The sequence below is a fragment of the Butyrivibrio sp. NC3005 genome (genome assembly GCF_000424545.1).
Classification (GTDB): Bacteria; Bacillota; Clostridia; order Lachnospirales; family Lachnospiraceae; genus Butyrivibrio.
Genome location: NZ_KE384209.1, coordinates 3,149 through 60,819, shown reverse-complemented (window position 1 = coordinate 60,819; position 57,671 = coordinate 3,149). Strand labels below are relative to the sequence as shown.

The 57,671-nt window shown below is 34.1% G+C and carries 43 protein-coding genes (1 of these 43 cut by a window edge); 3 read left to right on the top strand and 40 right to left on the bottom strand.

Features of this window, described 5'->3' with window-relative positions; all coding sequences use genetic code 11:
* The 33 genes from G634_RS0117330 to G634_RS20650 form a co-directional block, all read right to left on the bottom strand.
* Positions 1-434 carry the start of a ribose-phosphate pyrophosphokinase gene (locus tag G634_RS0117330; protein WP_051234263.1) on the bottom strand. The gene continues 664 nt to the left of window position 1, outside the view, so the window shows 434 of its 1,098 coding nt (coding positions 1-434); the start codon lies at positions 432-434; the stop codon falls past the left edge of the window.
* Positions 435-670: 236 nt separating this feature from the next.
* Complete coding sequence (locus tag G634_RS0117325; RefSeq protein ID WP_026506324.1) at positions 671-1,171, bottom strand: hypothetical protein; 501 nt, start codon at positions 1,169-1,171, stop codon at positions 671-673.
* Between the two features lie 88 nt (positions 1,172-1,259).
* Positions 1,260-2,054, bottom strand: a complete 795-nt coding sequence (locus G634_RS0117320) for a DUF1295 domain-containing protein (RefSeq protein ID WP_026506323.1) — start codon at positions 2,052-2,054, stop codon at positions 1,260-1,262.
* Complete coding sequence (locus tag G634_RS0117315; protein WP_026506322.1) at positions 2,051-2,905, bottom strand: SDR family oxidoreductase; 855 nt, start codon at positions 2,903-2,905, stop codon at positions 2,051-2,053. Before G634_RS0117315 ends, G634_RS0117320 begins: the two co-directional genes overlap by 4 nt.
* Before the next feature lie 95 nt (positions 2,906-3,000).
* Positions 3,001-3,558, bottom strand: a complete 558-nt coding sequence (locus tag G634_RS20660; RefSeq protein WP_051234261.1) for a TetR/AcrR family transcriptional regulator — start codon at positions 3,556-3,558, stop codon at positions 3,001-3,003.
* A 627-nt stretch (positions 3,559-4,185) separates the two neighbouring features.
* Positions 4,186-6,270, bottom strand: coding sequence for a glycogen debranching protein GlgX (glgX, locus tag G634_RS0117305; protein ID WP_026506321.1), 2,085 nt, complete (start codon positions 6,268-6,270; stop codon positions 4,186-4,188).
* A 45-nt stretch (positions 6,271-6,315) separates the two neighbouring features.
* Positions 6,316-7,407 (bottom strand): HAD family hydrolase, encoded by a 1,092-nt coding sequence (locus tag G634_RS19930; RefSeq protein ID WP_051234259.1) that lies wholly within the window; start codon positions 7,405-7,407, stop codon positions 6,316-6,318.
* Between the two features lie 99 nt (positions 7,408-7,506).
* Positions 7,507-9,093 (bottom strand): SpoIIE family protein phosphatase, encoded by a 1,587-nt coding sequence (locus G634_RS19925; protein WP_035800671.1) that lies wholly within the window; start codon positions 9,091-9,093, stop codon positions 7,507-7,509.
* A gap of 11 nt (positions 9,094-9,104) precedes the next feature.
* Complete coding sequence (locus G634_RS0117290; RefSeq protein ID WP_242826842.1) at positions 9,105-9,530, bottom strand: ATP-binding protein; 426 nt, start codon at positions 9,528-9,530, stop codon at positions 9,105-9,107.
* A 111-nt stretch (positions 9,531-9,641) separates the two neighbouring features.
* Positions 9,642-10,817, bottom strand: a complete 1,176-nt coding sequence (locus G634_RS20655) for an anti-sigma factor antagonist (RefSeq protein WP_051234257.1) — start codon at positions 10,815-10,817, stop codon at positions 9,642-9,644.
* Positions 10,818-10,841: 24 nt separating this feature from the next.
* On the bottom strand, positions 10,842-11,696 hold the full coding sequence (locus tag G634_RS0117280) for an HD domain-containing protein (protein ID WP_026506319.1): 855 nt from the start codon (positions 11,694-11,696) through the stop codon (positions 10,842-10,844).
* Between the two features lie 50 nt (positions 11,697-11,746).
* A complete protein-coding gene (locus G634_RS0117275) occupies positions 11,747-13,525 on the bottom strand; it encodes an MATE family efflux transporter (protein WP_026506318.1) in 1,779 nt (592 codons plus the stop codon).
* Positions 13,526-13,589: 64 nt separating this feature from the next.
* Positions 13,590-13,889 carry an STAS domain-containing protein gene (locus G634_RS0117270; RefSeq protein WP_051234256.1) on the bottom strand — a complete coding sequence of 100 codons (300 nt, stop codon included), beginning with the start codon at positions 13,887-13,889 and terminating at the stop codon, positions 13,590-13,592.
* Positions 13,890-14,151: 262 nt separating this feature from the next.
* Positions 14,152-19,707: a non-ribosomal peptide synthetase gene (locus G634_RS0117265; RefSeq protein WP_026506316.1), complete on the bottom strand. Its 5,556-nt coding sequence runs from the start codon at positions 19,705-19,707 to the stop codon at positions 14,152-14,154.
* Positions 19,707-20,696 carry a Gfo/Idh/MocA family oxidoreductase gene (locus tag G634_RS0117260; RefSeq protein WP_026506315.1) on the bottom strand — a complete coding sequence of 330 codons (990 nt, stop codon included), beginning with the start codon at positions 20,694-20,696 and terminating at the stop codon, positions 19,707-19,709. Before G634_RS0117260 ends, G634_RS0117265 begins: the two co-directional genes overlap by 1 nt.
* A 1-nt stretch (position 20,697) precedes the next feature.
* Entirely contained in the window at positions 20,698-21,720 is a 1,023-nt protein-coding gene (locus G634_RS0117255; RefSeq protein WP_026506314.1) for an NAD-dependent epimerase/dehydratase family protein, read from the bottom strand.
* On the bottom strand, positions 21,721-27,831 hold the full coding sequence (locus G634_RS19915; protein WP_051234254.1) for a non-ribosomal peptide synthetase: 6,111 nt from the start codon (positions 27,829-27,831) through the stop codon (positions 21,721-21,723).
* On the bottom strand, positions 27,828-29,075 hold the full coding sequence (locus G634_RS0117245; RefSeq protein WP_026506313.1) for a glycosyltransferase: 1,248 nt from the start codon (positions 29,073-29,075) through the stop codon (positions 27,828-27,830). The genes G634_RS19915 and G634_RS0117245 overlap by 4 nt, the downstream gene beginning before the upstream one ends.
* A complete protein-coding gene (locus G634_RS0117240; protein ID WP_035800668.1) occupies positions 29,066-29,638 on the bottom strand; it encodes a sugar O-acetyltransferase in 573 nt (190 codons plus the stop codon). The genes G634_RS0117245 and G634_RS0117240 overlap by 10 nt, the downstream gene beginning before the upstream one ends.
* The gene (locus tag G634_RS0117235; protein ID WP_026506311.1) at positions 29,628-31,205 is read right to left on the bottom strand and encodes a (2,3-dihydroxybenzoyl)adenylate synthase; all 1,578 of its coding nucleotides are present in this window, start codon (positions 31,203-31,205) and stop codon (positions 29,628-29,630) included. Before G634_RS0117235 ends, G634_RS0117240 begins: the two co-directional genes overlap by 11 nt.
* A gap of 11 nt (positions 31,206-31,216) precedes the next feature.
* Complete coding sequence (locus G634_RS0117230) at positions 31,217-31,957, bottom strand: thioesterase II family protein (RefSeq protein ID WP_026506310.1); 741 nt, start codon at positions 31,955-31,957, stop codon at positions 31,217-31,219.
* A 281-nt stretch (positions 31,958-32,238) separates the two neighbouring features.
* Entirely contained in the window at positions 32,239-33,654 is a 1,416-nt protein-coding gene (locus G634_RS19910; RefSeq protein WP_051234252.1) for an ABC transporter ATP-binding protein, read from the bottom strand.
* Positions 33,655-33,665: 11 nt separating this feature from the next.
* Positions 33,666-34,355 (bottom strand): energy-coupling factor transporter transmembrane component T, encoded by a 690-nt coding sequence (locus tag G634_RS0117220; RefSeq protein WP_026506309.1) that lies wholly within the window; start codon positions 34,353-34,355, stop codon positions 33,666-33,668.
* Complete coding sequence (locus G634_RS0117215) at positions 34,352-34,942, bottom strand: MptD family putative ECF transporter S component (protein ID WP_026506308.1); 591 nt, start codon at positions 34,940-34,942, stop codon at positions 34,352-34,354. The genes G634_RS0117220 and G634_RS0117215 overlap by 4 nt, the downstream gene beginning before the upstream one ends.
* Before the next feature lie 36 nt (positions 34,943-34,978).
* Entirely contained in the window at positions 34,979-35,917 is a 939-nt protein-coding gene (locus G634_RS0117210; protein ID WP_026506307.1) for an acyl-CoA thioester hydrolase/BAAT C-terminal domain-containing protein, read from the bottom strand.
* Positions 35,918-35,929: 12 nt separating this feature from the next.
* Positions 35,930-37,630 (bottom strand): ABC transporter ATP-binding protein, encoded by a 1,701-nt coding sequence (locus G634_RS0117205; RefSeq protein ID WP_026506306.1) that lies wholly within the window; start codon positions 37,628-37,630, stop codon positions 35,930-35,932.
* Between the two features lies 1 nt (position 37,631).
* On the bottom strand, positions 37,632-39,371 hold the full coding sequence (locus G634_RS0117200; protein ID WP_330364849.1) for an ABC transporter ATP-binding protein: 1,740 nt from the start codon (positions 39,369-39,371) through the stop codon (positions 37,632-37,634).
* 181 nt (positions 39,372-39,552) lie between these two features.
* On the bottom strand, positions 39,553-40,266 hold the full coding sequence (locus G634_RS19905; protein ID WP_051234250.1) for an ATP-binding cassette domain-containing protein: 714 nt from the start codon (positions 40,264-40,266) through the stop codon (positions 39,553-39,555).
* A 4-nt stretch (positions 40,267-40,270) separates the two neighbouring features.
* Positions 40,271-40,702 carry an energy-coupling factor transporter transmembrane component T gene (locus G634_RS19900; protein WP_035800684.1) on the bottom strand — a complete coding sequence of 144 codons (432 nt, stop codon included), beginning with the start codon at positions 40,700-40,702 and terminating at the stop codon, positions 40,271-40,273.
* Entirely contained in the window at positions 40,702-41,133 is a 432-nt protein-coding gene (locus G634_RS19895; RefSeq protein ID WP_081676709.1) for an MptD family putative ECF transporter S component, read from the bottom strand. The genes G634_RS19900 and G634_RS19895 overlap by 1 nt, the downstream gene beginning before the upstream one ends.
* 8 nt (positions 41,134-41,141) lie before the next feature.
* Positions 41,142-41,303 carry a hypothetical protein gene (locus G634_RS21310; protein WP_155830627.1) on the bottom strand — a complete coding sequence of 54 codons (162 nt, stop codon included), beginning with the start codon at positions 41,301-41,303 and terminating at the stop codon, positions 41,142-41,144.
* A gap of 1 nt (position 41,304) precedes the next feature.
* On the bottom strand, positions 41,305-41,988 hold the full coding sequence (locus G634_RS21730) for an ABC transporter ATP-binding protein (RefSeq protein WP_026506304.1): 684 nt from the start codon (positions 41,986-41,988) through the stop codon (positions 41,305-41,307).
* Positions 41,985-42,683: a VOC family protein gene (locus G634_RS20650; RefSeq protein WP_026506303.1), complete on the bottom strand. Its 699-nt coding sequence runs from the start codon at positions 42,681-42,683 to the stop codon at positions 41,985-41,987. Before G634_RS20650 ends, G634_RS21730 begins: the two co-directional genes overlap by 4 nt.
* Before the next feature lie 301 nt (positions 42,684-42,984).
* Between G634_RS20650 and G634_RS0117170 the strand changes: the two genes are divergently transcribed.
* Positions 42,985-43,356: a metal-dependent transcriptional regulator gene (locus tag G634_RS0117170; RefSeq protein WP_026506302.1), complete on the top strand. Its 372-nt coding sequence runs from the start codon at positions 42,985-42,987 to the stop codon at positions 43,354-43,356.
* A gap of 50 nt (positions 43,357-43,406) precedes the next feature.
* On the opposite strand, the gene G634_RS0117165 is transcribed toward G634_RS0117170, so the two are convergent.
* Complete coding sequence (locus tag G634_RS0117165) at positions 43,407-44,522, bottom strand: 5-methyltetrahydropteroyltriglutamate--homocysteine S-methyltransferase (RefSeq protein ID WP_026506301.1); 1,116 nt, start codon at positions 44,520-44,522, stop codon at positions 43,407-43,409.
* A 766-nt stretch (positions 44,523-45,288) separates the two neighbouring features.
* Between G634_RS0117165 and G634_RS0117160 the strand changes: the two genes are divergently transcribed.
* Positions 45,289-46,203, top strand: coding sequence for a LysR family transcriptional regulator (locus G634_RS0117160; RefSeq protein WP_026506300.1), 915 nt, complete (start codon positions 45,289-45,291; stop codon positions 46,201-46,203).
* Between the two features lie 60 nt (positions 46,204-46,263).
* Here G634_RS0117160 and G634_RS0117155 read toward each other — a convergent pair whose 3' ends face one another.
* From G634_RS0117155 to G634_RS0117135, 5 genes are all read right to left on the bottom strand, one after another.
* Positions 46,264-46,584 carry an SCP2 sterol-binding domain-containing protein gene (locus G634_RS0117155; protein ID WP_026506299.1) on the bottom strand — a complete coding sequence of 107 codons (321 nt, stop codon included), beginning with the start codon at positions 46,582-46,584 and terminating at the stop codon, positions 46,264-46,266.
* Positions 46,585-46,710: 126 nt separating this feature from the next.
* On the bottom strand, positions 46,711-49,113 hold the full coding sequence (locus G634_RS19885) for a family 43 glycosylhydrolase (protein WP_035800664.1): 2,403 nt from the start codon (positions 49,111-49,113) through the stop codon (positions 46,711-46,713).
* 184 nt (positions 49,114-49,297) lie between these two features.
* The gene (locus G634_RS20645) at positions 49,298-50,995 is read right to left on the bottom strand and encodes an endo-1,4-beta-xylanase (RefSeq protein ID WP_081676707.1); all 1,698 of its coding nucleotides are present in this window, start codon (positions 50,993-50,995) and stop codon (positions 49,298-49,300) included.
* A gap of 565 nt (positions 50,996-51,560) precedes the next feature.
* Positions 51,561-54,041 (bottom strand): response regulator, encoded by a 2,481-nt coding sequence (locus tag G634_RS0117140; protein ID WP_026506298.1) that lies wholly within the window; start codon positions 54,039-54,041, stop codon positions 51,561-51,563.
* Between the two features lie 77 nt (positions 54,042-54,118).
* Entirely contained in the window at positions 54,119-55,966 is a 1,848-nt protein-coding gene (locus G634_RS0117135) for a substrate-binding and GGDEF domain-containing protein (RefSeq protein ID WP_026506297.1), read from the bottom strand.
* Between the two features lie 508 nt (positions 55,967-56,474).
* Between G634_RS0117135 and G634_RS0117130 the strand changes: the two genes are divergently transcribed.
* The gene (locus G634_RS0117130; protein ID WP_026506296.1) at positions 56,475-57,041 is read left to right on the top strand and encodes a VanZ family protein; all 567 of its coding nucleotides are present in this window, start codon (positions 56,475-56,477) and stop codon (positions 57,039-57,041) included.
* Here the strand turns inward: G634_RS0117130 and yfcE are convergent.
* The gene (gene yfcE, locus G634_RS0117125; RefSeq protein ID WP_026506295.1) at positions 56,957-57,511 is read right to left on the bottom strand and encodes a phosphodiesterase; all 555 of its coding nucleotides are present in this window, start codon (positions 57,509-57,511) and stop codon (positions 56,957-56,959) included. The two genes, G634_RS0117130 and yfcE, sit on opposite strands and share 85 nt — an antisense overlap.
* Positions 57,512-57,671: the final 160 nt, after the last annotated feature.

The window sequence follows — 57,671 nt, the reverse complement described above, 5'->3', positions numbered from 1 at the left end:
GTAATAATGTTATTAACTCCAAGGTTTTCAAGTTCCTTGAGCATCATGGCACAGTCCAGAGATTCTCTGCAGGTCTTTCTATGCTGCCTTCCCTCATACAAAAAAGGCATTATTACAGTTATTCTCTGCGGCTTACCATTACATGCCATAATCACTCTTTTTAAATCCTGATAATGATCATCTGGTGACATGCGATTGTAATCACCATCCATTTTGTACTTAATGGAGTTATTACATATATCGACAAGAATATAAATATCTTTGCTTCTGACAGATTCTTCCAATACACATTTTCCTTCACCGCTACTAAATCTCGGACATTTGGATGGAATAATAAAGTTGTCAGCATTTCGCCATTCACACAAAATATTATTAATTCGCGTTGCCTGTTTTGAAAAAGATTCTAGTGTAATAATACCAAGATTATCTGCCATTATTAAATGACCTCCATCTTATGCTATGTTGCTATAACTATACCAGACCAAAACTTATCATCAGAAAAATTTTAATCCGAGTATCAGGATTTTTGCTGATAATTTTTCTAAACTTCAGAAAGTAGTCATAGAACTAAATTTATTCTGCAATATTTTAATTACACTACAACGAGAGAAGCCAAAAACTTCCCCTTTATTCATATTTGTTATTACATATCCAATTATACATTATTTCGTTATCTGTTGTCTAATAAAATGATTACAGCCACTATCAAGAACATAAATTGAGCAAATATATTCGTAAATTGTTCAATCCAGTTATTTCTAACATCGCTTTTATTATGAAATTTAAAAAATAGAGTCATAGCGACAAGTCCAAGAATTCCTGATGTAAGAAAAATACAAGTCGGAAACATGTAAAGCTTATCAAAGCCATATAATCTAAAATATATAAAAACTTCAATACATACAATAATCATCCCTATTGGCATGAATACTATAAAAAGAGGTCTATTAAGAAAATGATAATCTCTCTTTTTGGTAGCCAGTAAAAACTTCCACATAACTTTACACAATCCTCCTGTTATTGTAAGAAATGCTCCTATAGAGAATACACTATTATCAATCTTTATTCCCATGCATATACAGCATAAACTAAATAGCATAACCGGAATAGCATCCACTATAGCAAGACTAAGCGTAAAGTCTTCATACCCATCAACAATACTTTTTTCCATGATTAATTCCTCCAGACGTTATACTCTTTAATACTATAACGCCTATCCCTCATACTTTATGCATTAAGCTATACAAAATACTGACTTCTTATCTTCTTGCAGTTTTGCTCAAATGATAGATTGGTACAAAAGGAAATAAAATAGGAGTAGAATCCACATAATCCCAATACTCTTCTAATTCACCGTAGTTTTCTTTCTGACGTTTTTCCAGACGCTTTGCACCATCGAACATAACATACAGAATCAGTACATAACCAATAAAAGCCATAGTCCATTCTACATATCCATGAATAGCACCTATTCCGCTTAAAAATATTCCGGTCCAAAATATGATTTCCCCATTGTAATTAGGACATCTGACATATTTATACAATCCCTTAGTTGCAACCATATCTTTTCTTAGTTTTTTCTGATTAGATTTTTCTAAATCAGCTAGTGATTCAATTACTATGCCTGTTAGTGAAATAAATGCTGAGATATACACAATCATGCTATCTTCGACTTTATGGGCGAACCTACTATATACACATATAGTTTGTAGAACATACATACCACATAACAAAAACCAAAGAATAAGTTTTACCAAAAAAGGCATCTTTTTATCACTTTTTGAAACCTTAGCAAGTACTTTTTGATAGGCTTTATTCCTCATCTCTCTTACAAAAAGAAAAGAAGAAAGCCTTGTTCCATACATAATCATGACCATACATAGTAATAGTGTCCCTATCGTTAGGCTTTTTCCAAACATAAAAAGTAAAGATACCCCTATTCCTGCAACTGCAAGACCGTATCCAATCGACATAAACCAGACATATTTGTAAAATCCGCAACAACTGCACACAAGTGCTACAACAAAAATAATACCAAGTTCACTAATACTCATGTTAAAGAAAACTCCTCCTCTATATATTCTTTAAAGCTATGACTTCCAACTTTCTGCTCGCCCACAAGATCAGCAGTTAACGTGAACTTACTAAACCTTATGATATCTGCCTTTCCAGTTTTTTTTATATCATTTATCAAAATAAGTATATCGAACAGAAACCTTGGTGCTTTCTTAACGACACATGGCTTTTTAGCTGCGTCAAAACACATCTTTGCTATTTCATCATAATCATAGATTTCTTTGCCGCCTATTGATATTATTTTACTTTCATTAAAATCAAGGTTTTCGACAATGTACTGCGCAAGATCCCTTGTATCTATCACATTGCAGACTCCGGATTTTTTCCCTAATAGTGTAATAACACCTTTTTCTACCATAGGCTTTAATACATGTACTATGTCATAGAAATAACCAGATGGACGATAGATAAGATAATCTATTCCGGATGCCATAAGCTCTTTCTCGAACCTTGCCTTAGCATCAAGCAGTGGTATTTCCTTATGCTCATCTGCATGTACAACTGATATGAAGATAAATTTCTTCACATTACTCTCCTTAGCCTCTTTTAAAAGATTCATGTTGCCTTTATAATCAACATCGTATGCATTTACAACTGCAGAGGCTTTAGTAAGACCGACCGTTGAAATAACCATGTCGCAACCTTTGCAGCATCCTTTTATAGAATCAGAATCCATAAGGTTAGCTTTAACAAAAGTAAAATTGTCAAACTCTTCCATCTCTTTATTAGAGTTTCTTCCAAGACCTACCACTTCATGCCCGTCAGCAATTAGTCTTTTCAATATTTCCTGTCCTAAGTGTCCAAAAGGACCTGCCAATAATATTTTCACTGTGTATGCACCCTCCCATAAAAACTTGTCAGCATTTTCTTGTTCGTACAATAATGCTCGTACAGTAATACTTTCACAATTATAATCAGACGCAATTATAATAAATATTTTTTAGAAATAAGATTAATAAGAATATCGATATCCATCTTAGTATTCCCTACGCATAGCAATATATTCTCTGATATAAAACAAATTGTCTTCTCGATATCACCAATTTTTAGCATATTCTCTTTTTCTTTTGGAAAACGATTTAATAACCGACTTATAAAAAAAGCAAGTTCATTAGAAAGCTTCGTGTGATATTTGTGGTAATAATCAGAACTCTGCTTAGATGACGTTGTTTCAAGCCATATATTCCTATTGCCAAGAGTAAACTCATTAAGAATTATAAATATGCTCCTGACTCCCTCCTCAAAAGAACATGCTGCATCGATACTATAATCTATCTTATTTTTGGACTTGTCCCATCTTCTTATAATTACTCCTGCAACTAATGCATCTTTACTCGAATAATAATTATAAATAGTCCCGACAGCTACTCCGCAGCTTTTAGCAACGCTTCTAATCGTAAGCTCTCCTGAACCCTTTTCATCAATTATCTTCTCAGCCTGAATCAGTATCTGCTCCTGAATATGCATAATAATCTTTGGCATACACCCTCCCGTTTGATTAACATTACATGTCGGTAAAAACTTACAACATGTAAGCTGTATACATAACATAAGCACCCATTTATAAACTGAACATGTTCATTTTAAAATCTAAAAAAAAGATTGTCAACTCTAGCTATGACTTTTGTCACTACGTTCCAAAAACTACGCAAACTGGCCATTTGAAAAGGCTTCGCCTTGGACCAGTTTGCCACTTGACTTTTGTTCTCACGAAACTCGCAGTAAATGCGAGTTTCTGAATGTAAGTGACAAGAAGTCATAGTTTTTTGTCACTACGTTCCAAAAACTACGCAAACTGGCCATTTAAAAAGGCTTCGCCTTGGACCAGTTTGCCGCTTGACTTTTGTTCTCACGAAACTCGCAGTAAATGCGAGTTTCTGAATGTAAGTGACAAGAAGTCATACTTTATTGTTACTTATATTTGATAAATGAGTTTTACTGGCTTGTAATATTTCATGAGCAGAACTGTTTATAAACGTTGGTACTTATGCGCTGTTTTTTAGCGCATTACGTACCACTACGTTTATAATCAAGCGAAAGCGTGTCTGCGACGAAATATACAAACAGTAAAACGGACTATATAGAAACAATAACCTATAGTTTTTGTCATCATTTTGCTATAAGCACGATAGCACTTCTTGATTCTAAAAGCACATGTCCTTCTTCGCACAATATTATCTTGGCATTAGCATTTGCTACTCCTTTTCTGGAATCTGCTGCCAAATGCCATTTCATCCCAGAAGGTATAATAGGAAGTTCTATTACATGTTCTTCCCAATGTGCATTTATTCCGACATATATGAAAGAATCTTTTTTTAAACCATACTTAACGTGGTCTTCTGCATACATGTACCCTAACACTAACCTTGGAGCTAAAATATCGTATTCCCAAGGAATCTCACTATGGAAAGAAAGCTCAGGATATCCTGTTCCATTAGGAGCTTCATCATAAGTCGTATTCCTAAGTACAGGATGACGTTTTCTAAATTCTATAAGGTTTCTTACATACTCAAAAAGAGCTTTGTTTAATTTTAAATAGCTCCAGTCAAGCCACGATACCTCATTATCCTGGCAATAAGCATTATTGTTTCCAAACTGAGTATTGGCAAATTCATCCCCAGATAGAATCATTGGAACTCCGCGGCTTGTAAGAAGAATTGTAAATGCATTCCTTATTTGCCTCATTCTAAGGGTATTTACTGATTCATCATTTGTTTTTCCTTCTATTCCACAGTTCCAGCTGTTGTTGTCATTTGATCCGTCACATCCGTTTTCACCATTTGCTTCATTGTGTTTGTCATTATATGAAACCATATCATAAAGAGTAAATCCGTCGTGACATGTAACAAAGTTAACAGAAGCTGTTGAACCTCTATCGCCATAAATATCTTTAGAACCGCCAATTCTCCAATAGAGTTCTGTCGCATCCTCAGCGCTTCCCTTAATAAACCTTCTTATACAATCCCTGTATTTACCATTCCATTCAGAAAATCTATTCCAGGAGGGAAAGCTTCCAACCTGATATAAACCACCTGCATCCCATGCTTCTGCAATTAGCTTCGCTTTCCCCAAAACAGGATCATTAGCCAAAAGTTCCAGTAAAGGTGGTGAAAACATAGGTGTTCCGTCACTATTTCTCGTTAGAATAGATGCAAGGTCGAATCTAAAGCCGTCAACATGGTATGAAGAAACCCAGTATCTAAGGCAATCAAGAATCATAACTCTTACAACCGCATTATTTCCATTAAAAGTATTGCCGCAACCGCTGAAATTGTAATAATACCCTTCCGGTGTCAGCATATAGTAAGTTCTATTATCTATTCCTTTATATGAAATATATGGTCCGTTCTCATTACCTTCAGCTGTATGGTTAAACACTACATCAAGGATAATCTCTATACCATTTTTATGGAGCTGTTTAATCAAATTTTTTAATTCATCTGCCTCCATTCCGAAAACTGAAGATACTGCATACCCGGCTTTTGGAGCAAAAAAACATGCAGTAGAATATCCCCAATAGTTCAGAAGGCGATTTCCATTGTACTCTCGCTCATTTTCAAATTCATTAAACTCGAAAATGGGCATAAGTTCAATACAATTGATACCAAGCTTTTTTAAATATGGGATTTTTTCTATAAGGCCATAAAAGGTTCCTTTATGCCTTACGCTTTTATCATTCATAGTAAATGATCTGACATGCATTTCGTATATACAAAGTTCGTTCATGTTATAACCAAGGAGATTGTCACCTTCCCAGTCATAATCTTCCCTTATAATCTGACCTCTTTGTATGAATGTATTTTTTTCATCAGGTTTCTTTCCCCATACACTGATTCCAGAAACGGATTTTGCATAAGGATCCAGCAGTACCTTGCTTTTATCAAATAAAAGCCCTTTTTCAGGAATAAAAGGCCCATCAAAACGATACCCATACTCTACAGTGTCAACATTTAACCCAAACACCATGATAGAATAAACATTTCCAGTCTTGAACTTGCTTGGAATTTCTATTTCAACAAATGGATTAAGTGCGCCATGATGATATAAAACAAGAGTGCAGGAAGTAGCCTCTTTAGAATAAATACTAAAATTTACTCCATTCTCAACCACACTTGCCCCAAAAGGAAACACTCGTCCTGCCCTATATTCTAAATCTCCTATTTTGTTAGTCGCTATAGTATCAATTAAAACCATATGTTATATCCCCAATACAGGTCCTAGACTTACGAAGGCTTTTTATTACTTTTTACTTACACCTTCGCCATATATAGTAGTCCAGTCATTTTTCATTGAAATAGGAATCCAGTTATTCTCTTTACATGATTGATACATCTTCTCAGCAGAAGAAATCTTACCATTTTCTCTTTCTGTATCATCACAGCACAGCATAAATGCAAGGCTCTTATGTGCATTATGACTTGTTACATATTCAGCCATACTAAAATCACCAGAACTATTACCAAATGCAAGTACAGGCTGCTGCCCGATTTCCTGAACAATGACATTAACTTTATTCATCTTCAAATTCTTTATTATAAAGTTTCCGCCAAGAACAACCATATCGTTTTTCTTATACATATAATCAAGGCTATCTGTATTTTCCTGATGATTAGATACAAGACTCTCATCTGAACCTATTATCCTGCATGGAAGAATAGGAAGCTTACCTTTAACTAGACCACGTACTATAAATCTGTCTGTACCTGAAACGATATAAACCATAAAACCGTTTTGATGAAGATAATTTATTACCTGAATCATAGGCTGATAGAATGCATCGCCCTTAGTCATATTGTTGTAGCCATTTGCAGGAGTATCTCTAAACTTAGCAATATAGTCTGTAAACTCATCTATTGTCATTCCGCGAAAAGCACTTGCAACCGCCTGACCATGTTCTACATCAAGGCCTTGAGGATAAACGCCTGTATTAGCAAATTCTAATGACTTATTTGCAGCAGCTTTCTCTGCATCACTTGCCTTATCCTTATAACTGCTATCTTCCAAAACTCTATATTCAAGAAGCTGATGATCAAAATATACAGGATCTGTCTCACAAAAAAGCGTACCATCTAAGTCAAACACAGCAATTCTGTCCTGAAGAGGAATATAGTTTTTACTTTCTGGATTAGTAACATCACTAACATAAGATATAAGCTCATTTTTGGCTCTTGCAGAGTCCGTCCACAAAGATAAAGGAGCCATATCATCTGCACTAACTACAAAAGCATTTTCATAAGAATTAATGTACAGCAGTAAGCTTAGAATAAGTATAATAGAAGCTTTAAAGATACTACATCTTTTTTCTCTAATAATCTTAGACAATACCTTCATATGAACTTCCTCCATTTTTGAATTACAAAATCCTGACTATAGTAACTCTGTTAATGAATTATCATCTTCAATTCAATTTCAAAAACTTCAATAAAGAAATCAATTATCTCCGCTATACACAAAACACATCATCGTAATATCATCAAATTGAGGAGCATCTTTGACAAAATCATCAATACTGTTTTTCACACAGCCAAGAATTTCCTTGGCACTTACATCTGGATTATTATTCATTGCATAAAGAAGCCTTTCGTCACCAAAAAGTTCATTTTCTTTATTAGTAGCTTCCGGAACGCCGTCTGTATAAACAAACAATTCATCCCCTGGATAAAGGATAAACTCATGCTCTCTAAATCTAATTCCCTCCATTGTAGCTACCGCAGGAGAATGCTTATATTTCTGAAGTTCGAATACGCCGCCTTTTCTCTTTAATACAGGATGTTCATGCCCTGCATTTGCAGCAATTCCTTTTCCTGTTGAAATCTCAATAATGGCAAACCATACAGTAACAAATAAATCAGATTTATTGTTTTCACATAGCTGATCATTAACATCCATAAGTATTTGGGCAGGTGATAATTCACCACCCATAAGTGTTCTGTTCTTAATAAGTGTCTTGGCAATGACCATAAATAGAGCAGCTGGAACACCTTTTCCGGATACATCAGCCATTACAAGGGCTATATGATCATCATCAATCAGGAAGAAATCATAAAAGTCACCGCCAACTTCCTTAGCCGGAGTCATAGTTGCAAAAATGTCAAATTCTTTTCTATTAGGAAATGGTGGAAAAATACTCGGAAGCATATCTGCCTGAATCTGCGTAGCAACATTTAATTCTGCGCTAATACGCTCTTTTTCAGCAGTAATATTTTTTATATCTTCTATATACTCGACAATTGTTTTCTCCATCTTACCAATTGCCATAGCTAGATCTTCCACTTCATCTCTTGTAGTAATAGTAGATAGAGAATTATCAATACTAGATGTATCTTCTGAAAACTGCTTCACATTTTTCCTAATAAGCATGATTGGTTTTATAAGATTCTGATTCATATAATTCCAATGAAGCACGCAGAATATAGCCAAAAGGAAAGTTGCCACAATACACATATTAAGAAGATATTTTAAAATAGTCGACTGAATAATCTCCATATTAGTGTCAACAAATAAAAGTGCCACAACATTTCCCATACTGTCGATTACAGGTAAACAACTAGATGTCAGGAATCCATACTTCGAATGCCTTACAAGGTAGCTATCTGGCCTTTTACCATTTTTAAACGAATTCCAAACCTCATCAAAAGAAGCAGCTATAGGATCAACAAAGCCAATTTCGCTCCCTGAATCATATATATACTTTATAGTCTTATCTTCATAGGGAACTCCAATATATATGTAAGCGGCATCAGAACACTCCTGAATATACTTAAGATAATCAACCATCAGATCATAATAATCGTCCGCTTTCCATGTTTTGGAATATTCAGCTATCTTGTCATGGTCTATCTGTTTCAGAATAATATTAGCTACAACGTAGCCTCGCTCGTTATATATCCTTTGAATAACCCTATCAAATATATACGAACCACAGACGCACATTGATGCATTAATAAGTAGAGTAAAAACGATTATAGCAGCAAGCGCCTTTCTATTAATTCCCCATTTATGTTTCTTTAGTTGCATAAGACTTCCCCCTACACTTTTTTAGTGATGGTAAGCTTGTTCTTTCCATCCTCATATGCATACCTAACTTTATCCATGCTCTTTTTTACCATGTAGATTCCAAGTCCGCCTATTTTTCTTTCCTCGGCAGAAAGTGATACATCCGGATCTTCTTTTTCTAAAGGATTAAACGGAATACCAGAATCCGTAAATGTAATACTCACCTCTTTGTTATCATTATCAATTTCTATAGTGATAATGGCCTTTCCTGTTGCAGGAGTGTATGCATAGTGTGCAATATTAACGAACAATTCCTCTACAGCTATATCTATCTGCATTTTTATTTTCATGGAACATGCTGTAAGTTCAAGATTTTCTTCTACAAAATCAATGACACTTTGCAGATTATCTGTAAGTGCCTCTATTTCTAATTCATGTTTTATAATGATATCACTCACCAAATTCTACCTCCATAAAAACAACAGGTTAAGGAGTATATGCTTATAAAAAACAACAAATTTAAAAATAATCTCGTTAAGTTAGAAATAATACTACTACCCACAAAGACTTTAAATGCTTAATGATTTGACTTTCTTTAATAACTCATCAATATGCTCAACTGTATGCTTAATACGCGTTTCTCCAAGATCGCCATTTTTTAAATCGGTACTTTCAAGAAGATATAAAAATCTAACTGCTGCCACAAGTCTTATCTTTGATAATGTATTTTCTTCCTCTTCCTTACTGCTAAAAGTAAAATAGTTCTCCACAATAAGCTTCCATATCAAATCAACCTTGTCTTGCGAAAGTCCAAGAAAGTTCATAGAATTACCAGGCTCATCTTCTTCAAATTCCTGATATGTTACAAATAGACCTGCCAATTCGAAAACAGGATTTCCCAGTCCCAGCGTGTCCATGTCAATAAGCATAGCTTCATTTCCGACCTGCATGACATTTTTCATCTGGACATCACCATGAACAACTGTATTTTCATCCTCCATATCTTCAAACAATTTCATTAAAGAATTATATTCATTTTCATCAAGGCAGTTTTTTATAAAAGAAATATATTTAATAAAACGTTCTTTATATGAAGGAAAATCTCCTTTGTTCATCTTTGTTCCATGAACAAGCTTTAGTAAAGAAATATATCTTTTTATAACATCTTCAACATTCTCTTTCTCATATTGCACAAGGTCATGAAAAGTGCTGGCATTAAGGAGTTCAAACACTGAACCATAATCATCACCGACCTGCACTATATCATAGGAAATTGCTGTAGGTATTCCGGCAAGAAAGGCTTTGCGCGCCATTTTCTTTTCATTTTCAATCATTGGAATACTGTCTTTTCCCTTATAAACCTTTACTATTGTCTCTTTATCAAGTCTATATACAGTTCCAAAAAAACCTCTTCCGATAACTTCTAAATCGTTCACATTAATTTTTCTATAAGCCTTTTGAACATCAAATATTTCTGTAAATCCAGTTGTATCAAAAATGTCATAAACATCTCTCGATACATTTTTTATAGTAACTTTGCCACCAGATTTCTTACATGCCTTCATCAAAACTCTAAGCCCTGCGCTGGAGATATAAGACAAATCATCAGCATCAAATATAACTTTAGCACCATCATTCTGATTAACAGCATCCATAATTTCATTTTCGACTTCACTGGCATTATTTGAATCAATTCGACCTGTTAATTCAATCACAAGTTCATCATCTTTTCTTTTTATGTTCATGAGTACCTCTTTTCGCATAAAAAATCACAAATACTCTATAATTACCTTTTCCTGAGAAATTATAAACTGATTTCTTTTAAGTGCCACGTCTTTACAATATTCAAGTGTACCCTGAATCTTTCCAGCAAGATTTTCGACAAGTTCTTTAAATCTGGGTTCTTTTAAACTAACAATAAGAACAATCTCTTTGTCTCTAAGTTCAACAGTTCTTATAGATTCATGAGTACCAAATGCATCTATATCTACCTGCCTAGTAAGCTTTGATGTATCAAATAAAATCTCTGGGTTTCTATCAAATCCAACGTCAATCTCATCTGCAAGACGAATTATGGAAGCTAAAAGCGCTGTACGTATTATTCCATTTGAAGTCTCCAGGTTAGGATATTCTTTTTCATCTAGTAAGTCTGTTTTTCTATGACCTCTTGAAACCTGTACTATCGGAAAAACAAGTTCTTTTGGAATATCAAAAAAATCATAATATTCATTTATGTATTGACCGCTGAATTCATGATGATAATCTCTAATTATCTTTGTTTCACTAGCATTTGGATGAAGTTTCATATATGATGACAAATCTATCTTTTTGGTAAATTTATCAAAGCTTTTGCGGCTCACCCCCATACCAATGTCATGCAGATAGCAAGACATTATTAGTACATAACACTCCTCTGCACCAAACTTCTCTATATTTTTTCCTATTATCTGATTACAAAAGTCAAGCACATCCATGCTGTGTAATGATGAATGATCCGTAAAATCAGGAAACCATGAAAAAAATGATTCCAGCATTTTTTGAAGAACGATTACACTGTCTTTCATTCTTCTATGAAGATCTGGATCTAGATTTTGAAGCCTTTTTTCTAACATAAAATCATGCATACACATTTTCCTTTTTACTTCGTAGACAGCTTATTTTGTTAATTATGTCCCTATAACACTATATTTATAAATAGACAATTACTATTAAACGTATTTATATACCTAATGTCCTTTGCAAGACTCATTACAGCCTTTATTCCAATATTTTTATTAGAATTATCATCTTTATGAAGTTCATAATACTTCTCCGGATCAAAAGCAGCGCAATAGTCCCTTAAACTAATAGAAATCTTGTCTTTATCCGCATATAATCTGTAATCTACAAGTACTTTGCTTCCTTTTCTTGGAACCCCATGCACAACAATATTTCCGGCCATCTCCTCAACGAAAAGCGAAACAAGATTTGCCTGCCTTTTATTAACACCATGTTGTTTGCAGAATTCTGCTGCCCTACGGCTTTCGCTAACAACATCGTTCATATCTGCAATCTGAGCAACGTAATTATCTTCTTTTGCACCACCAAAGTCTTCTTTAAGAAACATATAGTCTTCCAGTTTCTTTGGTATTCCCTTATTTTTAATGCATAATGCAATAAACATTAGCAAAATAAGAAGCGCTTTACCAATAGCAACAGATGCCATAATACCCTTTGATTCAAATAACATGCCTAAAACAAAAGCCATCGATACAGGAATAAAAAGCCTTTCTGAAAAGCAAAGAATATTAACCATTTTTCTGTTTTGGATTCCCTGAAGATAGTCCTGATACGACTCGCTTATTGCATCAAGAGGAAGTCCTAATGCCATACACCTTATACTAAAAACCGATAATTCTACTACTTCTGAATCATTTGTATAAATATTCGAAAGAATAGGTGCTGTAATAAATACAATAATCCCAACTGTAACCGTTACACATACACACATCTTCATTGCATAAAAAAAGCATCTCTTTAGTCCATCTTTATCTAATGCGCCATAATACATAGACGACATCGTCAAAAGAGTTCTGCCAATACCTACGCTGATACAAAACATCAGCATATTTAAATCACTCTGCATTCCTTTGGCAGCAACAGCCGCTGTACTGACTGCTATAAAAAGATTTATTCTATTAGTTCCAATATCTCTTAATATAGTGGCCAGTCTTTTAATAAACGATAGAGACCCGTTTTTTACAATATCCTTAAAATGATTATATGTTAATGCCTTTAATGAAAATCTAAAATAACCACCCTTTTTAATGAAATGAATCATTATGACGCAAAGCTGCAACCACATAGCAATAGAGGTCGCAGCTCCCATACCAAATATGCCACCAGAGAAGAAGAATACATTTAGAAAATCGCCAACAATATCTGAAATACACAAAACCGATGCAGATAATGATACAATTTTTTTCCCGTTATCCATTACAAGATAAGGACTTAAAACTTGTGTCAGAATAACAGCAGGAATACCTATCACATAACCATGTAAATAATTTAGCATATGCTCATAGAGCTCTGGTCTTTTAGAAACAGATACTCCACACACACGAAAAAGCACTCCTGGCGAAAAAATGCATAGCGTAACAAACAATGCTGCAATTATAATTCCAAACAAAGCAGAGAAAGAGAAAACAGCATTTGCCTCATCCCTATTTCCAGTTCCGACTTTATTCGAACATACAATCTGCCCGCCTATAGATATGAAACTTGCGAACAAAAGAATAATGTTCACCATAGGAGCAAGAAGAGATACTGCCGAATATGCAGCTTCTCCCAGAAATCTGCTTGTTACTACACCATCAATAATATTAGCCACAACTCCTGTCATCTGTGTAAAAATCATAACAACAGCAGCTGGCAAAAACATGCTGGCTATAACATCTTTTTCTTTTTTTTTCATACTCTTTTTCTCCGGCTTTATATTCTTCGCAAATTCATGTAACAATTAAGACGATAGTCTAGATTTACTCAATTGTAAGAATATCTGAAAAACCGGTAACCTCGAATATCTCTTTTACTTCATCAGAAGCATTCGTTACTACCATATTTCCATTCTTATTCATTACCTTTTGGACTGAAAGAAGAACTCGTAGTCCGGCAGATGAAATATACTCCAAATCAGCAAGATTAAATACAAGTTCCTTTACCTCATTTAATGCATCTTTTAATTCACTCTCTAGTTGAGGTGCTGTTGCTGTATCAAGTCTTCCCGAAAGAATCACCTCTAACTTATCTGCCACTGCATTTTTCTCAATGTTAAGCATACTCACTTCTCCTTTCGCTTCTTTTAATACTCTTTCCCATTAATCTACTATGACAAGGATAAAAATTTTTCAGGATTCACTATAGTACAAAATTAGAAATCCCAGATACTAATACTCTACACTCATATATCGGAATATTTTATAAATTCTTTATTTTTTTACCAAAAAATCTATTAGAACCGACACGATCCTAATAGATTTTTGTTAAATACAGGAATTATTATATAAGCATGCTACAATCCTGTAATTGGTTATAGACATCTTAGAAGCAGCAGCTTCTTTTCTTAATCTCATCAAATACAATCAGGTAATTATTACCATCAAGGCAAGTTGCATGATTTCCTGGAATACGAATCTTCTCAAAGTTTCCGATACAGATATCTTCTACCTTGTTCAGCTTTCTCGTAACTGGATAGAATGAAAAATCTGTTGGGGCATCCATATATACTACATTTCCAAGGTAGTATTCATTAAATGAATATTCTGACATACCTCTAAATGTATGTTCAAATATTCTGTAAAGTACACTGAACATGGCAAATGTACTTTCATCTCCGTTGAATTTTGATCCACCTGCCTTTTCGAAAATATCTTTAAGTCTTTCATCATGCTCTTTATCTATAAGGCTAAGGAACATTCTTCCAAGACTCTTATATCTGCCAGATAGAGTTACAAGTTCAGAGTTTCTGATATCTCTGTTCTCGTCTTTGAGAATATCTGACATTGCAGCCTTCATCTCATAGGTATCGAAATTGTATCCGGCAAGAGATACGTCAAGTCCTACAGCAACGCCGTATGCCATTTCAGTAATAAGTCTGTTACTAATTTTGTGAGTTGCCTGCTCTGATGAAATCATATAAACATTGTGAACTTTTTTGCCTTTCTCCAATAGAATTCTGGCTGTTTCAACAGCAATAAATCCTCCCACACAATATCCTATAATTTCATATTCTTTTGCATTCATTCCCAAAAGGATTTCAGCATATTTTGCAGCTCTTTCCTTTACCAGTCTTTCTGCAGGAATATCAAGATATTCGTTGGAATTTCCATACATAAATCCTATTACTGAAACATCATCTCCTGTGTTCTTTAGAATCTGTGGAATAAGACTATCATAATCCACAAGTCTTCCTGTTCCTGCATGCATATATGCCTGAACACATCTTCTGTTTTCCGGATTATCACGGTAAACTCTTACGCAGCTATCTGATAAATCTAGAGATTTATTACTGGATGTTTTATCTAAAAGCTGCCTTCTATTACCCTCCTCATAATCCTTTTCTTTTATTTTTCCCTGACTGTTATCATCTGCAATATACATTCCAATGCTATCAGCCATTCCTTCTACAGTTGGATTATTAAGGACAATCTGCATAAGTTCATCCCATGGAAGTTTTTCTAATTCTTTATAATTTTCTCTAAGTTTGGAAACTACCTGAGTTATAAGAAGTGAATCGCCTCCAACATAATAGAAATTATCCTTGGAAGTTACTCCGCTTATACCAAGAACCTGTTCCCATATACCAGCAACACTCTTGCTTAATCCTGAAAGATTAGATTTCTTACTCTCATTTATTTTTAAAGAAACCTTTAATCTATCAGCACATATTTTATCAAGTTCTTTCCTGTCTATCTTTCCATTAGTAGACAAAGGAATACTATCAAGTATCTCTATCTGATCAGGAATCATATACTTAGGAAGTTTAGATGCCATAGTTTTTTCTATATACTCGACATTTACCTTGTGTTTAACCTTTGGTTTACCTGATTTTGTCTCGTTACCACATAGAAAAACACTCTGACCACATTCCGCAAGCTCGTCACTTCTTTCTGGCAGTGTGAAATAGTATTTGTATCCGGCTTCTTTGATAAGCTCTATCCACTTATCTTCAGAAGTAAACACATCTATTCCGCCTCTTCTATGATCAGTAAATCCATCCAAACCACCCTTAAGTTCAAGTGACGTTGTAAGAAGATAAGATTCCTTTGTGGCTTCGATAATAATAATATATCCATCATCTTTTAAAAGCTTTTTAAGCTTTGAAAGATTCTCACCAATGTTGTGAGAGTTATGAAGTACATTAGCACAAAGAATAACGTCATAAGACTTATCCTTAAATCCCTGCTTGGTATAATCCCTGTTAATATCCATAAGCATATAGGACATATTGTCATATTCTTTGTATCTATCCTTTGCTTTATTGATAAAAAACTGCGAAACATCAGTAAAGCAGTACTTGATATTTCTATTCTTTAGTCTATTAAGTACAGTAGTAGTCGTTCCACCTACTCCGGCTCCAACCTCGAGAATTGAAATATTTCTTTCTCCCAAACGGTTAATAATATCAGAAACAATATTGTTAAGTCTAAGGTTGATTATATTATTTCTATATGCGGCTTCTGCAACCGTTGTATCTCCTTTTGGGAAGAACAACGAAATACCGGCAATTTCCCCTCTAATCTGCTCTTTTATGTGTTTTCCAGACTGTCGTTGATATTCCATAAGAACATGACCATAATCAATTTCATCACCAATTCTCATGAATTCATCCCAGTTCTTTTCACGATCATAATAAGGCTTGGCTTTTTTTGTTACCTGATATCCCTCTTCAACTTTTTCTATTATTCCTGCCTGCTCCATTGCCCTTAGGAATCTATCAATAATAGAATGAAACTCCTCTGTTTCTTTAGCCGCATCATGAATCTGCTGCCTTGAATATACTTTGTCCTTCTCTGTAAAAATACCTATATCAGTAAAAAGAGCCATCATATCAGATAAGGCAGCAACATCGGACTGTTTTCTCCATCTTGTAAATCCATCTCTGTCAATTATATCAAGTTCACTTTGGCCTTCTTTTTCCAAGTCTTTTATCATCAATGAGGAGTCTTTTGTTTCTTCATAACCTGGCTCTAAAAATGCAAAAAGCTTTCCTGAGTGCCCTGTCTTATGATAGTAAACAACAACGTTTTCCACTTCACCAGTTGATCTTATAACACTTTCTATCTCACCTGTTTCAACACGGTTACCATTGATCTTGATCTGATTATCTTTTCTTCCATTTATCATCATGATTCCATCAGATCTTATATATCCTACATCACCTGTTCTAAAGACTCTGTCATTTTTATCTTCAATAACAATATACTTGGAATCAGTTAATTCTTTATCTCCATAATATCCTTGCGCAACGCCATATCCTCCTATACAGATTTCTCCTTTTACCATATTCGCAGACTCAGATAAGTCATCATCTAGTACATACATTTTCTGATTTGACAATGGTATTCCGTATGGAAGAATTGTTTCATCTCTAAGACCTGTAATATCATAGAAAATCGACCACACAGATCCTTCTGTAGCACCGCCTAAACTTATAAGCTTATAGTCACTTAGATACTCCGCTGTTTTTGAAGGCAGTGACACATCTATTACATCCCCGGAAAGTAGAATAAGCTTAAGACTTTCAATACTATCTTTATCCTGCAGTTTTACCTCAGAATACAGCATTTTTAGTAAAGCCGGCACTGAATTCCAGATAGTTACACCATATTTTTTGATAAGCTTTACCCAGTCAGATGGATTAACTGCGTTGCTTTCCTTTGGTATTACTACCGTTGCACCAGCATCCATACTTCCGAACATATCATAAATTGAAAGGTCAAAAGATAGTTTGGTAAGAGCAAGGAAAACATCATTTTCACCAACTCCAAATCTCTTATTAATATCCAAAAGAGTATTCTGTGCAGACTGATGTGAAATCATTACTCCCTTTGGAACTCCAGTCGTTCCTGAAGTAAAAATAATATATGCTGTTGAATCAGGTCTTGTATCAGCAATAATTAATTCATCTTCATTTGATTTTGTAATTGATGATACACAAAAAAGCTTATCGCCAAACGCATCTACAAAATCTGCCTTGTTATCAGATACAAGAACGTAGCTTGCGCTGCTCTGATCTACTATAGCTTTTTGTCTGTTAAAAGGCTGATTAATATCAATTGGTACAAATATTGCACCAAGTAATAGAACTGCCAGAGCTGAAGCGCTTTGAAGAACACCTCTTTCTTCAATGATTGCTACTGTGTCTTTTTCTTTAATTCCTGCTTCTTTGAGCTTTTTCTGAATAGAAGATGCATATAAAGCCAAATCTCCATAAGTGTACACCTTGTCATTATAAATAATTGCTCTTTTATCAGGGTTAGCTTTAACATTATTAATGAAACCTTCATATAGCATGTGCCCTTTCAATGATTCATCCTGTGTGCAATAACTTCCTCTTTTTTCAAGCTGATGCTTACATGCTCGTGCTATATTTTTACTATTCCAGTTATCCTCAGATAAAATGAATCTGATTGCATTTTTGAAAGCATCAAAAATATCATTTATAACATTCTCTTCAAATACTCCATCCCTGACATCCCAGTGAATATCAAGTTCATTTCCGATAGAAATCATCTGACAATCTATCCATACCTGCGGAGTTCTACTGATTCCACCGATTACCGTATAATCCTTCTTCTCATCCTCTTTACTCTCACCTACTGTACTGGTAAATACCACAGGGAAGATGTTATTGTCAGAACTTGTTCTTCTAACCTGTCTAAGAACATCAACACCTGTATAATCCATATATGACATATCAGTCAGAATATCTATCCCAATTTCATGTACAAGCTCGCTAAAAGTCTTATCTTTCGTATCTACTGCCAAAATGTCAACAGATGTATAATCGCCTACCGTATCAAGTTCCTGTACGCCTCTATCCATAAGAGTTACATTAATACAGAATTGTCTGTTTTCAGACCACTTGGAAAGAACACTTGCATATACTGCAAGAATAGTATTTGAAACAGTTACATTGTTCTTTTTGCAAAGATTCTTAAGACTCATAAAATCATCTTTACCAAGCATATATCCATGTCTTGTAAATTTCACGTTATCTGTACTTATAACGCTTCTAACAGGGAGCTGAGGCTTTCTGAATTCATGCGTACTTATTTTATTCTTCCAGTAATCCTCAGACTTTTCTCTATAGCCTTTTTTATTCTTATCCTCTACAGTCTTTCTAAAACTTACGCCTTTACCTGCATGAATAAAAGTTTGATTTTTATAATAGCTGAAAATATCATCTAATATAACATTTATGCTTATATAATCCGCTATAAGCATATCTGTACAAAAGTGAACAATACTTTCTTTACTGCCTTGATGAAGAATTATCTTGTGCATTGGAAAACTTTCAATATCAAAATCATAAGTTTCCAGTTTTCTGCGAATCTCTTTCTCCGTTTCTGAATTTTCAATATCATCTGTATCAGATTCATATATACAAAGCTTAGGAAGTTCAACATTTTCTTTAATATACTGCTGCCCTTCTTTGGTTATTACAGCTCTTAACATATCATGGTTTTCGATAACTTTATGCCAGGCCTCTTCAAATAAAGAAGCATCAAGCTTATCAGTCTTCAAAATAAGATATGTATAGCATCCAGTACCCCCAAGTTCATAATTTCTGCTTCGGCCGGACAGATATGCACTCTGAATATCAGTAAGTGGAAACATACAAGCCTCTTTATTCTCACTTACATCATAGTTTTTCTTTTGATCCTCTATATTAACTTCTTTCTTTTTAACTTTAATCTGCTCACTCTCGTTATTTTCTCTTAATAAATCAATAAGCTCACTCTTATGTTCTCTTAGATATCTAATTGTTTCCTTCTCAATAGCCCCTTTTGTAGTTCTATAAGATAAATTCTTTCCATCCTTCAAAGAAATAAGAATTCCTTTTTCTTTGCATCTATTCAAAAAATCTCTCATTAGTCAAGCTCCTCCAACTTTTTATACAACTCTTTCCAAAAACTACAAACAGATAAATAGTACTGCATATACCCTATGTCTCTTTCTCGAGAAAGAATTAACTCTTTGTTCTGTATAAGAAAATTTTCAACTGCTTTTGGCCATATATTTTTATAAAGAAAAGAATATTTTTTCGTTCCGGCATCATAAATCATCTCAGATGCGTAAACGTCTTTTTCATCATCTTCTCTTCCGTTCTTTATAAACTCTTCTACAACATAGGGTTTCTTCATCCAGATAACCTGATCATTAACATCGGTCATTATAAGATTTCCCGATGAAGTCATAACATTTATTTGATTTAGAACAAAAGCCTGATTCTTGCTTTCACTCTTTCTTCCCTGAATTCTTATAGAAAACGGGATCCCGCTTATTTTGCCTGTAACAAAGTCACATGCCCCGTTTGAAAAGACATTTTCTATACTCCATGGTCTAAGAAGGCCTGCTGTTCTTCCAATCTGATCTATAAATGGCAAAAGCACAGGAAGAGAACAGCATCCATCTATACTAATAATCTGATTGTTTTCTCTAATCTCAGAAAGTTTTTCATGAAATGCAGTCGAAGACTCCATATATGGATAAAAGGTATTTACAATATAAGAAACATTATTCTTTAGCGCACTTTTTAATAAAACGGCAGCTTCATCAGCATGAACCGGTTGCTCCTGCACCACATTTATATGTTTATCAAGAAGCTTTTCAGATATCTTTTGGCCCTCCCCGCCTACGATTCCTGAACGAATTACAACAAATGCTACGTCAAACATTCCTTCCGGAACATCACATACATCTTTATATAACGGGACACCCATTTCCTGAGAGATTTTAACTGAACGATCACTTCCTCTAGATAATATTCCGCAAAGCTCCCAATTATCTAAATTCTTTATCCCATCTAGATAAATACTTCCAAAAACAGTTCCACACAGTAATACTCTTACTTTACTCATCCTATATTTCCCCATAAATATTTATATCAATTCCTTCACTTTGAAGTTCATCTAATAATTCTTGTCCATCAGCTATCTCAAATGGTCTATAAAAACCTGCATCAAACTTTTTTTCACAAAGCCTTTTAGCAATGTGACCTATAACTGTCGATGTGATAACCGCACTATTATCGGTTTTAATATCAATAACTTGCGTTTCATATTCAGAAACAGCCTTTAAGTAAAATCTGTACCAGAAAGATTTATTTTCACAGACTTTTTTTAGTTTTCCCAGTATATCTTCGATTACAGATTCCTGTTCTTCTTTGCTTTTTACCTGACTATATTTCATACAGCCTTCCATCAAATAAGATCTCATTTTTTTATTTGGAAAAATATTATAGTTCTCTATATTACCAAAACCTAAAATATTATTTATTTCTTCAATTTCAGCCGTATATAAAGGACTGATTTCACATTCTTCTGGAAGATTGATACTTTCATCAAGTAACAGATTTGGCTCAGAAAGTCTTTTTAGCTCTCCATTTTCTACAATAAATCCCGGTTTACTATATCCGTTAATACTTGTTTCCAGCATATCTTCAAGTGATGCCCTGCTGCCTTCTTCAAGACCTCCGCTATAGAGTATAAGCTTTTCTGCGCCATAGTTTTTCATATATGCAGCAAGGATTCCCGGAAGACCGGGAACCATTCCTGCATTAAGAACTACTCTACAGTTTCCTATGTAAACCTTTGTTATATCAGGCATCCATCCAAAGGCATCTATATAATCCTTACCCTGATTTAGACATTCAGGAAGAATACTTTTTGAAGTCTTCATAGATGGACCAGAACAATTAATTACAACATCGCATTTGGAAACAAATTCTCTTACCTCATCTTCTTTGTACACATCAAGACAATACTCATTTCCAGAAAAAGAATAATGACGACCTGCTTTAAGAATATTTTTTCCTTTATTCTCAAGGTATTCAGAAACCTTACTTCCTATGACTCCTGAAGCTCCAACTATTCCGTATACCATTTATATAATTCCTTCCTGTACAACATTTTCCAGAAGTCCTGCAATTTTCCTGATAGAATTGTTATTAATAACATCTATAATAGACAGCTCAGTATCATATTCCTGACTTATAGCATTTATCATCTTTACAATTCCAAGGCTATCACCACCAAGTTCGAAGAATGTACTATCCATATCCACAACCTTCTCACCAAGAACGCTTTCCCATATCTGGGCAACTTTTGAAATGTATCTTCCGCCCTTTACTATAGCTATTTCAGGTTCTTTCTTTACTTCTGTACTTTCGTTATCAGGAAATGATACTTCTGTAGGAATACTATTTTGCAAAGAAAGCTCATTTTGCTCATCATCCTCAACAACCTGAATTTCTGCACGCTTTTCTTTGTTTTCAATCATATCGATAAGGTGACTTATGTAATATTCAAACATTCTATCCAAAAGCTGTGCTGAAAGAAGTTCATCAACGCAGTCCCAATTAAGCGTTAACCCCTTATCCTGTTCAAATACCTGATGATCAATCCATACCTGAGGTGTCTGCGAGATATTATATACAAGCTTTCCGAGCGATTTTTCCTGTGACAAATCACTTACACCTATTCCGCTCGTAAATACAACAGGCATAATAGAATTAACCGGATTGTTATCACGCTTTCTAAGTTCTCTTTCATATTCAACTGCACTATACAAAGAGTGTTCCAAATCATCTGAAATCTGCTTTGCTGCTTTCTTGCATCTTTCATTAAAGGAGCTTTCTTGTATGTTCTTCATCTCCAGCAAAGATAAACGTGTAAAATCTCCCACTATTTTATCTGCATCTTTATGACTTATATCATTTCCAAACTGCGTCAGATTAATTGAAAAACTCTTATTAATACTTTCAGTTCTTAGTGCATCTGCATAAGCAGTAATAATAAATGCAGATGGAGTAATCTCCATTTCTTTTGCAGCATCTTTTAACTTGTTCCAGCAGTCTTGTGATAACTTATACTGTCTTCTTACAAACTTTGGAACCTTTATTTCATCTTCATTTTTAATTAATGGAAACACTGGTGCTTTACAAAAACAAGAAAGCCTGTTAGTCCAATACTCTTTGTCTATTTCATATCTTCTCGAAGCCCTTTTTCTTTCAAGATCTATTACATAGTCTCTGAAAGAAACTTCAGGAATTTTTCTTTGAATACTCTGCCCCGACAAAGCTTCTTTATATCTTTCTGCCATTTCCTGCAGAATATGGAACATACTAAATCCGTCCAGAATAATATTGTCGAAACTTATATGAATAATAGTTTTCTCCTCTGACAAAACTGTTACTCTTATATCAAACAAAGGCCATTTATCAGTTTCTGTAACCAACGCTTCCATTTTATTTCTAACACTTTCAAGAATACCCTTCTTTGTATCTTCTGATACACCTTCTGCGTGAATTGTCTTCATGGTATAGAATGGAACTTTATCCAGCATTGTCTGCATTCCATTATTATCTATTACAGTCCTGAGCATTCCATGGTACTTAATCATTTCATTCCATATTCTCTGGAACAAAGGAATATCAATGTGATTGCATTCATACTCGTAGTAGCAATGTGTTGCAACATTGCCAAGGCTAAACGCACCCTTTCTTCCAATCCAATATGCAAACTGAACCTGAGTAAGAGGAAATGGATTATTCCAGTCTTCTCTATGGACAATGAATTTCTCATCGCCTCCTGCCTTAATATTATCCTTATGTCCGTCAATAAACGATGACAAATCCTTAATTACAGGATTCTCGAAAATATTCTTTATAGAAAGTTGCAATCCATATTGGTCTCGCATTATAGCTATAAACTTTGTCGCAGATAGAGAATCTCCTCCAAGCGAAAAGAAATTATCATTTCTTCCAATGTTTTCAACTCCTAAAATATTCTTCAGTATTTCTGCTACAAAATTCTCTGTTTTAGACCTAATTCCATCTTTTTCCTCTTGATTGTTTTCTGAATTTCTTTCTTCCTTAAAAATTTGAAGAAGCTTTTTTCTATCAATCTTTCCGTTTTTATTAAGAGGAAAATCCTGCATTTTGTAATACTTAAACGGAATCATATAAGATGGTATTTCTTTAATAAGATAGTCTTTTAACCCATCAATATCTATATTCTGCATATACTGCTGCCTAAATACATAGATAATTGAATAAGTTGCCATTTCTTCAGCTTTATCTGAAAGATGGAGAAGTTCATAGCCATTTTCATTAAATGTCTTCTCTAGATACTCTCTGCCTGGAATGATACTTCCGCCTCTCTTATCAAGGTCATATTCTGCAAAACCATCTTCTAGGATAGCCGGAATCGTATTAATCATTTTTAGATTAGAAGAAGGTTCACACCCTATTACAATCCCCCCGGAAACAGTGATATTTCCAAACAGCTTAACTGTTTTATCTATATCTTTTTGTCTATGAATAGATTCTGGAATGATGACTACGTCAAACATTGTTCCATCTACGCTGATAGCATCAAGACCATTTACACTGTATTCAAATTCCGAAAAGCCTTTTACGATATCCTCATATCCGGCTCTGAAAAACTCTGTGTTATCCAGATATGTATATTTTTCAATTCTTCCGGACATTTTTTGAAGAACACTACCTGTAAATTTAGGATTTCGTCCTCCTACTTCAAGAATTTTCAAACCCTTTTTCACAGGATATGATTTAACCATTTCCAAAATCAGCTCATGGGCTTTTTCAGTCTCTTGATGCTTTTCCAACAGCTGATCTGGTCTGTAATCACTGGCAAGATCATAGAAATACTCTATTGGATCAATCTTTCCACTAAATATATCAGGAAGTATATCAAGAACACTCTCGTACATCTTGGTAATATCCTTATTAGCACGGGTATCTTCTATACTTACACCTACATTCTTAACATTTAGTTTCTTCCAATATTTAATAATATTGCTGTTTACACCTTTATTATTATTTACAGCTCGTTGTATAAAATCATCTGACAAAATTCCAATCTGCTTTAATTTCTCTTTACCACTGTTGATTTCCTCCAAAGAATAGACTTTCTTTGAAATTTCATATTCTTTGTTATAAGAGGTCTTAATCTTTTCAGATTGAATAAATGCTACAATTCTATTACCTTTATTCTCATAAGGAATTGCCAGAACCGCTGAGCCTCTAACTCCCTGATACTGCTTAATTGCGTTTTCAATTTCACCAAGCTCAATTCTATGGCCTTTAACTTTAACCTGATTGTCTCTTCTTCCCAGAAATTCTATTGTTCCGTCGCTCCAGGTTCTTCCATTATCACCTGTTCTATACCATCTGATACCGTTTTCTTCTTTAAAGAATTTCTTTTGAGTAAGATTTAAATCGCCTTTATAACCCGCAGCTACCCCTGCTCCGCCTATGCACAACTGACCAGCAACATAATCAGGACAAATATTGCCATAATCATCTATAACCCTGTACAACTGATTTTTAAGTGGTCTTCCATATGGAATAGATTGCCAGTTATCCGGAATAACTCTGGGAACTTCCTGATAATTGGACCAGATGGATGCTTCTGTAGCTCCGCCCATTGCGACAACAAGGCTGTTTTTGCCTGCAATATCATAGAATCTTCCTGGAAGATTTACTGGAATCCAATCTCCAGACATAAAAACTGTATCGAAATAAACCTTTTTCTTTTTACCTTCGGCATAGGTAATAAGCATATCAAAAAGAATGGGTACAGAATTCCATCTGTTAATACCATACTTATCAATTAATTCAAGCCACACTTCCGGATTCTTGAATGAATCTTCTTCCGGAATAACTATTGCTCCCTGAGAATACAGCATTCCAAAAATATCAAACACAGATAAATCAAACTCTATGGCAGATACCATAAGCATTTTATCAAACGCTTTGAAATTGTATCTTTTGCATAAATAAGTGATTGTATTCATAGCTGCTTTATGAACAATCTCTACACCTTTTGGCATGCCTGTAGAACCCGATGTCATGATTACGTAGGCGGAATTATCTGGTAATATTTCCGGAGCAATGTTAGTACTGCATTCCATTGCCTTATCAAGATCAATAACATTATCTATAGCAAGTTCTATCGTTTCCTTTGTTTGTAAGTCACTTATAACAGCAGTAATTCCAATCTGTTCATAAATCTTGATTCTTCTATCTGCCGGCTGGTTTATTCCAACCGGAACGTAAACAGCTCCTGCATATAGAATTCCCATAATGGCATATATCTGTCTATAACCTCTAGGAAGCGTAACTGCAACATAGTCACCTTTTTTTATTCCATGGCTTTTAAGATACGAACCCACTTTTCCTGCTATATCTGCAAGTTCTTTGTAGGTAGTTATTCTGGAATCTTTTACAGAAATAAGCGCTGGTGAATCAGGGATTTTAACCGCGTTTTGAACAAAGCCAGACAAAAGTGATACATTTTCAATGTCCATAGGAAGAATATCTTCTTCTTTTTCGTGTCTTTCTTTCTGATTCTTTGGAAGAACATCAAATACTTTATTCCAATCATCGCTGTTATAAAGCTCTTCTATTTCTTCTGTAAGAGCACTAAACATCTCTTCAATTACTTCTTTACTAAAAAGATCTTCTACATAATCCCAGCAAAGAATAAGTTTCCCCATATCTGTAAAAGACTGAAAATCAAGCCATACCTGAGGAGTCTGAGAAATCATATATGACAGTTTTCCCAGAACATCGCGACTTTCTTTTGTTTCAAAAGGAAAATCTATATTGCATGCAAATACAACAGGAGCCATATTCTGCACTGCTTTGTTGTGTTTCGAGAGATCTCTTTCAACATTAACTCCTGAATATGAAGAATGTGAGACATCTTTAGAAAAGTTATCCTTTATTTCTACTGCATAATCCAAAAAAGATTTGTTTCCGGAATTTTCAGTATTCAGCAAAAGAAGATTTGTAAAATCAGCAACTATTTTCTCTGTACGTTCATCATCATCGAACCTGTTAAAAAGTGGAATATTAATAAGGAATTTATTCTGCCCTGAATATCTGCTTAATACATTCGCATATGCTGTTAAAAGAAACATTGCAGGTGAAAGCTCATATTTTGCTGCTCTTTCCTTCAATACTGACCATACATCACAAGAAAAGCTCTTACTTATTCTTACGAAATGATTTTTCTTAACTTCCTCAGGCCTTGATTTTAATGGAAGGCTTATTGGCTCTTCTGGAAAATCAGTTATTTTCTCTTTCCAATATGCTACATCTTCAGTCAATGTTTCTGCATCATTTTTTCTCTTATCAAGATACTTCTTAAAACAGTCTATTTCATAGTTATAAAGCTTTTGACCCAAGTAAGCTTTTGTAAGCTCCATTATTATAAGATGCACGCTTGCAACATCAGCCACTAGAAGGTCAACATCAAGAAAAATTCTTCTTTCTCCATTTTTCATAAAAGCTGCTTCAAGATGCGTATTCTCGCCGTTTTCAACTTTTAATTTTTCATGAGATAATCTGTTTCTTATTTCAAGAAGTTTTTCATCTGCCTCCTGTCTTGTAAAACTTCTAAAATCATGAAATACAGGTTCAAGATACTTTCTTTTTGCATAAATTTTCTGTTTTCCTTCCTCTGTAAAAACAGCTCTAAGCATAGGATGAGCATCTTGAACCTTGTACCAAGCATTACGCAATCTACTATCATCATCACCTATTCCGTCAAATTCAAAATATGCATGGCATCCAACTCCGCCAAGTTCCTGATCATCCTGACGTCCTGCCCAGTAAGCATACTGAACATCTGTTAAATCAAACTCAATTTCACTTAATTTAGTTTTACTTGAACCATTGTCACTATTTTCAATAGCATCATTTGACCTCTGTGAATTAGCTTCATTCCCACTTAAAGCTTCAAATTTCATCCACACAAGTTCTTTCCAGTCTTTTAATGTGGGATTCTTTATTAACTCCCCATAATTAACCTTCAAACCTTTTCTTCTGAGAAAAGACGCAAACTTCATCAAAGTAATAGAATCTATTCCTACTTCCGTAAGCTTTGTATCAGGCATAAATTCATCGTTTTTTACTGCTTTTCTTATTCTTTCTTCAAATTGCATCCATATTTCATCAATATTCATAAAGGAAATCTTCTTTCTATAATATCTGCAGCACGCACAAGTCCATCAGAAGTTACTTTATTCGATAATCTTTGCGAACATTTTTTATAGTTATCATTTACCATTAAATCAGTTACTTTTTCTCTAAATTCTGCCTCATCAATAGGCTTTTTGATAAAAACAGGTTTTGGACCAAGTCCTCTATAGTAGCATTGTCCACCCCAAAAAGCCTGATCTGCTCCAAACACCATTACAAGCTGTGGAACGCCAGCTCTAAGACACGCATGAACAGTACCGTTTCCGCCATGATGAATAACACATTCAAGCCTGTCAAAGAATTGTTCATAAGGTGTAAATCCAGCCAGAAGAATCTTATCTTTTGAAGCCGAAAATCTTTCGTTAACCATCTTTTCTTCATACTTTGGCAATATCACTGAACGCCCTTCATGTAACGCAATCCATATAACCCTTGCATATAGTTCGTCCATGTGAGCATAGTTCATACTTCCAAAGCCAACATATATAACCTTTTCATGTTTATCTATAAAATCTAATAGTTTCTCTGTTTCAGGTTTTATTGTCTTGTCCTGTTTTATCCAGTTTCCAGTAAGATAAATGTTGTCTTTCCACTTTTTATCTCTATCTGCAAGAACTTCATCAAACTGATAAAGTGTCAAAATTCTTTTTCCACGAAGTTTCTTATAACTCTTAAAAATATTCCAGGATTTGAGACCAAGTCGTTTTCTGAAATCATTTACTGTATGTCTAACGGCATATGCCATCATTTTTTCACACATAACGTTCAGTAAATAACACTTAATACTATTCCTTGTAAGAGTATCCATCATAGCCGCATAGCATTTAGTGTTTTCAAATGGAAAAGCCATACTCCTTATAACTTCGATTCCATATTTTTGAGCAAAATGATATGCTATCGCGCCAAACTGCATATATATAAGAACATCACTGTCTTTTACTGCTCTATCAAGATCATCATAAAGACCGGGATATTTGCTGATAAGATATTCAAGTCCATTCATTCCTGCCTTTTTTGTATTATCACTGTTACCCAGCAACACTCCTACAAGTTCATCCATATCTCCGGATATTTTAGAAAACTCAAGTCCCATTTCATACGCTTTAGGTCGCAGTGATTCAAAACTTGCCAATCTATATTTATATCCTCTTTTTATTAGTTCTTGTCCCAGTAGCATAAAAGGCATTATGTCCCCGTATGATCCAAGTGTTATAGCGGTTATTCGCATGCCTTATCATCCTCTGTGAGTTTTCTTACGATTCTTGCCGGATTACCTACTACAAGCACGTTTTCAGGAACATCCTTTGTAATAACACTTCCAGAACCTATTACAGAATTTTTACCTATGGTTATTCCATGATTTTGTCCACATACAATTGTTACTCTTGAACCAATGTACACATTGTCTTCAATTACAATAGGATTAGCATATCCTACTCCATTTTTTCTTTTTTCCGGATCAACGCTATGACCTGAACTTACAATTTCACAATTGGTACCAATCCAGATATTATCGCCCAGTTTTACCTTGCCGCCATCAAGTATTGAACAATATGAATTGATGGCAACGTTATTTCCAATTTCCACGTTATAGCCAAGCGAACATTTAAATGGCGAAAAAATCAAAAAATCTCCATTACATTTTCCAAAGAAACCTTTCAAAAGGCTTAAACGCTCATCGAAATGTGACATCGGAATTGAATTGTACTTATAGCAAAATTCCTCTGCCTTTACCATATCTTCAAACATATCATGATGATCATACACGTTAAATTCACTATTATTTTCCATTTGATTCCTCTCCCATTTGTACCAGTTTTTTCTTATCTACTTTTCCAATCTTTGTAAGCGGCATCTTATCTATATGAACAACCATGTCAGGAAGTTTGAATGCAGCAATATTTTTTTGTGAAAGATAGTTTCTAACTTCACTAAGTCCTGTTTTTTTGCTACCTACTATAAATACGCATATCTTTTCCCCAAGATTATCATCATGAATGCCTACCACAGCTGAATCTTTAACAGTATCCATTTCATAAAGCAAAGTTTCCAATTCAGAAGGAAGAATCTTCTCTCCGCCTTTATTAATCATTTCTTTAACTCTTCCTACAATTTTCAGATTTCCATCTTTTGTAACAAAAGCTCTGTCACCTGTTATGTAAAATCCATCTTTTGTAAAAAAAGAATCATTTTCAGGGTGGTTATAATACGACCTGATAGTATATGGACCCGAAACCAAAAGATTACCACTTTGTCCTGCAGGACATTCTATTCCATCTTCATCAACGATTTTAATAACATCATATGAAGAACATTTCTTTCCCTGATACATTTTCACTATGTCTTTTTCATCTGTTAATGAGGTCATAGTATTAAGTCCTTCTGCTACTCCGAAAACCTGCTGCAGGGTAAAAGAATTTAAATTCATAAGTTTCTCGGCAACTTCTTCTTCAAGAAAGGAACCTCCAATCTGAAGAACACGTAATGAACTAATATCAAAGTCTTCCTCTTCCAATATTTCCAGCATCAATTTAGCCATAGAAGGAACCAAAGACATAAATGTTACACCATATGTTTCTATATTCTCCAGTGCCTCATTCATATCCGAATACTCATTTAATACCAGTGTTGCCCCCACGCTAAAAGCTCCTATAAATCCAGGGTGTCCCAAAACAAAATTGTGTGCTATAGGAAGTACTATAAGCATCCTGTCCTCATCAGTTAATAAACATCTATCTACTGATACTTTTGAATCGTATAAATAATCTCCATGTGTTCTGGGAATAAGTTTAGACATTCCGGTTGTCCCGCCAGAAAGTGAAAGAAATGCAATATCAAGATTATCCGGTGCAGGAATATAATCTTCATATTTGCAATCAAGATTATCAAGAATACTCTCGCCTTCAGGAACTGTAATAATATATTTCACGCTTTCCTTTTTCCGAACATCTTCAATTAAATCGTCATAGGAAAAGCCTGCATAAAAATCCTGACAAATATATGCTGTAGGATTAGCTGTCTTCACCATTCCAAGTATCTCGCTGCTTCTATGTGCCGGTAGTGCCATAATAGGAATAGCACCTATTCTCAATAAGCCAAAAAACGAGACAATAAAGTTTATTGAATTTGGAAGTTGTAAAATAACTCTATCCCCTAATCTTATTCCTTCATTGATAAAACCTTTTGAAGCAAGAAGTATTCTTTCACCAAGTTCACTGTATGAAAGATTTTCTTCTGAAGATATTACTGCTGTTTTATCAGTATACAAATCACACCACCTAAGCATTTCCTCGCCTATGGTGCCTTTATTCCAACCTTCTATAGATTGAAAACACTTAAAAGCTTCTCCATATTTCATTTATTTTCTCCTTATGCGCAATTATTAAAAAAATCTGTTACCTTAGATAAAACCTGTCTTGGATTCGTATCTATAAAAAGATGAGCACCTTCAATATTTTCACTTTGAAAGCCTTTTTGTGTATATCTCCCCCACTCTAGTAAATCCTCCGAAGATATCTCTGGATCCATTGTTCCTCTTAATCCAAGAATTGGTACTGAAATACTAATTTCGTCTTTATTGCAATAAGTATCAGCAAGCTTGAAATTTGCCCGCAACATAGGTTCGAATACAGACCATAGAGCTTTATCGTTATATATATCTTCAGGAGTTTTGTTATATCTGCTTAATTCTTCAAAAAATTCTCTATCTGGAAGATTATAAATTGGATTAACCTCAGGTCTATCAGGTGCAAGACCAGCTGATACTATCAAACCTTTGAAAAAGCTGTTTTCATCTTCTTCCAGCCTTAATGCAAGCTCATATGAAACTCTACTTCCGACACTGTGCCCAAACAGGTAAAAAGGCCTATCTGCCAGCAATGAAAGTTCTTCGTATATTTCATCTACCAGTATTTTCATACTTGAAATTGGCTTATCCATAATTCTGTCTTCTTGACCTTTATAATGTGCCGGTAAAACCTCTACATAACTTCCCAAAGCATCCTGCCATTTTCTAAAGACAGAAGCGCCTCCACCTGCATACGGAAAACAAAAAAGACGAACTTTACTTTTACTAGAAGAATCAGCTCTAAAATAGCCATTTTTGTTCATTGTTACTCCATTTCTTATGTTAGACTCAGCTAACACATACTTAAAAAAATTTACCCTTGCAAAAATCTATACTTTATTGTTACTTATATTTGATAAATGAGTTTTACTGGCTTGTAATATTTCATGAGCAGAACTGTATATAAACGTTGGTACTTATGCGCTGTTTTTTAGCGCATTACGTACCACTACGTTTATAATCAAGCGAAAGCGTGTCTGCGACGAAATATACAAACAGTAAAACGGACTATATAGAAACAATAACCTATGACTTCTTGTCTTTTTCACCCTAGCTTTATCACGCGTGTGCAGCAATTTGCTATAAATTCCTCATCATGGGTTACAATAAGAATAATTTTTCCATGCTCTGCAAGTTTTTTTACTACTGTGCTTGTTCTAATCATATTTTCATAATCAAGTCCACTTGTAGGCTCATCAAGAGCTATTATCCTCTTATCACTAATCATACTCACCGCAAGTGATAATCTTTGCTTTTGACCTCCTGACAAAGTGTTAGGATGCCTATCTGCAAACTTCAATAATCCCAAAACATCAAGAACATTATCAACACTTGTCTTATCAGCATTTCTAAGTCCAAGTGTACATTCATCTCTAACAGACTCGGCAAATAACTGATAATTTACGTCCTGCATTACAAGATAAGATTCCTTGCATAAATCTTTAGATTTCATTACTCTGTCATCCAAAGAAATTTCTCCGTTAAAATCCTTGTACAATCCTGTAACAGTCCTTAGAAACGTAGTCTTACCCAGTCCGTTTCTACCAGTAATTCCCACAATTTCTCCCGGATAAAATTCTAAAGAAAGATTACTTAATAAAGTTCTTTTTCCTCTTGTTATGCTTAAATTTTTCACTTTAAGACATTTTGTATTATCAGCAGATGAAGAAATGTTCTTTAATTCGTTGCCAAATAAATTCCTGTTTTTATTAATATCTGTCACATGACTAATTCTGATTCCCATAGAATTAAGTTCACTGTTTTCAAGCTTTAAAAATTCATCTCTTGTATATATGTTTACTATTTTTCCATCTTTCATACATACAACCTTATCTACGATATCCATCAGATAATATATTCTATGTTCAGAAATGATTATTGTTTTTTTCTCAGACTTGACTTTTTTAAGGCATTTGGCCAGTTCATCTATTCCTGCAGCATCCAGATTAGATGAAGGTTCATCTAAAAGGAATATATCCGGTGCCATCGCATATACGCTGGCAAACGCAATCTTTTGCTTCTCACCACCTGATAATTTAAAAATATCTCTTCCTCTTAGATTCTGAATCTTAAGGCTATTTGTAACAGTCTTTATTCTCTCGTTGATACTATCAGTAGGGACCGCATTATTCTCAAGCCCAAAAGCAATTTCACTATCTGTATCCACATTAAAAAACTGAGTCCTTGGATTTTGAAAAACACTCCCTATATGCTCTGCTATCTCATAACTTTTCATCTGTGAAATTGGCTTTCCGTCAAGAAGTGCATTTCCAGTAACATTTCCTCTGTAAAAAGAAGGTATTAGTCCATTCAGAATTCTAGTAATGGTTGTTTTCCCGCAGCCGGAAGGTCCTGTCAAAAGGACGCATTCTCCCTGCTTTATATTCAGATTTAGGTTTTTCAAAGCTCCAGAATCTGACTTATTATATGAAAAATTAATATTTTCAAGTAAAACTTCCATTTGTACCTCTCTTACAAAACAATATATTTAGCTACTATCAAAGCTGTTATATATAAAATAACAAATAGTATATCAGTTACACCAATCCTTAGTTTTATTCTGCTGCTTCTTGGAAGCGGATTTTCAATTCCCCTTGTAATTGCTGCAACAGATAATTCATCAGCTGCTTTCGATGAAGCCATGAGCATTGGAACATAAACTGCATCTATTACCACTGACGGATTCTGAATAAAACAAACTGGTGTAGGATTTATTCCTCTAAGCTTCATTGCATCTTTTATGAAATGCCAATCTTCGCCTATTACAGGAAAATATCTAAACAGTATTGCCATTGGAATAAACACTGACTTAGGTACTTTCATCTTGGACATCGCTGCCATAAACTCACTAATATGTGTTGTCCCAATAACCACTGCTCCTAACATAAAGCAAGGAAAGCACTTAAAAATAAGTCCAAACCATACAAGTAAAGATGTATGCAGTGTTCCGCCAAGCATTGGCAAAATGTATATTGAGAATAACCACATTAAAATGAAAATAACAGCTGCCCTTACCGTTTTGAATACCCTCCCCAGCAAAATTCCTGTGCAAAGTATTAATCCTATCCAGATTAATTCAAACCAGTTAGTAGGAATAAACGTAATATACAACAAAGTTATTATCATCAAAAAAAGTTTTGTTCTAGGATCAATCCTTATCATGCTGCAATACCTGCTTTTTCGAACTGTTTTTTCATAAGTCTAAGACCAAGAAGTCCGCTAAGACTTGCTACTATGATTGTTCCAAAAATCATTATGAGCATTACTTTTGGTCCTGCAACAGAATTCATTTTGTCAATGTACTCCTTTTCAGTTCCTTTTTTCAGCATAAAACTTACCCAATCATCTCTTCTGAAAAAGAATACAAGATATGTACCCATTGAACCCATACTGTAAAGAACATAAGTGATGACATTTAAAACTTTGTTTTCAAAATGTCCCATTCCAGCTAAAACAGCAGCAAGAATACATGCTATAAGGTAACCAAAATTCATTCCCCAATGCATACCTGTAAGAGTTCCGAATGTGCAGAGAATAATTCCTGTTATAACAAGTGCTCCCCTTTTTGGAACTTTAGAAAGATATAACATAAATACAGGACCTGCAAAAACACTTGCTCCTATTGGATAAAAGAAAGTGAGTGTTGGCATAACAGCAAAAATGCCGCCTCCAATCATCGCACAAAACAAAAGAAGTGCACTGAAAACACCTGTTACTATCAAATCTCTTACTGTAAACTTTCTATCCATTTTCCCATCCTTTCACATTTAACCATGCGCAGCTTATCATGTACTTAATATAAAATCTGTAATTGCCTTTTCTGATTCATTGATTGCTCTTGTACTTTCACTTCTGTATAAAGAAAAACTCTTATAAATCTTGCCAATTAGCCATAACATTCTTTTTTGCCATTTATATTTATCGCGACTTGGAATCATTCCGATAATATGGCTTCCATGAGGATATATCAGTGCCTTATACTCTTTTTTATATCCTGCATTATTAAGTTTATTGAGCATGAAATTAATTGAATATTCTGAAGGCCACACCTCATCATCACTTCCTGCAACAAACAGATATCTGCAATTTGACTTCTCAAGTTCGTAATAAGCTTTGCTTTCTCTAAGTTTATCTTTATAGGATTTTTTATAAATCTCCCACATATTGGTTACATCTCTTTTTACGTCTTCATCAAATACGTATTTTGCAAGATATCCTGAGTGAAAGAAGTCCGGCTTAACAAATGAAAGTTCTTTTCCCTTATACATCACCATAGAATGTCCTGTCATTTGTTTCTTTTTGATGTTACTTCCTTCAAAGGCAACATGCGAAGGTGCAACTAGAATCGCATTATCAATACCCTTAATAAGTCTGGCTGTCATTGCAGCATATACGGATCCAACTGAGAATCCGTATACACTAACATATTTAAAACCTTCTTTTCTTCGCAGCGTTTCTACGACAGTATTCATGAAATCAAGATCAACACGGTCAATATCTTTTGTTTGACCTTTATCTCCATACATGGGAACTGAAATCCCGGCTATTCCAAATTCTGCAAAACGTTCAGCTATTTTCTTTCCATCAATAACACTTCGTTTTCCACCCACAATAACTATTACAACATGATCTTTATCAATATCAGGATCTATAAGATAACCAGCAAATCCATCCTTTTGAACTGTATATTTTCTATATTTATACTTCTTGTCATAGGTTCGCATATTCTATCTTATTCACGCTCCTATCAATTTTTCTGCATTCCACATAGAAGCATATTTTCCATTCTTTTGAAGAAGTTTTTCATGAGTACCGGACTCTACTATTCTTCCACCTGATACTACAATAATATTGTCAGCATTCTTCACTACTGAAAGAGTATGAGCTATCATGATAACAGTCTTTTTACTCTTTAAAAGGTTTGCTATTGCTTTCTTTACTGCAAGTTCGTTTTCAATATCCAAAGAAGCTGTTGCCTCATCCAAAAGAAGAATTGGGCTGTTTTTAATAATAGCTCTTGCGATAGAAATTCTTTGTCTCTCACCACCAGAAAGGAAAGTACCGTTTTCACCAACTCTTTGGTCTACTCCCTTTTCAAGTTTATCTATAAAACTGTCACAATTTGCCTCTTTAAGTGCATCATTTATTTCTTTGTCTGTTGCATCAGTTCTTGCATATCTGATATTTTCTTTTATAGTTCCATCAAATAAAAATACATCCTGATCTACCATGGAAATCTTCTTTAATACTTCTTCAGGTGGAATATTCTTAATAGATATTCCTCCAATCTTTATATCTCCACTGTCAATGTCGTAGTATTTAGAAAGAAGATTTATAATGGTTGACTTTCCAGAACCCGAATCTCCTACTATAGCAGTAAGTGATCTGTCACCAACCTTGAAACTTACATCTTTTAAGACTTGTTCTTCCTTTGTATAAGAAAAATCCACATTCTTAAACTCGATATCATAGGACTTTGGTTCAAATACAATTTCTCCTGTTTTTTCTTCAGGTTCATCAATAATCTCCTGAATTTTTCCTTTGGAAATCATCATATTTTTGTAGCTGAAGAAATCAACAGATATAGAAGCAAACATTCTAGCTAAAAGCATTGGCATCATGCACACCATCAGGAAGTTTTCATTTGATAAAGTTCCCGCAAGCCATGGTCTTGAAGCCACCATCATTACCAAAGGAAGTGTAAGCCAGATGATGATATTAAATGAAATTGCTACTGGTATACCTGTAGCTTCATATTTGTAACTTACATCACTGAAGTCTTTTAATATGCTTTTGGTTTTCTTATTCTTGGAACCGCACATATTATATGCTCTAAGAGTTTGCAATCCATTTATATATTCCACAATAGTACTTACGGTATCTGCATATATTTTGTTGCGGGCAACACCATATTTTTCTACTACTTTCACAGAAAGATAGCTATAAGGAATGAAAAGAAGACTTACTGCAAAAAGGATTATTCCAGCAGGAAGATACATATATCCTACAAAAAGAATAAGCATTGCAGAAAGAGATGAGTTTTTCACAAGATTACCAATCTTGTGAGTAAGAAGCTGCTCATAGTTCTTGACATCACTTGTCATAGTATTGATGTATGTTCCAGTTTTTCCTTTTACAAAATTTCCTATAGGAATTCTTGTAAACTTATCACCAAGGACAAGTCTTAAATGTGAAGTTGAATCACCTCCGCCAATCTGACCAAGTGTGTATCCAGTTCCATACAAAACTATTCTGACTGCAAATATTCCGACAATCATCCATGTAAGCTGCATGAGCTTATCCATTGTCACATCATTGTCTAAAAGCATCTTTAAAAGATTATAAATCATCATGTATACACAAGCAGAAAGGATTCCTTCGATGACTGTAAAAATAATTCCTAAATAAAACTTAGTATTCTTTTTAAATGGATTCATTTTAGTTTTCCCCCTCCATTGTGTATGTCATATCTCTTGCAGTCTCATAATCTGTCCAAGCTTTTCTATAATAATCATTCTCTTTAAGTACCTGATCATGTGTACCAAAGCTTGTAACTTTATTATTCTCAACAACTGCAACCTTATCACACATTTTAACAACGCTTAGCCTATGCGCTACGATTATTACAGTCTTTCCTTTACATAAGTTTGCAATTGCCTTATCAATTTCCATCTGATTTTCCGGATCTGCAGCACTTGTTGCTTCATCCAAAATAAGTATTCCGGAATTTTTAAGTATAGCTCTTGCAATTGCTATTCTTTGTTTTTCACCTCCGGAAAATCTCGAACCAAAGCTTCCAACCTTAGTGTCATATCCTTCTGGAAGAGACATAATATAATCATCTATTTGAGCTTTTTTGGCTGCTTCTCTTACTTCTTCAAGCGTTGCATCGCTGCCCATTCTGATATTATCGAATACACTATCTGTTGTCAGGAAAGTTTTCTGAAATACAATTGAGATATTTGCAAGAAGTTTATCATATGAGATATTCTTTACATTTTTTCCTCCTATTAGAACCTCTCCCTTATCTGCATCATAATATCTTGAAATAAGAGTTGCTATAGTACTCTTTCCTGCTCCGGATTTTCCTATTACTGCTATCTTTTCGCCTTCGTTTATCTTCAGGCTACAGTTTTCTATAACATTCTGCTTCTTGTCATAACTAAATGTTACATTTCTTAGTTCGATATCATGTTTTTCAGGAAAACTTCCCTCTTCATTAAAAACAGGAAGTTCGAGTATTTGTTTTACCTTTTCAACACCATTCATTGACTGTGCAAGTTCCATTGAAAACTGCTGAAGAGGTAAAATCTCCATAAGATACAAAGAACCAATATATGCAAACAAAAGAAAAACACTTGAAGTAATAGAACCATTTAAATACATTTTTCCGCCAAACGGAACAAGGAATACTATTCCAGCTTCCAGTACAACTATAAATGCAGCGTATAAAGGAGCTGTTTTCTTAGATATAAGAGTCCAGATACTATGTTCCTCTTCAACAGCATCTGAAAATTTTTTGAAAGAGCTGCTACCAAGATTATAAGCTTTTACCAACTTCATACCTGAAATATACTCTATGATAACAGAGTTAAAATCTGCTAAAGAATTGGAAATTCTCTTCATTACTCCAGACATAATACTAAAGACAACTCCCATTATAAACACACTGATAAGAAGTGGAATAAGTGATATGAGAGCAAGTGGTACATTAACCATTAGAAGATATACGAATATGACGATAGGACCAGTAAAAAAACCGATAAACTCCGGTATATTATGAGCAAGACAAAGCTCAAGCTTTTCTATATCTTCATTTATAACAGTTTTAATATCTCCTGTTCTTTTCTCATCGATAGCTCCAAGAGGTACTTTTGCAAGATGCTCAGTTATCATACATCTTACTTTGAACAACGCGCCATATGCTCCCTTATGAGAAAATACTCCGGATAATGCCATAAGTAACTGTCTAAGTATAACAGTAACCGTGATTATCCTGGCACTGCCTAGTACAACTTCACGTGTGAATTCATGTCTTAGAAAAGCATCCATAAGCTTATATATACCAATATAAGATCCTATAGATAACAATCCCCCAACAAACGCACATACAAGTGATAATACTATAAATTTTTTGTCATCCCCAGCCCATTTTAAAAGAAGCTTGAAATTCTTCATCTTTGTCATCCTCCCTAACACGTTTTTTTCATGAATTCAAGTATGCTTCTATTTATGATTAGCCGAGCCAATTGCATTAAGTTAACATCAGTCAGCCCTCACCAACCTTAGTTAGCTTAATGCAACATTTGGTGTTTGTCAAGCAATTTTCACTATTTTATTTTGCTTTTTTACATAAGAATTAACATGATTTCAAAAAATATTTCTTTATTTTTTCAATATTCCCTTTATTCCATTCTCCCTGATCTGTTACTTTTCCATTATCAATAAAAATAAAGTAATCACAGCACTCTGCCACAAGTTCCGGATCATGAGTAATAACAAATTGTGTTTTTCCTGTTTTTGCTATTTGCTGCAAACAATTTGCCACTTCAATCATGTGTGTATAGTCAAGTCCGCTTGTAGGTTCATCATATATCAAGATTTCCTTATGTGAAGCAAGCGCTCCAGCAATGGCAACTCTTTGTTTTTGACCACCTGAAAGAGACATTGGATGAACATCTTCATATTCGTCAATATCCAGAGCTTTTAATATTTCATGTGCCTTTTCTTTTTTTGTTATCTCATCACCTTTTATTCCCAGCATTACATCATCCATTACACTTTCAGAGAATAACTGATGATTTACATCCTGCATAACCATATAACATAATTCACGTCTTTTCCTGTCATTATACTTTTTGCCATGTATATTCAAGACTCCTTTTGTTTTAGGTAATAAACCGCACAGGCATTTGGCAAAAGTAGATTTTCCAACTCCATTATTACCAAGAACTGCAATAACAGAATTTTGGGGTAATTCCAAATGCTTAATATTTAAAATCTCATTACCTTTGACGTTATAAACAAAATTCTCAATAATGAATTTCTCATCTGTTACTTTAGTTTTTTTCACCGGTTTACATAGAGGAAATGGGTACTGTCATTTTCTTAGGAACATGAAATTTATCCATAGCTGCTATAAATTCGCTTACCGAAGTAGTCATAATCATAAAGCAAAACATAGACATACTCGGTATAGCCTGTGTTGAAGTAACAATCACACCAGTAAAAAAAACATTAATAATCGGAGGGATAAATGCCGCAATTTTTAAAGCAAATAATGAAAATACATATAAACCTGTATAATAGGCTGCCATTAATCGTTTCCGAAGTACAAGTAAAAATAATAGTGGCACAACAGCAATACAAATCTTTACATATTTCATAATTCCTTCATTATTTCCTGCTAATGTAAGAAACGAAACTGTTAAACACAAAAAAATCTTTGTCCTTGGATCAAGAAAAAGTTGTTTTCTTCCAGGCCTTGATTGTTTTAAGATGCTATCCATTATACTAATCCACTTCTTTCAAAATGCTTATTTAGTACCTTTTTGCCAAAAAGTCCTCCTAAAATTCCGCCTACAAAGCCCGATACTAATATCGCAGGCAAAACCCACCATATTGCAAAATATCCGGCTACAGTATTATAGTAATCCTGCCCCATTGATGATGCTGTTTTATCAAGGAAGTCTTTGCTGCCATAAACCCAGCAAATTACGTTTCCATTAGCACCCACACAAGCTATTGCAAAAGCAAGAATCATGCTCGACATGCTTTTATAATCAGAACTTTTTAATATAAATTCAGCAATTAAAGCACAGATAATTCCGAAAATAAGTGAATAGAAACCAAGTCCTAGAAAAAACATTAAAATACCATTTATTGTGTAGGTGATTAGTACCATTCCAAATTTCTTTATTTTAGCAAAATAAAGCATCATAGGTATTCCTAAAAGAAAGCTGCTAAAAAAGTCATTGTAAGAGATACAATTGGAATAACGCCAAGAATACAACTTGTCATTATGTAAATAATAAGATAAACTGCTGTAAAAATTCCTACAACCATCAAGTCTTTCTCTGTAAGTTTTTTGGTATCAACTGCTTTTTTCATTTTATCTTCCTCCGTTTATCATCCAGTTAACACTTTCATTCTGCAGTTCGTATAATCTGTGATATAAACCGCCATTTTGCATTAACTTATTATGCGTACCCTGTTCAACTATATGACCTTCCTTCAAAACGACGATTTTGTCACAATCAACAATTGAACGAAGCTTATGTGCTATTATAAGAACTGTTTTGTTTTGAATAAGTTTTCCGATTGCTTCCTGAATCTTTGTTTCATTTTCAGGATCAATAGAAGCTGTAATTTGATGCGCAATTAATACTTCGATATTATCAGTATTTTTCTCTATTATTTTCCTTTGCTTTCCGCTAGGGTTAATTGAATGATATCCAAGCGGAAGTTTTCCAATATGTTGTATAAGTTTAATTCTTATTCTGGCAACTGTATTAAATGCAGTGATATGTGAAAATAACAGTCCAAATCCATACATACCAAACGCTGAAGAAATAAGATAAACTGCGCGCCATCCCTGTTCAACCAAAGCATCTTTATCCAAAGTGCTATAAGCTCCCTTACACTTTATGATTTCTTTTGCAACGTCATAAACACATGTAAACGCCTGTAGATTAACAACCGCCGATATTGCTGCAAAACAAATGGAAATAATCATAGTTATCTTGAACATCCCCATATAACCAAACAACCTAGCAAAAACACTCTTTTTTTTCATCCTTCCATCCTCTCTGTCAATCTATTGTCTTCTATCTGCCAGCATCCATCCATAAAGCTTATAGTATTTGAGCTTTCCTGTTCATATGAAAACTCTACTTCTATAATTCCTTTTCCGCCATTTAAAAGAACCACTCGATCATCTATCTTTTTATTATCAAAAAAAGATAGCTCTGATTCGGATGCACTATATACTATTCTTTCGATACCTGTCACTTTGTTTTTGTGCTTAACATTCCACAAAGAATCATTATTAAACTCTGTATTAAAAAATGGTAAAGCAGCATTACTTGGCATTAAGCACTTACATTTCAATATATTTCCATGAATATCTTTTCGCTTAATTGGTACAAAAATAGTCTTTGCACCAAAATACTTTTTATATAAGTCTTGAATGCTTTTCTTTTCATCAATATCCATGTGAATTGCGAATCTCATGAAGCCTTCTTCATGTTTTTCCTGTTCCAATGACGACTCCAAATAATCTCTCATTCCAAACAGTTTTAATAAAAAAATCAAAAAAGGAGTAATATTTTGATTTTGAATCAATTCTATATAAGTATGATCATTAAAATATATCAGTGCATTATATGGATGTTCTCTTTTGCCATATTCTACGCAAAATCCATAGTTTTCAAAACTTTCAACTGCTTTTTTCAAATTATCAACTTTATAAATCAAATGACTTATTTTCATAAAGCACCTCTGCATTCTTATTTTTCAATCATGCTGCTATTTTAGTTTTTTCCGAAGATTTCAAAGAATTTAACACACAAAACAATAGTTAGCAATGTCTAACTTGATGCGTTATTGATTTTTATTATCACTTTTGTTCCTTCTATTTAATAAGTGAGTATCTACTGTTTTATATTATTTCATTAGCAGTATTATTCACAATTAATTCTATGAAAGCTTGATATCTATCCGATAGTATAAAAATGTGATATAATATTATGATACATTAATGCTATAAACTCATGGAAGGAGGTGCATTTAGTTGGCATTACAAGAATCCGGTGAAATGTATTTGGAGACAATTTATGTATTATCAAAAGAAAAATTAATCGTACGAGGAATTGATATTAGCGAATATATGGGGTATACAAAACCATCTGTAAGTCGTGGTATTGGTTTATTACGTAAAGAAGGTTTAATAGATAAAGATGAGTATGGTGGTGTTGTTCTCACCAAAGAAGGAGAAAAAATAGCCAAGCGTATATACGAGCGCCATACAGTTCTTTCTGAATTATTTAAGAATATAGGTGTTGATGAAAAAACAGCAACAGAAGATGCATGTCGCGTAGAGCATTATATTAGTGACACCACTTTCAATGCAATTAAAGAGCACATGAAAAAGTTAACTTCTTAACTATAAAAAAGCACATCTCAAAGACTTTAGTTCTCTGAGATGTGTATTTTTTATCCCCAAACTTCTGTTGCTATTTCTTTTACAAGTTTAAGCTTTGCCCACTGCTGTTCTTGTGTAAGTTTATTGCCAATCTCACAGGATGCAAATCCGCACTGCGGACTTAAGCATAATCTTTCAAGAGGTATAAACTTTGCAGCTTCATGGATTCTGTCAATAATATACTGCTTATCCTCTAATTCAGGTGTCTTTGTAGTAATAAGCCCCAGCACTACCATCTTATCCTCAGAAACTTTCGAAAGCGGTGCAAAACCACCTGATCTGGCATCATCATACTCAAGGTAGAGTGCATCAACATTTTCTTTTGCAAAAACATAATCAGCTACTGTATCATATGGTCCACTGGTAAAATATGTTGAATGATAATTTCCTCTACAAATATGAGAATTAATAAACATATCTTCCGGCTTACCAATAAGAGCAAGATTATTAACTTTCAAAAGCTGTTTTTTCACATCTTCTAAGTCTATACCAAGAGCCTTATATCTTTGCTTTGCAGCATCACCCACTATAGCTCCCCACGTGCAATCATCAAACTGAAGATTTCTGCATCCTGCCTCATAAAATTGCTTAATAATATCCTGATATGCATTTGCTATATCTTCTATAAGTTCATCATTAGTCTGATAATATTTTCTTGTATTTTCATAATTGGCTGGCACTATCATCTGCTGAAAAGTCTGTGCCGGAGCAGGAATTGTGTACTTTGCAACAGTGTTTTCATCTTCAAACTGCTTGAGGAATTTAAAATACTCCACAAACGGATGTGCCTTTGCTTTAATTTTTCCGACAAGATATGTATCATCCAGTACAGCAAGCTCACCATTAAAACTTACTCCATTGCCAGTGCTTTTATGATCCACACCTTCTAGTCCCCACATAAAATCCAGGTGCCAGAAACTTCTTCTGAATTCGCCATCAGTAATTACATGGAACCCTAATTCTTTTTGCTTTTCAACAACTTTTGTGATTTCCTCCTCTGTGATTTTATTAAATTCTTCATCACTTATTGTAGAAGCTTTATAAGCTTCTTTTGCTTCTTTGAGTCTGTCTGTTCTCAAAAAGCTCCCAACAAAATCGTATCTAAATGGTGTCTTTAAACTGTTCATATCAACCTCTCCTCTATTATTTTTGGTGCCAGCTTCAAAAAGATTTTCTTACTACCAATAACTAAAACAGTTCTTGATTAGAGACTATTAATTAGTAATTATCTATTAGCTTTATCTAAGATAAACAGCGCATAACAATACTATATGTTTTATTTGCGACTTAGGAAAATACTATTTTTGTTAACTTGACCATAGATTTAATCTATGGCAAAAGGTATAATTATAATACTATTCTTTTTTGTTTTATGTAATCCGTTTTGCTGTTTGTATATTTCGTCGCAGACACGCTTTCGCTTGATTATAAACGTAATGGTTCGTAATGCGCTAAAAAACAGCGCCTAAGAACCAACGTTTATAAACAGTTCTGCTCATGAAATATTACAAGCCAGCAAAACTCATCTAATTAGTTCAAATAACAAAAAAGTATGACTTCTTGTCAACTTCATTCAGAAACTCGCATTTACTGCGAGTTTCGTGAGAACAAAAGTCAAGCGGCAAACTGGTCCAAGGCGAAGCCTTTTCAAATGGCCAGTTTGCGTGGTTTTTGGAACGCAGTGACAAAAAACTATGACTTCTTGTCACTTATATTCAGAAACTCGCATTTACTGCGAGTTTCGTGAGAACAAAAGTCAAGTGGCAAACTGGTCCAAGGCGAAGCCTTTTCAAATGGCCAGTTTGCGTAGTTTTTGGAACGCAGTGACAAAAAGCTATAGATTTTTGTCACTGCGTTCCAAAAAACCAAACTATTGAAAATTTGGAGAATTTAATGACCATAAAACAATTACAATATATTATTACTGTCGCAAAAACAGGCAGTATTACAAAAGCTGCAAGGAATCTTTTCATTGCTCAGCCTAGTCTTACTTCTGCTATACATGAACTCGAAAAAGAATACGATATTACTATTTTTTCACGCTCCAATAAAGGAATCGAATTAACTCCCGAGGGTGATGAATTTATCGGATATGCAAGACAGGTTCTTGAACAAATTGACCTTATAGATGAAAGATATACTGGTAAAGCTATCAGAAAACAACGTTTTTGTGTTTCATCACAACATTACTCATTTGTAGTAGAAGCATTCGTAAATCTCTTGAAAAATTATGGAAAAGAAAAATATGAATTCCATATGAGAGAAACACAGACTTATGAAATTATAGATGATGTAGCGCATATTAGAAGCGAAATCGGAATTCTATACATGAATCGTTTTAACGAAACTGTTATCAAAAAATCTTTACGTGATAATGGACTTGTTTTTGAACCACTTTTTACAGCAACGCCTCACGTTTTTATTGGAAAAAACAGTCCGCTTGCTGATAAAAAGATTATTGAAACTACTGATTTAAAACCATATCCCCGTTTATCTTATGAGCAGGGAAATCATAATTCTTTCTACTTTTCTGAAGAAATACTCAGTACTTTAGATAGCGATAAAGAACTGATTGTCTGTGACAGAGCCACTCTTTTCAACATGCTTATCGGACTAAATGGATATACTATCTGCAGCGGTGTTATAAATAAGGAACTAAACGGGCAAGATATCATTGCAAAGCCGCTTAATGTTGATGACTATATGGAAATAGGCTATATTCTGCCCGCATCCATTAAACCCTCTACACTTACGACAATCTATATTGAAATATTAAAAGAGACTATATCTAACGCAAAACTTGCCTAAAACAAGAACCGTACCATAAAAATGTTAATATCATTTAGTATGATACGGTTCTTACAATTTTTATTTTTTTAACAATTCAGAAAATTCCAAAGCCTTTCCAATATCACCATCAACTTTTAATTTTCCGATTGTAAAAGCTTCAACCGGATCAAGTTTACCATTTACAAGTTTATTGAAATCATCAGATTTCATTGAAATCGCACAATTTCTATCATGATAATCATATGGTTCAACATTTACCTTATGATCTTTGACCTCTACATAGAAAACTCCAGGGTCGCAATCTGTAAGATTCACCTGAACTGCAAGGAAATCAACAGCACTTGCATCAGCTTTTTCTGCAAGTTTTCTAACATTTGACAACACACTTTCAAACTTCATAGAATATTCCTCCTCACTTCTGAATCACTTTTTTTCAATATAAAAGAGTGCACGAAAAAACATGCACTCTTATTATACCACGCCAAAAACGCCATTTTAAGGCATTTTCTTTACTTGAATAAACTTTTAGTTCACTTCGTATGGAATACTACTTTCAACTGTTCCTTCACCCTGTACGCCAAATTCTACACTAGCGCCATTAGCAATATTACTATTCCATGAAGCAGGTGTTAATACGTAGCTGTCACCATCTTCTTTCACTGTAACATTCCAGCTTGAAGAAATATTTAAATCGCTCTTTTTAATTCTAATAGTCCAGTCATTAACATCTTTTCCTGTATTATTAGAAAGTTTGAAGCTTACATTATATCCACTTCCCCAGCTATTTATTGTCTGCGAAAGATCAAGTGAATCACTTGCTTTTTCGTCAGCATCTTCAGAAGATTCGCTATTAGACTCACTCTTTGAAGAAGAATCCTTACTTGAAGAATTGTCTGTTTCAGCAGATGCAGCGCTTACTGATGAATTCTTTGTTGCATCTTCAGTCTTCATGTTAGCACTATTTTTGGACTTACTGCCAGAGTTTACTTTCTCAAACTGCCACTGCTGATTAGGATTTCCATAAAGTTTCCACTGACAAACATTTGTTCCATCTGTCTTTGCATGGTTATATACATCAAGAGCTTTTGCCAAAGAAGAAGCCTTTGTTACAATAGTATAGATTCCGTTATTTGCAGTTTTCTTTACTACAAACTTCTGTGCATCTCCTGAATAACCATTATAGATTCCGATGTTAGCACCATCTTCATCAGCACCATTTGCAACATCAAGCATAAAGCTTCCAAGTTTACTTGTAAGTGTAATGTAGCCATCTGATGTATTAGTTACATACCACTTCTGTCCATCAACACCTGTTCCGGTACTAATGCATACATTTGTCCATCCGTTTGCTTTGTTACCTTCTACAGTAAGATATTTCTGTGAAAGGGTATTTTTAAGGTAATACCAACCATCTTCTATGTGTACTGTTTCGCTATCAGTTGGAGCCGGTGCTGGTGCCGGAGTATTAGAAGATGTTCCTGCTATCCAGCTGTCAAATTCCATATTTCCACGGAATACAAAGCAAATATTCTTAACACCTGATACATTATTCATAGTACCAGTGAAATCCTTGAATGATCCGTTTGTGTTACTTAATGCGATCTTTCCGATTATTGCTCCGCTCTGGTTCTGGTCATGAACTTCAATTGTTCCATTTCCGTTTGTTCGAACTTTAGCAGTAATAGTCTTAAGTCCCTTAGAGAAATTAACTCCCTTAACCTTTGTAAAGTCACCATTATTAATATCAGTTACAACTGCATAGCCTGCTCCATTTCCTGAAACTCTAATTCCAGCCTGTGTAAAGATAGTCTCAGCCTGAACTGTTGCATACGGATTAACATAGCTTAGCTGTGATACACCTGCAAGACCTGGTCGTAAGGAATTGATTTTTCCATTAGATACATTTAACTTATCAATTTGAGTTGTACGATATCCCAGACTCTTTCCAATAAGTCTGGATTCAACTGTTCTTGTATGATAAGCCATGTAATAGCTGCCCTTGAATTCAAAGATGCTATGGTGATTGTTTCCTGTTGATCCCTGGAAGAATACTCCAGGATTTTTCATTACTTCACCAGCATATCTAAATGGTCCCATAGGGCTATTACTTGTCATATACTCAATAGCTGCATTACTGAAACCATTTTTGCAATTCCAGTTAGAACAATAAGAATAGTAATATGTGTTTCCAATCTTATTAATTCCTGAATCTTCAAAAAGATACGGAGCATCGATTGTAGCAGCTGTTCCTACTGTACTAGTCATATCATTTCCGAGACGGATAACTCTTGCTGTCTTAGGATTAGCGAACTGACCCCCTGGAACACCACCACCAAAATACAGATATCCAGTTCCATCAGAATCTACCAATACCGCTGGATCAAAGAGCCATTCAACGTTTCTGCATCCTGCTGTCTGCTTGGTAATAAGTGCATGACCTATTGGATCTCTCCATGGTCCTGTCGGGCTATCAGCTGTTAATACACCTATAGAACTTGCATTGTTTGCAAAATAAAGAAAAAACTTGTCTTTCCCATTAATTCTCTTTGATGTAATGCATGGAGCCCATGAATTTCCAGCCCATTTTGCAGCACCATTTCTTCCAGCAACTGCAACCTGACCATGATCAGTCCAGTTAACCATATCTTTGGAAGAATAACAGTTAAGAGTTGTAATCTTTGAATATGTATTTTCATTATTACCAGCAAGTTCCTGTGAATCATTTGTGGCATATACATATACTGTATCGTTATAGACCATAACTCCTGGATCAGCTCCGTAGTTTTGAGTTACAATCGGATTGTTTTCATTATCAGCTTTAACATAACTTCCTCCAATGACTGTAGCTGCATTGGAAGTTATTGTATTGCATGCAAGAAAGCTTCCCATCATTGTCATGCACAAAAAAAGTCTTAATCTATTCTTCATTAAATATTCCCTTCTCATGAAAATCATATGTTGTCATAATATTATTCCCAAGGTCTAATTTACGGCCTTGGGAATAAGAATTACTATGTAATTACTTATAAGTACTAAGTATCTATAACGTTGTTAGTAACTATAATTTATATTGCTATAAAGTCACAACTTCGAAAACAGATACTTTTGTAACTTATCTATTAACTTTCTCGAACTGCCACTGCTGATTTGGATTGCCATAGAGCTTCCACTGACAAACATTTGTTCCGTCTGTCTTACCGTGGTTGTATACATCTACTGCCTTTGTTCCTGAAGATGCCTTTGTCACGATTGTGTAGATACCAGAATTATTTGTCTTCTTAACAACAAACTTCTGAGCATCTCCTGAATATCCATTGTAGATACCAAGATTTGCACCATCTTCATTTGCTCCATTTGCAACATCGAGCATAAAGCTTCCAAGTTTGCTTGTAAGTGTAATATAACCATCAGATGTATTTGTTACATACCACTTCTGACCATCTACACCTGTTCCTGTGCTAATACATACATTTGTCCATCCATTAGCTTTGTTTCCTTCTACGGTAAGATACTTCTGTGAGTTTGTATTCTTAAGGTAGTACCAGCCATCCTCAATCTTTACAGAATCTGTGCTTGGAGCTGGCTGTGGTTGTGGCTGAGGCTGTGGAGCTGGGGTATTATTTCCAGGCTGACCAAATGTTTCTGTATAAGCCTGAATTACTTTGTAGTATGACTGCTTAGGTGTTGTTGGATTTGAGAACAAAAGTGGAGCAGAGTTCTTAATCCATGTAACCTGATCAGAAATTCCCCACCATGTTACACTTGTAATCTTACCGCCATTCTTCTTAAGTGCATTGATTTTCTTGTAGAGATTGTATGCATAGTTAGCCATATCTGCATCACCCTTGTTGGTGATATCCATCTCTGTAATCTGAACTTCAAAACCAGCTTTTAAGAAAGAACTTAATGCATTAACATAACCATCAACTGAAGGATAGTTTGTTCCAAGGTGAGACTGCATACCAACACCAGCACAAACTTTCTTTCCCTGGTTAACATAATTTACGAGTTTGATTACATTGTTGATTTCCATATATGTATTGTAATCATTGTAGAAAAGCTTAACGGAATTAGTGAGCTTAAAATACTCAAGAGTATCATAAGCATAGCCAAATGCTTTCTTTACGTAGGAAGGATTTGTACGGTTGTTACCATAAACAGCTTCCCATCCGGAATTCTGAGCGTGAAGAACTTCGTTGGCAATATCCCATGCATATACTACGCTTCCATAATTTCCTGTATATACATGATTCATAACTGTCTTAACATACATCTCAAGACGAGCATCCATTGTAGCCTGATTTACAAAGCCACTGTTTCCTGCATAGTTATTTCTGAAAAACCATGTAGGAGTTTGTGAATGCCATACAAGTGTATGAGCTCTCATCTTAAGACCATTCTGATGACAAATCTTTAAGACCTCATCAACTGTATTGAAATTAATCTGTGGAACATATGCTTCACGGTAGTTTGAAGGAATATAATAACCTCTGTTCTTAGCTTCAGAAACAGAGATAAGCTTTGCAGAACCACCAAGGAGAGCATCTGGTTTCATCTCATTTTCAAGTGTTATACTGTTATAATGCTGTTTAATAATAGATAATGTTCTAGCATCTCTAAGCTGATAAAGATTAATGCAGGTTCCAGAATAACCATATGTTTTACCATAGGTATTAAGAAGTGTTGCTGTTGTAGCCGCATTAACTTTCATCTGCGCATTTCCTGCACCAAAAAGGCATACAACAAATGCAAGAATCAATAGTTTGGATAACAACCCTCTAAATAAATGCATAGTCTTCTTTTTGTTCATATCGTACCCCATACTTTTGATCTTATAGTAGAAAGTTAGATTGCTCATTTGCGCAATTTTGAGATAATCAAACCGTTACTACTATTATTAATAGGTTAATAAAATATTATTTTCCTCGCGAGTAAGTTAATTTTATCAGTAAAATTTTCGTAAAACTTATCATTTTTTGCGATGGACTCCTCATTTTTTGCTATATAAAAAACTTTTATAAAGCCAAAAATATAGTTTCTCTAAAAACCCATATTTTACTTGAACTTTTAAAAAGATTTTTTTAGTTTAGTTTTTTATAAACTATTTAATTTTTTAATACTTTTTTAACAGACATGTAATTTTTAAACTGTTTTTTATTATTTATCCTATAATAGATCAACTATTTTTCGTAATTTTTTGATAATAACACTTTTTAAGTATCTTAAACAGTAACAAAACCCAATTTACAATTATGTATTTTTCATGGTGATACTTTTCGAAAGTCTCGTTTTTTATCAAATAAAAAATACCTGTTTTTTTGCTCTGACTAATCAAATTTGAGCAAAAAAACAGGCAATATAACAATTGTAACTTTTTACTTTTGATTAGAATACATTATCTTATTAGCAGGAATCCATTTTGAAAGACAATATTCTATTTCCTGCGGGCTTAAAGGTTTCGTAAGAACATCATCAAACCCTTCATTTAACAGTTTTTCTTTTTGTTCAATAATAGCATTTGAGGTTATAGCTATTATTGGAGCCATATAGCTTGCTGCATTTTTGGTAAACTTTCGTATGATATGCATAGTCTGCACCCCGTCAAGCTCCGGCATTCTTTCATCAATGAATATAGCATCATACTGTATCTGAGTTGCTTTTCCAACTGCTTCAGTTCCAAGTCTTGCAGTATCTACCTGCACCAAAGTTCGTTTGAGTAGATTCTGGAAAATTATAAGATTCATATCTTTATCATCCACTACTAAAATTTTCGCAAGCGGTGCAAAGAAATGATCTCCTTTCATCATGATGTTATCAATCTTAAGAAGATTTTTCTGTTTAAAGTCGCCTATTGGATTCCAATTCTCAACATTCTGATTGATTGAAAACCAGAAATCTGAGCCTTTTCCATAAACGCTTTTTGCTTTAAGTTCTGAATTCATAAGTGAAAGAAGACTCTGTACAATATTTATTCCCAGATTTATTCCTTCCTTTGGTTCATATCCTTTCTCAGGATAATCATAAGAATCCAGAAGATTCTCAACATCTTCTTCTCTCATACCTATACCAGTATCTGATACTCTAATACTCAAAGAAATCATGTCAAAAGATTTTTCTTCGTAATCCACCTTTATTTGAACAGATCCTGTATCGGTATATTTTATAGCGTTATCCAAAATGCCACTCATAACCTGCATCAAACGCATTTCATCTCCAAAAAGCTTATCAGGAATATTGTTGTCGATAATCATAAAAAATCTGATTCCTTTTTTATCAGCTTTTTCCCTGAAAGATTCATCTACATTATTAAGAAAAGCCGAAAGCGAATAAGGAAGATTTGTAATCTTGAACCTTTTCTTTTTAACTCTTGTATAGTCCTGTATACTATTCAAAAGGTTTGTGATATTTTTGCCGCATACTGCAATTGTCTTTGAATCGTTCTTAATATTTTCTTCATTGCTGTCTATGTAAATTTTCTTATTAATCGTCAATAATTCTTTTAAATTTTCGCGAACCTCATTAGACATTTTAACCATCCAGGCGGTTCTATCTTCTGATTCCTTTTGATTTGCCACTTCCTTTAATTCGTCCTGTTTTTTCTTTAACTCAATATAATCCTGCTCCATGCATTCCATCATATTCGACATCTTATCAAATATATAATCCGATTTATTATAGTCTTCTATCTCAGGAATTACTATTGCACGCATATTCTTATTTGTGACTTCCTGTTCTCTAAGAGCAAAAGCTGAGATTGCGCAATTTCTATAAATAAACTTACCATTTTCCAATACAACCGAACCAAAAGTCGGACAATATCCAAAATCCGGACATAGAGATTTAAAAAAACCATATTCAACCTTAAGACTATCTTTTAAATACATAAGCCTTTCAAGACATATTGTTACCAGAAGACCTTCCGCTTGAAACGGAACAAGCTCACAGACTTTGCGTCTTGAACTCTTAAGAATCTTCTTATCATATCCAATGGAGAAATAAACCTTATCACCTAAGTGCAAATCCTTTCCCGGAAAAAACAATCCTCCCTCTTCTGTTCTATATAAACACGACCTTGGAATCATGGTATCTCCAACCTTTTTTAATAAAGGGTATCCCATTACTTCTAAATCATTAGCTGAATCAATAATCAGATTTGCATATTTCTTATAAGCATCTGCAATCGTCATCCCATCTATAGATGTTACAATACCGCATTCAGGAACGCAGGTAATCTCGTGCAAAATACCCATTTTTTGCCAACCTGTTGCACATATAGTCTTGCAAACAAGACTCTCTCCCCTCAAAAAAACTGCTATAACTCCGTTTTTATAAATATTCTTACCATAAATAAAAATATCTCCATGCAGATTTTTCTTTACACTTGCACAAACTCCCATCGCAGCAACTTTCCTGCTATCTATTGTTAGCTTTTCAAAGAACTGTTCCTGATTATTGAACGCAACAACATTCATAAGCAAAAACATTCCTTTGCAGTCCATTGTGTTTGCATGCTCAGAAATATTTTGAGCTATCAGCTCTTCATCTGTTGAATCAGCATCATATTCATATATATCAACATAGCTTTTCTCAAAGAAAAGAATACTTGAAACAAACATTCCACCTTTTATCATGTCGCTGGAAAAATTCGTATCAATACTACATCCAACTATTTTCACTTTAGGAAGGGTATCAGAAACTAATGAAGTTACATTTTCTGTAACTTTCTCATTTACTTCTGATTGGCAAAAAATCAGCAATATATCTGATGAATTTTGATACTCTTTAGACTCTTTCACTTCAACCAGAAAAATTTCAAACTCTTCAATTTTGGCAAAAAGCTTTGATATTTGTTTCATACGATTCTCCAACTATTAAAAAAGATGCCTATATACCAAAAAGTATATCGACATCTTTCTTTGTGCATTTTACATTGTTAATTTTTTTGTTTTCTCTTAGCTCTATACATATTCTGATCAGCAATAGAAACATATTCTGATAAAGAAATATCTGAAAATCCTGTAGTAAGTGTCATTCCTATACTAACACTTATATTCTCTCTTTGAAGAGTTCCACGAACCTGATCAATATAATTTCTAGCATTTTGAGGAGTTGCATTCGGATAAACTGCTACAAATTCATCTCCTCCATACCTGCAAACATTTCCATGTTCCGGAATAAAATCAGACATAGTCTGAGCAATTTTTTTTAAAACTTTATCCCCAAATTCATGACCATAGGTGTCATTCATGATTTTAAAACTATCAGCATCAACAAAAAACACAGCATTTACAACACCTTTTTTATTATAGTCCTCAAAATCTTTTTCAAAATATTCAGAAAAAGCAAGCCTATTGTAAATTCCTGTAAGCTGATCTCTATTATATATATCTTTTAATCTTGTTACTGCAGTTCTTAACTGATCTTTTCTGAACTGATTTTGAAAAGCATGAACAACACCAATCTCCATTTCATACCAGTTCGGATTCCAATAAAGAAATGATGGATTTTTAATCACTGTAAATCCAACAGCTTCATCTGAAAAATGTATTGGTGTAAACAAATATAGATTTCCAGCACATCGCTCATAGATATAGGAATAAAACTCATTAACACTTACAAACTCTAGGCTTTCCTTTTTCTCCATTGCAACGGGAATAACAAAATTGTCCAAATCATAACCAACTTTTGGAAACTTTGTATCTAAATCCGGAGAAAAAAGCTTCTTATCAACACAGACATAATATCCTTCAAGATTATTCTTCTTCATATAATCTCTAATAATATCGAATTTGCCTGCAAAAGTATCCTGTCTTGCAACTTTGCCTTCCATGAGCAACAATCTATTACTCATGATTTCCTTCTCGGCTGCTACATCAATACTCTCTTTTATATACTCTCTATATTCTACAAGTCCATTATTAGGACATCCGCAGCTCTCGCCGTATAGAATATCTGCACTTACATAATTGAAAATCTGAGGATAATTATCATTCCAGATTTCTTTTAACAATTCTAACGCTTTCTCCGCAATATTCTCTCTATCCAAATTGGCCGTAGTAATCTGCGGTGCATAAAACCTTGCTTTTTCAAGGTTATCAAATCCGGTAATAATAAAGTCTCTTGGGACTTTATAGCCGTTTTTCTCAGCTTCTCTGCATAATCCAACAGCAATATTATCATTTGCACATATAAATGCATCTGGAAATTCAAGTTTCTTTTTTAAATAATTATGCATTAACTCAATGCCGCTAGCATACTCAAAATTACCATAGAAAATGGGATTTTCATCTATATTTAGACCGTACTTGGCAATGCCTTCTTTATAAGCTTCTACTCTCTTAAAGTTCTCATAGTTTTCTTTAGGTCCGGCAGCAAAAACAAATTTTGAACAATTATGAACATTATGTAAATGATCTATAATCGTCAAAATCGGCTGTCTGTTGTCTATTCCAACATAATACATTCCAGGAATTTCAACCCCGATACTAATTGCTGGAACTTTAGATTCTAAAACTTTATTTATAAGATTTTTTCTAACAGATGCTTCGGCTATGTTGGTAATATCAATAACAATTCCATCAAAAGACTTTAAATCTGGAAGATTAAAGATATTATATTCGCCTTTCTGATGATCTGCATCTCTATTCCAATTACCAAAGCAATTATACATAAAAATACCAATATCATCATTACTTGCACGAATTTTCCGAAGCATGCCTTCTGCCCATGCATAGACAACATACTGTTTCCATCCATCAGCGATTAAAGCAATTTTTCTCATCAATATGCCCCTGTTTTACTTCCCTTACAGTTACTGTTTTCTTTATTGTACCTTTACCAGTAACCCCTTTTATTTTTGTCGCAATGCTCCAAAAAAATCAATTTAATAATTATGCTTAAATATTTTATCACAAAAACACCCTTACAATAACAAAGATTTTTGTGCGTTTTTTCATTTTGACATATTTACTTAATTTTTTTGAATCTTATGTTTTGAATTAAAAAGCCCATTTTAAAAGCTTTTCAAAGGGTATGCATACAATTAAGAGAAAAATAATTGCGCATCACGGAATATCTACAACACTAATATCGTCAAAATTACCACGAATTGTTTGCGCAGTCACTCTTTAGAATTTATTCCTGAGCTTACATATCATTTTAACGCATATAGACACATGAAAATCCCCCTTCAAGGTCACATATTGTTCATTCTTCGTACAAATTTGTTTAATCAGCGTTTTAAATATGAACACTATACTAGTACTTAAGAAATCGAGGAGGTGTTTTTTATGAATACGGCTAAAACTAGAATCCTTCGAGACGTATTTTTCTACGTTGTAACCTTTTGTTGTTTAAGTACTATTGCAGTTATCTGTTATTTAACAATGCAATCGGGTCATGAAACACTTAGCACCCAAGCTCTTGTAGTTTCTCTTTTCCCTAAGGCATTTCCAGAAAATTATGATAGCAGGTTATGGATGTCACTTGGACTTAACGGAGCAAGGAAGCTTGCTCATATATATGAGTTTGGTGCTCTTTCCTTTTTTTCAACGCTTATGATTTTATTTGCACCATCTACAAAAGATGAAATAAAGTTTGACAAATCTCGCTCCGTAATTAAGAGTTTTATATTATCTGTTTCATTCTGTTTTATCTGCAGTTTTACAGATCAAGTTCACAAAATATTCGTAATGTATAGACATTTTGATGTTGCAGATTTAAGACTTGATGCAATCGGTTATGTACTGGCTGCTTTTATCACTTGTTCTGTTTATTGCATAGTAAGATTTTTACTATCAAAACCTTCACCATCAAGTGTTTTCCAGACAAAAGTATTATCTTCTAATATGATATAACTATTCGGGCTCTCGTTTTTAGGGATAGAAACGGAGCCCGGATTTATGTACAAAACTCCATTTTTAAGTTCTTCGCATACTGGAATATGTGTATGACCATGTAAAAGAATATCATTCTTTCTTAAAGGCGGTAAATTATTCTTGTTAAAGACATGTCCATGTGTCATATAAACAATCCTTTCTCCGATATTTAGAATAGCATAATCTGCCATAATTGGAAATTCTAAGACCATTTGATCAACTTCCGTATCACAATTTCCCCTTACGCACAAAATATAATCTTTGTACTCATTAAGAAGCGATATAACTTTTTTGGGAGCATAGTCTTTTGGCAAATCATTTCTTGGTCCATGATAAAGAATATCACCAAGAAGAATTAATCTGTCTGCATTTTCTCTTTTAAATGCTTCAATCATCTTATTACAATAATAAAAAGAACCGTGTATATCAGATGCAATCATAAATTTCATATTATTCTCCTTCTTTATAGTTTTTTGTTTTCATAAAGAAATGTAAAAACCATGCCAAATAAAAATTTATTGTTTCTATATAGTCCGTTTTACTGTTTGTATATTTCGTCGCAGACACGCTTTCGCTTGATTATAAACGTAGTGGTACGTAATGCGCTAA

Coding starts and splice junctions, on each gene's coding strand:
- G634_RS21730 (WP_026506304.1), bottom strand. CDS start 41,988: ATGAAAAAAAAGAGTGTTTTTGCTAGGTTGTTTGGTTATATGGGGATG.
- G634_RS21310 (WP_155830627.1), bottom strand. CDS start 41,303: ATGAAAAAAGCAGTTGATACCAAAAAACTTACAGAGAAAGACTTGATG.
- G634_RS19895 (WP_081676709.1), bottom strand. CDS start 41,133: ATGATGCTTTATTTTGCTAAAATAAAGAAATTTGGAATGGTACTAATC.
- G634_RS20660 (WP_051234261.1), bottom strand. CDS start 3,558: ATGCCAAAGATTATTATGCATATTCAGGAGCAGATACTGATTCAGGCT.
- G634_RS19930 (WP_051234259.1), bottom strand. CDS start 7,407: ATGAAGGTATTGTCTAAGATTATTAGAGAAAAAAGATGTAGTATCTTT.
- G634_RS20650 (WP_026506303.1), bottom strand. CDS start 42,683: ATGAAAATAAGTCATTTGATTTATAAAGTTGATAATTTGAAAAAAGCA.
- G634_RS0117215 (WP_026506308.1), bottom strand. CDS start 34,942: ATGGATAGAAAGTTTACAGTAAGAGATTTGATAGTAACAGGTGTTTTC.
- G634_RS0117200 (WP_330364849.1), bottom strand. CDS start 39,371: ATGAAGAATTTCAAGCTTCTTTTAAAATGGGCTGGGGATGACAAAAAA.
- G634_RS0117240 (WP_035800668.1), bottom strand. CDS start 29,638: ATGGAAAATAATAGTGAATTTAACGTGTATGATCATCATGATATGTTT.
- G634_RS0117275 (WP_026506318.1), bottom strand. CDS start 13,525: ATGAAAAAAAAAGAAAAAGATGTTATAGCCAGCATGTTTTTGCCAGCT.
- G634_RS19900 (WP_035800684.1), bottom strand. CDS start 40,702: ATGGATAGCATCTTAAAACAATCAAGGCCTGGAAGAAAACAACTTTTT.
- G634_RS0117160 (WP_026506300.1), top strand. CDS start 45,289: ATGACCATAAAACAATTACAATATATTATTACTGTCGCAAAAACAGGC.
- G634_RS0117220 (WP_026506309.1), bottom strand. CDS start 34,355: ATGATAAGGATTGATCCTAGAACAAAACTTTTTTTGATGATAATAACT.
- G634_RS19910 (WP_051234252.1), bottom strand. CDS start 33,654: ATGGAAGTTTTACTTGAAAATATTAATTTTTCATATAATAAGTCAGAT.
- G634_RS0117235 (WP_026506311.1), bottom strand. CDS start 31,205: ATGAAATATGGAGAAGCTTTTAAGTGTTTTCAATCTATAGAAGGTTGG.
- G634_RS19915 (WP_051234254.1), bottom strand. CDS start 27,831: ATGAATATTGATGAAATATGGATGCAATTTGAAGAAAGAATAAGAAAA.
- G634_RS19925 (WP_035800671.1), bottom strand. CDS start 9,093: ATGCAACTAAAGAAACATAAATGGGGAATTAATAGAAAGGCGCTTGCT.
- G634_RS20645 (WP_081676707.1), bottom strand. CDS start 50,995: ATGAACAAAAAGAAGACTATGCATTTATTTAGAGGGTTGTTATCCAAA.
- G634_RS0117155 (WP_026506299.1), bottom strand. CDS start 46,584: ATGAAGTTTGAAAGTGTGTTGTCAAATGTTAGAAAACTTGCAGAAAAA.
- G634_RS0117325 (WP_026506324.1), bottom strand. CDS start 1,171: ATGGAAAAAAGTATTGTTGATGGGTATGAAGACTTTACGCTTAGTCTT.
- G634_RS0117255 (WP_026506314.1), bottom strand. CDS start 21,720: ATGGTATACGGAATAGTTGGAGCTTCAGGAGTCATAGGAAGTAAGGTT.
- G634_RS0117280 (WP_026506319.1), bottom strand. CDS start 11,696: ATGCATGATTTTATGTTAGAAAAAAGGCTTCAAAATCTAGATCCAGAT.
- G634_RS0117245 (WP_026506313.1), bottom strand. CDS start 29,075: ATGCGAATAACCGCTATAACACTTGGATCATACGGGGACATAATGCCT.
- G634_RS0117260 (WP_026506315.1), bottom strand. CDS start 20,696: ATGAGTAAAGTAAGAGTATTACTGTGTGGAACTGTTTTTGGAAGTATT.
- G634_RS0117320 (WP_026506323.1), bottom strand. CDS start 2,054: ATGAGTATTAGTGAACTTGGTATTATTTTTGTTGTAGCACTTGTGTGC.
- G634_RS0117140 (WP_026506298.1), bottom strand. CDS start 54,041: ATGAAACAAATATCAAAGCTTTTTGCCAAAATTGAAGAGTTTGAAATT.
- glgX (WP_026506321.1), bottom strand. CDS start 6,270: ATGGTTTTAATTGATACTATAGCGACTAACAAAATAGGAGATTTAGAA.
- G634_RS0117210 (WP_026506307.1), bottom strand. CDS start 35,917: ATGCGAACCTATGACAAGAAGTATAAATATAGAAAATATACAGTTCAA.
- G634_RS0117265 (WP_026506316.1), bottom strand. CDS start 19,707: ATGAGAGATTTTTTGAATAGATGCAAAGAAAAAGGAATTCTTATTTCT.
- G634_RS19885 (WP_035800664.1), bottom strand. CDS start 49,113: ATGAAGAATAGATTAAGACTTTTTTTGTGCATGACAATGATGGGAAGC.
- G634_RS0117165 (WP_026506301.1), bottom strand. CDS start 44,522: ATGAACAGTTTAAAGACACCATTTAGATACGATTTTGTTGGGAGCTTT.
- G634_RS0117205 (WP_026506306.1), bottom strand. CDS start 37,630: ATGAATCCATTTAAAAAGAATACTAAGTTTTATTTAGGAATTATTTTT.
- G634_RS0117135 (WP_026506297.1), bottom strand. CDS start 55,966: ATGAGAAAAATTGCTTTAATCGCTGATGGATGGAAACAGTATGTTGTC.
- G634_RS0117270 (WP_051234256.1), bottom strand. CDS start 13,889: ATGCTTAACATTGAGAAAAATGCAGTGGCAGATAAGTTAGAGGTGATT.
- G634_RS20655 (WP_051234257.1), bottom strand. CDS start 10,817: ATGAACATAAAAAGAAAAGATGATGAACTTGTGATTGAATTAACAGGT.
- yfcE (WP_026506295.1), bottom strand. CDS start 57,511: ATGAAATTTATGATTGCATCTGATATACACGGTTCTTTTTATTATTGT.
- G634_RS0117130 (WP_026506296.1), top strand. CDS start 56,475: ATGAATACGGCTAAAACTAGAATCCTTCGAGACGTATTTTTCTACGTT.
- G634_RS0117230 (WP_026506310.1), bottom strand. CDS start 31,957: ATGAACAAAAATGGCTATTTTAGAGCTGATTCTTCTAGTAAAAGTAAA.